We start from the raw sequence: 57,272 nt of genomic DNA, 5'->3' as shown, positions 1-57,272 counted from the left end.
GATCAGATCGGTTTTATTGCCCTTTCAGAAGTGGCGACCCTCGATCTTGTACTTGGCCCGAATCAGATCAGTCGTGAGAACGGTAAGCGTCTGGTCATTGTCAGCGCCAATGTACGTGGACGGGATATCGGCTCATTCGTTAAGGAGGCTAGCATCGCCATTGATCAGCAGGTAGAGATTCCGGCCGGTTATTGGGCTACCTGGGGTGGGCAGTTTGAACAACTTCAATCAGCTGCCAAACGCTTGCAGATAGTTGTCCCTGTGGCTCTGCTCTTGGTATTCACCCTGCTGTTCATGATGTTTAACAATCTCAAAGACGGCATGCTGGTATTCACCGGGATTCCATTCGCATTGACGGGTGGTGTTATGGCGTTGTGGCTACGTGATATCCCACTGTCGATCTCGGCGGGTGTTGGTTTCATTGCATTGTCGGGTGTGGCAGTGCTGAACGGTCTGGTGATGATTGCTTTTATCCGCAACCTTCGAGAAGAGGGACATTCGTTGAATTCTGCGATCAATGAAGGAGCGCTAACGCGGTTGCGCCCAGTATTAATGACAGCTTTGGTGGCATCCCTTGGCTTTATCCCCATGGCTCTAGCTACTGGAACAGGCGCGGAAGTCCAGCGGCCCCTAGCTACCGTTGTAATCGGGGGAATACTGTCCTCAACTGCGTTGACCCTACTTATACTTCCTGCGTTATATCACTGGGCACACCGTAAAGATGAAGAGGCAGGCAGCGAAAAACAAGAAATAGTATAGCAGTTTGTTTTTAAAGCCCGCTGCTGATCCTCATTAGCGGGCTACTTATATCAATGATGACGGATATGTAATCTTAGTGCCACCGTATTGATAGCTTCGTATTGATACTCTAATGCCAGTATTTAATATGAGGTGTCGAAATGAAAATCGCACAAATTTACGCTCTTGTAGGAGCATTGATTCTTTCTTCCACTGCATTGGCTGAGGGTGGTGGAGACCGGACTTTTTCTAGAGCTACTCAAGCTACCGAGCAGGCTATGGAGAAGTTTTTAGCCAAAGAGCTGAAAAAAACTCCTCCGAAAATGTCAGGCGGTGATAAGGGCCAGATTAGTAAGTAAATGTAGTGGTGCTACACATAAGCCCCGCCCCGATTCCGGTTGCGGGGTTTTTATTGACATGTGAGGTGCAAAAAGTGAAGACTATTAATTCTGTGATTTTTATTGTGGTCGCTGCGATCTCTTCAAGCGTATTTGCTAAAGATAGTGACAAGGTTTTTGAAAAAAGAATGAGTGCCAACTCCGTAGCTATGGAGCAGTATGCGATTAGGCATGGAAAAAATATTCCCGTAGCTAAGCAATATAAATACGGAATGAAATTAGATGTTGTGAATGTAGTTAGCATGGTGCGACCAGCGAAAGGGTGCGGGGTGATGCCCGCAGCTATGACATACGAAGACTCTGAAGGAGTACTGAATACAGTCAGATACACAGTGGCCGGAACATGCCGTAAAGGTGGTTAGCCTCTACGCTCTTGGCATAGGGGCTCATATTTTTGACGTGCGTCATAAGACATAAAATGTGGGGGGTGTTTACGGCAGATCGAGTAGGAGGCGGGGTTACCCCCGCCGTCCTCTCACACCACCGTACGTACGGTTCCGTATACGGCGGTTCCTGCCTACTGAAAAACAACGTCAGCGAGCTTGGTTCCGTTGATGTGTCGCCTGTGGTATCTAAGCGCCCAGACCGGCCCTCGGAGCTTCCGGCTCCTACCTCCTGATGGTCTCGACCCCCGCTACGCGGAGTTTCTGCTTTACGCTCCAACAGAGATCACACCCGACTGTCCACTCATGGCAGGTTCAGCCCTTCATTGCTCCGGTTTCGAGCAACTACTACGGCCTCGGCTGACTTCTGTCGCCCATCCCGTCATCTCGCGATGCCGGTAGCACGTGGCAGGCTAAACAGATCTCCCAGGGTAATTCGCGCGACCTTCCTGCTTATGCCTGTCGGATCTACGTCGTAGCGTTCCGTGCAAGTATTGGGCTTTGACGATTTGCGCCGTCTTACCCCGCTACGCCGCCTAATCCGCTTCCTGTTCGTCAGGCCAGCATTTTGCCTAAGGCTTCCTTCAGATTCGCAGTCGCCCGCGACACCCTTGCCTTCGGCTAACACTTCCCCTTGCTGGGTGTGTAGAGGACTTGCACCTCCAAGTCACCAGCGTGGCCACCACAGCCAAGCTGATTGCGCTCACGCGCAACGCGCCATGCCTGGCGCACGCATAAAAAAGACGCCCCGAAGGGCGTCTTAAAATACATCGTATTTAGATGAGTGATCTAAAAGTGGATGCGGAGCTTCAACTTGACAGCAGTGAGTTTCAGGTTTTTGCAGGGTATTACTTACCTGTAGCAATCTGGCCAGATGCGCTAGCAGATTGCTATAAACTCCAGTTTACTATAAGTGACTTAAGCTAACAGGAAGATGATTGAAAAATTACATTTTTGAAATTTTTCAGCAAAAAAGTAATGTTCGTCTAGGATGATTCATCCTGCGCAGATCTTAAAGAATAGCTAATGGATACTCAATAATCACACGAACCTCATCCAGATCCGACTCAAATGTGGTTGCACGAGTATTAGCTTGCCGTAGGCGCAAAGACATATCTTTCAAGGTGCCTGTCTGAACGACATATTTTACTTCGATGTCACGCTCCCAACGTTTCTGGTCGGTAAGTGGGTTTCCATCCGCATCGCGTCTCATGTACGTCGTATTGGCGTTAGAGTAATCAGCATCAGTGCCACGACCGTAACGCGTCATAAACGACAAGCCAGGCACGCCATACGATGTCATGTCGAGGTCGTAGCGAACCATCCAAGAGCGTTCTTTAGGTGAGTTGAAATCACTGTACTGAATTGAGTTATCAAGAAAGATCGAGTCCGACTGACGCAGGTAATCGAAATCGTTATTGCCATTATTTCTCTGATGGGATAGCGCAAGTGTGTGTGCACCATACTTCACGCCTACTTTACCGCTCCATATGTTATTGTCGAAATCGCCAAGTAATTTTTTTCCTTCGTCGACGGCCTTATAATAGTTAAGGCCTCCGAATACGGAAAGCTCATTTGATAATGAGTAGTTTAGCCCGGTGCCAGCATAGTATTGATTCCATGCGTCCTTGAGGCGACTGGAGTAAAGACTAAGGGTGACGTTTTTGTTTAAGTTATAATCACCACCAAAGTAGCCTACCCAAGGCGAGTTAACAGGCCCAGCATAGAAGGTCGCAAAGTTGTCGCGCATGTTGCTCGAAACTGGCTGGCTCATGGCATGTAGGCGACCGCCCTGAACGGTCAAGCCTTCAATGCTAGTATTGGTTGCTGTGACGCCAGTGAAACTTTCCGGTAGTAGTCTTGAGTCGCCAGCAGCCACAACTGGGGTGGATGGGAATACGTCACCGACTTTTACTACGGTGTCAAAGGCGCGAATTTTTGCCGCACCTCCCACTTTTGTGTATTCGTCCCTTGCCTCTCCGTTGCTATTGACTGGAAGGACATCAAATGAACTACGGCCGCCATTACGGCCGCCACCCGTGTCGAGTTTTATTCCAATCATAGCAAACGCATCCACTCCGACACCGATTGTGCCCAGGGTAAATCCAGACTCGAATTTAGTAATAATCGCGTTTGCCCATGCTTCGGAATATCCATTGCCTGTAGGGCTTGACTCTCCGTTACGATGTTCGCGATTGAAGTAGTAGTTGCGGTTAAGGACGGTAAGGCTACTATCCTCTATAAAACCGCCATTTTTTTCTTCCGCAATCACCATTGGCGGCACAGAGCTGACAATCATTGCCATAGCGGCTATCGAAAACTTTGTATTGTTAATCATTAATCACTCCTTCGGTTCGGCAGAACTAGAAAGCACTTCGGCTGGAATTGTTGTTTTAAGGAAGCTGGTCGCGCTTCCTGTATCATCGCCGAGTTGTATCGTTGCAATCTGTAGATAACAGGGGCATGATTGAGAAATTACAATTTTGTAATATTCGGCGGCTTTCTTGAAATGTTGACGCGCGTACCGTGCGATCAGCCGTTTACGGATCTGAGTTTTTACAATGCTAGTTGCTACACAGTGCTCACTTAGCGACCAGAAATCTCTAATTCGCACGTGAGAGGTGCGGATGCGCGGTGCTCGACCAGCTATAAGTGCAGTGGTCAACTAATTCCGGACACGACGTTAAGTTTTTACTCGGCCTGAGCCGGTGGCAGCCCACCATTAAATTGGTGCGGTCGAATCCAGTTGTACCGGTGCATCAAAAAATGGCTGATATCCCGCTGAGCTTGTTGGGCCGTCGTGTAGCCCGTGGTCGGTATCCACTCGGTTTTCAGGCTCCTGAACACCCGCTCCATCGGCGCGTTATCCCAACAATTTCCTCGCCGGCTCATACTCTGACGCATGCGATATCGCCAAAGGCGCTGACGAAAACTCCGGCTTCCATATTGCGAGCCCTGGTCGGAGTGGAACAGCAGACCTTGAGGCTTCCCTCGCTGCTCGTAAGCCATGTCCAAGGCCTTGATGACCAAGTCGGCATCCGGCTTTCCCGACAACGCCCAGCCCACAACACGGCGGGCAAAAAAATCCAGCACAACCGCCAGATACTGCCATTTCCCTTGAGCCCAGATGTAAGTGATATCGCCACACCAGACGTGGTCAGGAGTGGGCACATCAAACTCCCGGTTCAAAATATTAGGAATGTCGGGCCGCTCGACCGTCGCCTTTTTGTAAGCATGCGATCCCGGTTGTTTGCTGACCAACTCTAGCTCGCGCATCAGGCTGCGCACTTTGAATCGCCCGATCTGCTCGCCGTCGTCCTGCATCATGGCCATGATGCTACGGCTACCGGGAGCACTGCGGCCTTGGGTGAACAACTCGTTCACCCGACTGCGCAATCGAAGGCGTTCTACATCCGGTGTGCGGCGCCTGAGACGCCGAGCGTAGTAGCACGAGCGGGTCACTTCAAACACCTTGCACAGCCAATCAATCGGCTCGTGGATGCTCAACTGGTCAATCAGCGCGAACGCTCGAGATCTTCCGACATCAAGAGCGCGGTAGCCTAATGAGATGGTCACCCCCACACCTTGCGAGGGCTAGGCTTTAGCAGGGTGATTTATTTTCGGAGGGCATCATCATGAGCGAGTCAGCGCTGATAGGTATTGATCTCGGTAAACATACGTTCCATCTGCACGGCCAGGATAAGTCAGGCCGGGAGGTGTTTCACAAAAAATGTTCACGGGCGCAAATGATGCAGTTTTTCGCCCGCTTGCCGAGCTGTGTCGTGGCAATGGAGGCCTGTGCGGGGTCACACTATGTTGCTCGTCAGTTGGCGGCAATGGGACACGCGGCCAAGCTGATTTCCCCGCAGTTCGTTAAGCCCTTCGTCAAGGGGAACAAAAACGACTTTGTCGACGCTGAGGCGATTTGCGAAGCCGCTTCTCGTCCTTCGATGCGTTTCGTTACGCCCAAGACTGAATCCCAGCAAACCCTGTCTGTACTCCATTGGATGCGCGAATCGTTGGTGCGTGATCGCACCAGAACCGCTAATCAAATGCACGGTTTTCTATTGGAGTTTGGCGTCAGCTTACCCAGAGGTTTGGCCATCATGAAGCGTCTGGCGGTTGTTTTGGCTGAGCATGAACTTCCCGTTCGTCTGACGGTGCTGCTGCAGCGTTTGCACAATCACTTCGTCTATCTGGATGAGCAAATCAAGGCAATGGATAAAGAGTTGGCATGCCAACTGGCCGACGATGATCTGGGAAGTCGTTTGCTGAGCATTCCATGTGTCGGCCCGATCACCGCCAGCCTGCTGGCTGTGGAGATGGGCGATGGCAAGCAGTACCGATGCAGCCGGGACTTTGCCGCATCAGTGGGCTTGGTACCCAAGCAATACAGCACCGGCGGCAAGGCCAACTTACTGGGGATCAGTAAACGCGGCGACAAGCACCTTCGACAGTTGTTGGTGCAATGTTCCAGGCTCTACATGCAGAGACTCGATCACCAGAAAGGAGCCTTGGCCGACTGGGTTCGCTCATTGCTGAGCCGACGCCACTCTAATGTCGTAGCCTGTGCCTTGGCTAACAAGCTGGCGCGTATCGCTTGGGCGATGGCCGCGCACCATACGCAATACGAAGCAGGGCCAGACGCCTTGAACGCCTGATTCTGCAGTTGTTGCTGTACCACGATTCACCTTTCAGGTTTTGCGATAGCTGAATAATGGATGACGTAAACGGCCTACCGGCCTGACGAAGAACCTGTTTTAAAAATTGGCTCAGCAAGAAGCCGTTAGCCTTTTCAGGATCGTCAGGCGCGACTCTCATCATGGCGCGGGTGAATCATCCGGTAATCCCCCCTGAAAAAAGTACGCATCAGAAGTAGAATTTTCTCCTGACCGGATCAAGGAAATTTTGCGTGAAGACATCGCGTTTTTCAGACAGTCAAATCATGGCCATTCTCAAGCAAGCAGAGGCTGGAACCCCAGCCCCAGAGCTATGCCGTGAGCACGGCATCAGTTCGGCCACGTTCTATAAGTGGCGTACCAAATTCGGTGGCATGGACGCCTCGCTAATGGCTCGTTTACGTGAGCTGGAGGAAGAAAACCGGCGGCTTAAAAAAATGTATGCCGAAGAGCGCCTCAAAGCCGAAATCATCCAGGAAGCCATGGCAAAAAAGTGGTGATGCCATCTCGGCGACGAGAGATGGCGCAGGAGGTGGTTCGCTCAGGTCGGTGCAGTATCAAGCTGGCGTGCTTGGCCTTCAGGGTCAGCACCACGTGCTATCGCTATCAGCCGCGTTTGGCGTATGAAAACGCCGAGATTGCCGATCATTTAATCCGCCTGACACACAACCAGCGAAACTGGGGCTTCGGCTTATGCTTTCTGTACCTGCGCAACGTCAAAGGCTATCGCTGGAACCACAAGCGGGTGTACCGGATTTACCGCGAGCTGGAACTGAATCTGCGTATCAAGCCGCGCAAACGTATTGTGCGCGAGAAGCCCGAGCCGCTGGCTGTTCCTGAAGTCAGCAACCACTGCTGGTCGATGGATTTCATGCACGACCAATTGGCGGACGGACGCAGCTTTCGAGTTTTCAATCTGATCGACGACTTCAACCGCGAAGCCCTGAGTATGGAAATTGATTTTTCGCTTCCGGCTGAACGTGTGGTGCGAGCGCTGGATCAGGTCATTGAGTGGCGCGGGAAGCCACAAGTCATCCGCAGTGACAACGGCCCGGAATTCATCAGTGCCAAACTCACGGGTTGGGCTGAAAAACGGGGCATTCGTTTGGACTATATTCAGCCGGGCAACCCGCAGCAAAACGCTTACGTCGAGCGCTATAACAGCACAGTACGTTACGACTGGCTGGGGCATTACTTGTTTGGATCGATAGCGGAAGTTCAGAATTACGGCACAAGCTGGATCTGGACATACAATCACGAGCGCCCGAATATGGCCCTCGGCGGCATAACCCCTAAACAGAAATTGGCCCTGGTGGCCTGACCTCTATTTTTGACGAGTATTAAAAATGGGGGGATTACCATTCACCCTTGGGTCTTCTTTGTTGGCTGCCACTAACCCCTATTCCGCGCTCATTTCCATTACCGGACTTAAGGTGCCTAGCCACGCGACGAGGCAAATTATGACGATCGCCATTGTAAATTCCAGCGTCATGCTGCGGCGCAATGCATTAACTGCAACAGAATATTCTCCGTTGCGAACTGACTTTTCTAGTACCGGGCTTAAGTGGAAGCGGTTGAGCGCGGCTAACACGATCATTCCGGCAAAGAGCAAGGTTTTCAAAAATAGAAGTTGGCCATAAGTACTGAGCATCACTTCATCGAGGTTTGGTCCAACGATAAATAGGTAATTGACTATTCCAGTGATGCTTATGATTGCCACAATCACTCCGCCGGCCGACTCAAAGCCAGTCAATACCCGAGCAAGAATTTGTGCTTCCTGCTCGCTTTTGAGCGATTTTAAACGCAGTAGTAGGGCAAATGCCGCTAGAGCACCTAACCATCCACCGGCGGCCAAAAGATGGAAAATATCACTGATAAAATGCCAGTAGCGTCGACTGCCCTCATCCATGGCACCGTGCCCTGTCCATGCTAACGTCGCCAACGCAATCGCTCCGCATACAGTCACCATCCAGAGACTGAGTGTCGGAAATCTTTTATTCAGCGCTACGCCAATAATTGCCATAACCAAGGCAGCTATGCGGACCATCCAGGTCAGTCCGACGTCAGTCCCCATGAGGACCATTTGGAAAATATGGTGATGTAGTTCCATGAACCCCGATACACCGCTCATTGCTTTCGCAAGCAACAACATTGCTGCAAGGGATAGAGCTACACCTACAACAGAAGTACCGTAAAGAAGCGACTCAAAATTCAAGACCGTGCCCGATACTCTTTCTATTCCCCTAAGGCTGTACAAGCCGAAAATTGCCAATCCGAATAACAGCATCAGGTCTAAATAAAGAGCAAAGCGAACCACAATATTTATTGAGTCGCTCATGAATCATTTCACTTTGAATGAGAAGTTACCGGTGATCGGATGAGTGTCCGAGGAGACAGCACGCCATTCGACTTTGTAGGTGCCTGTGCTCAAAGGTGCTGCCGGTGTAATCACCATCGTTTTCGGATCACTGCCACCAGCGACGCTGGCCTTAACACCCATCGGGGAGTTCGGCATCCCAGGCATATCGGTCATGATCAGTTTTGCACCTGAAAACTGAGTAGTTAGATTTTCAGAAAAGTGCAGCTCAATTTTCGAAGGGGCCGCCGCATCCGAGCCTTCTACCGGAGTAGAAGAAAGGAGCTTTGGATGTGCTTGAGCTACTGCACTCAGAAGCAAGCCCGCAGTAAGTGCAACAGCTACGGTCGTAGTTTTAAGGAATGACATGCAAGACTCCTCACAGCAAGAGCTGTTGATTCGAGGTTTGTTTGGGAATATCTAGTTTTTTACTTTTCGACGCTTGTTAAAACCACTGGCGAATACCTAGCAGGTTCAGTGTCCTATGGCGGAACGAACAGGAGGAGCTCACAAGAATCTCCACGTCACAGCGCAAGTACACGATGCCACATGAATGTAAACTGTTCGATTACATTTCAGTCAGCTTGGGGCGGTTTTTTGGCTATTGGATGGCGCGGATAAGGGGCCTAAATACGGCCCCTCTTCGCGGCGTATCACGAGCTCTAACTCATTCAAAAAGGGGCCTTTAAGCTAATCCCATACTGCGTGGTTTAATATGTGCAGCTTGTCTCAGGCCTTTTTTTCGTCTGCACTAGGAAGCTCTATATTGAATGCCGTTTTCCCACCAGATGACGTACACCATATCTTGCCGTCATGCGCCTCGATTATCGATCGGGTGATCGATAAACCTAGCCCGGCGTTGCTTGGGCTCCCTTCTCTACGCGCAGGGTCCACTCGATAAAATCGATCGAAAAGCTTTTCAAGATGCTCAGGCGCAATGGACTCTCCAGGATTTTCCACTACGACCAATACCGACGTTCCTTTTTGTTGGATATCGACATTGATGCACTTCCCTTCAGAGGTATACCTGAGCGCATTTGATAGCAGATTAGAGATGGCTCGGTGCAGCATTAGAACATCGCCTCGGACGCTACCCCGCCCTGAAACCGTGAGGCCAATCCCTCGCTCATCAGCTAGTAGAGAGTAGTACTCCTGTAATTTCTCCACTATCTCTACTAGGTCTATCGGTTTCTTCTCGTGTGAAATCAGACCGTTGTCTGATTTTGCCAGAAAAAGCATGTCATCAATCATCCGACTCATACGCTTCAAGTCATCAAGATTTGAATACAAATTGTCTTCGTAGTCCTCAATATTTCTTTTTCTAGAAAGCACTACTTCTGTGTGGGTCATCAAATTGCTGACCGGCGTCCGTAACTCGTGAGCGATGTCCGCGGAAAAATTCGATAAACGGACAAATGCATCATCCAGCCTGGATAACATTGCGTTGAACGACAGCACCATCTGCTGAAGTTCTTTAGGAACAGATGCTAAGGGAATGCGCTCCTTAAGGGATTTAGCTGACATTGAAGCAGTGACCCGAGTGACTTGACGTATAGGCCGCAGACCGCTGCTCGCGACCATCCAACCCAAGGCAGCACTGATCAGCGCGCTGATCACCAGCCCTATCCAAAACCACCGCTCAAGTGTCTCGAAGAAAGACATATGCTGAGTCACATCAAAGATCAACATAACGGTTAATGGCCTGTCTTGCCCCGTCACGATCACTTGTGCAGTCACTCCACGGAACATTTTCTCCTGCTCCCGCCACTCCCAGACGTTGCTGTTCGGGATCGTACGAAATTCCTCTGGAACATCGATCGAGCCGGGATCAGCAAACAGTAACTTCCCGTCACCATCGATTATTATGGCAGTCAAATCACGGTGAGCACCAAGCAGCGCCTCCAGCTCAGGCTTAACATCACTGAATTGATCGATGCTATTCAATCCAGTCAAAATTCTCTGAGTAGAATGGAGCTTTTCGCTTAGTGCCTGTTGATCCAGCATCTTGAAGTGATGCTGGCTAAGGTTATTGAAGCTGAGGCCGGCAATAGTGAGCACCGCCGTTACAGCCAGCATGAACATCAGACTCATACGGCTCGTCAGAGACATTCGCTTCATTTCGACTCCGAATCAGGAGAGTCGAGCATGTAACCCATACCTCGCGAGGTATGAATCAGCTTGACCTCAAAATCATCATCGATTTTGGCTCTCAGTCGCCTGATCGCCACCTCGATAACGTTGGTATCGCTATCAAAATTCATGTCCCAAACTTGGGAAGCGATAAGCGATTTTGGCAACACCTCTCCTCGACGACGCAGCAACAGCTCAAGCAAAGCAAACTCTTTAGCTGTCAGATCTATACGTTTACCTCCACGGATGGCCCGACGCTTAAGCAGGTCCACTTCCAGATCGGCCAATTTCATATAGGTTTGCGAGGGAGCGCTGCTACCCCTACGCAGCAGCGTTCTAACGCGAGCCAAAAGCTCAGAAAAGGCGAACGGTTTGATCAGGTAATCATCTGCCCCGAGTTCAAGGCCCTTCACTCGATCTTCGACGCGGTCTCGCGCCGTGAGGAAGAGCACGGGAACATCCTTCCCGGATGCACGTACCTTCTGGAGGACTTCCCAGCCATCCAGCCCAGGCATCATGACGTCGAGAATCAGCAGGTCATAGGCTTCGCTCAAGGCGTGCTGAAGTGCCTCTTTGCCATCGGTAAACCGATCAACATTGAACCCCGCCTCGGTGAGTCCTTGCTGCAAATAGATGCCTATTTTTGGTTCGTCTTCAGCAACAAGAAGTCTCATAGGAGTGGCTCTCAAGTAATTATGAAACGGAGTCTGCAACGAAAAACACAAGCCAAGCAGCAACTGACAGAAAAGTAATATTGGCTTCAGGTATATGTCAGCGACCGCTGTCTATGGTCAAAAATGAGCATTTCCCTAATGCTCAGCCGACTCTTCAGCATGAACCGTATTTGGAGCCGGAAAACAATTCCAAAAGGAGCGGCACCATGAATCGCTTAAAAGTTCTTATTCTTGTGAGCTCGCTACTCGTCTCGTCTTCTCTATGGGCTGAAAGTGGCGGAGACCGGGTTGTAGAGCGTATGGAAAACCTGCGCAACAAGGCTGAATCTGTGCTTATACAAGCTGAAAGAGCTCCTGAAGGGCAGCGTCATGTCCACATGGCCGAGCATATGAATATGCTTGGGGAGATCATGAGTCAGCTCCATCAAGATCACCCAGACGCATCGATGTCACCTCAGCAGCACCTCGCTTGGATGGAAAAGCACGACAAAATAGTTGATGACGTTTTGAGCCAAATGCAGCGTGAGCACAAATTGATGCTTTCTGAAAACCATCAGTGACCAACCTAGTCTCATTGGGGTTTGTTAACCGCTCCGCTGAACACGGCGTTACCTGGGCGCCGTGTTTTCTTTTGAAAACTGACAGAAATGTAGTGTTCAGGTCAGTTAACTAGCAGCTCATTCCCTTTAGCATAGCCAGTGATTCCCTCTTACTCTCGAGGTCACCATGAAAGCTAAGCTCATTACCCCTGTTATTGCGGCAATCACCCTAATCTTCGGTGCTACGGCGATCGCCAGTGTTGGTCATGGTAAAGAGGACATCGGCCAGCCCGGTGTCTCTTCTAAGGTTACCCGTACGGTGGAAGTGGAGATGGGTGATGTTTTCTTCAAACCTAAAAGCATCGACGTCAAACCGGGTGAAACGGTCCGATTCGTCCTTCGCAATGAGGGTTCGCTGCTGCACGAGTTCAACATCGGCAAAGCCGCTGCTCATGCGGCACACCAAAAAGAAATGGCGAACATGTTCCAGAACGGGGCGCTAAGCCCCACCGGGGCCGGGAAAATGATGAGCGACATGGGCCATAGCATGGGAGGGATGAAGATGGTCGAAATGGAACACAACGACCCGAACAGCGTGCTGATCGAGCCAGGCGCAACCAAGGAGCTGATCTGGACCTTCAACACCACCACTGGGCTTCAATTTGCTTGCAACGTGCCGGGGCATTATCAATCAGGGATGGTCGGTCAGATTGTCCTGAAGTAGGTCGTAGTAGGCTGCAAACCACGCGTCGACGAAAGCGTTGGCGCGTGATAATCAACCGGCGTTCGATCCGCGCAGATCACGTTACCCTGGAAGAGTTGCGGGCACCATTGGAGGCCATAGTGAGGAGGCGCTGAATTAGACTGGTCGAAACTCGATCGTCAGATGGCTGACCTCGTGAACCGACTTGAGACGTTCACGAATGCTGTCGGCATTCGCAGTGGCCTCACCAAGGACGCTGACGATTGCCGCATGGGCTTGTGGCCCAATCTGCCAGACGTGCAAGTCCGTAATGGTGGCATCCCCCGGCGTCTCAACCAGTTCACGGATTTCCTCGGCAACATGCGCATCGGTCTGATCCAGCAGTACACCTGCAGTGACCCCCATCAAGGTCCATGCCCACCGCGCAATAACGATGGCACCGACGATGCCCATGACCGGGTCCAGCCACACCCAGCCGAGATAACGGCCGGCGAGCAGTGCCACAATGGCCAGAACCGAAGTCAGCGCGTCCGCGATGACGTGGACGTAGGCCGATTTCAGGTTGTTGTCGCTCCCGTGATGGGCATGGTCATGATCATCATGATCGTGCCCATGGCCCAGCAGCAGGGCGCTGGCAATGTTGACGATCAAACCGGCAATTGCGATGAGCGTAGCGGTGCCGAACTGCACGTCCGTTGGCTGGAAGAGGCGCATGACAGACTCAACGCCAATTCCCAGGGAGACCATGCCGAGAATCAACGCCGAGGCAAACCCGCCTAGGTCTCCAACCTTTCCGGTACCGAAACTGTAGCGCTGGCTGGAAGCGTGGCGTTTTGCATATCCGTAAGCGACGGCCGCGATGCCCAATGCTACGGCATGGGTTGCCATATGAAAGCCATCGGCCAGTAACGCCATTGAGCCAGTTATATAACCGGCGGTGATCTCGCCAACCATCATCACAACGGTAAGTGCCACAACCCAAAGCGTACGCTTGGCATTATCGTCGTGCGCTGAGCCAAGGAACACGTGGTCGTGGGTGTGTTTGATGTCGATACTGCTCATGAGTGATTCCTGACAGCGTTTACTTGGAGTAGCGGCGAATGGCTTCAAGAAGCTCTTCGACGCCCTTACTTCGCTCTTCTTCACTGAGAGCAGGGTTCGCGACATGCTCACGCGCATGCTCCTCGATGATTTCCTCCATCAAGCCGTTCATGGCACCGCGAGTGGCGGCAACAAGGTGCAGTGTTTTGGCGCAATCGAGATCCGATTCCAACGCTCGCTCAACCGCTTGAAGTTGTCCGGCGATACGTTTTACACGCTTGAGAAGATCATCTTTGTTTGCTGCGATATGGCCCATGGGATACCTCTCCTACCTATACGTCGCACATGATAGGCATACCCCCTATACCTATACAAGGTTCGCAGGCGTATGGGGCATTAAAAAACAGTGAGCAGGAAAGAGAGGTTCAAATCTGAGGATGAAGCAGAGGGCCTGGAGTGTTTTCTTCTGGCCGTGCTCTGCCGGCCATGGCCTAGATGCGTACTGGTCGAACTCGATGCAAATCGGGTGGTTAGATCAAATGAAAACGGTTGGTCAAGTCTGTGCTGTCATACATCAATGACACTCACAATTTGAAACAGACAATTATTGACATTGCCATAGTGTCAACCTTGATGCTGTCGGTGCGGTGTAAAGAGACCGCTCAGCACGAGAGGAATAATCATGTTCATCTTAGATGTATCAGGCATTGGTTGCGGCGGTTGCGTCAGCAAAATCACTAAAGCAATTCAGTCCTTGGACAACAAAGCTACGATTTCCGTGGATCGGTCCGCCGGAAAGGTGAGTGTTGAAAGTAGCGAAAGCTCAGAGCAAATTCGTAAAGCTGTCGAGGCGTTAGGTTTTCCTTCCCAAATCAGCACTTGAATGCTGACACCTACCCTTGGCCCATAGTCAGCGCCCCTTATGCGGATGGCTCACAAGACCCTGCGCTACTAATCTCCTCGCAGAGCTTTGAGCAAACCTTTGAATGCACCATTCAAACGAGTAAAAGCGGCATCGAAACGTATCCCATTTTCTGTGTATTTTGCGACCTCAACCTGCTGATCGACAGTATTTTGATCGATGGCAGGTTGAACCGGAGTGCTGTAAAGCAAACCGCTTCCGTAAATATCACTTGCTGAATCTTTTCCGGCAATATGTTTTACATTTGGCGTTTTCAAAGAAAACGTATTAGCAAGGTTTTCTCTATTCTGACTTGCAAGCACAGTAGAGAAGTCCATATCTCGAGCTTTGAAGTTCGGCGTATCGGCGTTTGCGATATTATTACTCAGGATTTCAGCTCTTTGACTACGATAAAATAACGCTCTTTCTGATGTGCCAAGTGCTTTCTCAAAGTTAATGCTCACACTCAATCACCCTTGATGGCTCAATTTTTTCCAAGAACAACTAATACTTTGATTTTGCCGCAGTGCATCTAGGTTCATACACGAAGCTCCGGCATAGAAATCTAAAAACGACTTCACCTTGAAAGCACCTAAACCAAATCAATTACCCACCTAAAGCTGAGGCTAAATAAACAGCCGTGCGACTCGAAAAGATCGATACTTTACGTATTGAATAGCGTATTCCTCAAGAGAAATATGCCAACCTGACACAACTGTAATATTCAGCTAAGGCTTCTGACAGGGCATGAGTTTTATAGTCCTATTGAGCCTTAAGCTCTCCCCTAAGAATCATCGTTTGATGTGGATTTAGGGATTACCAATACTCCCAGAGGACACTAAAATGAAATCCATCAAAGCTTTGTTCATCATTGCAGCCCTAACCGTCTCTTCTTTTGCTATGGCTGAAGGCGGTGGTGACCGGACGTTCGCCCGCATGGAAGTAGCTAGGAATAATTCAATGGAATCGTATCAAATAGCCCAACAACAGAGCACCCAGCCCCCGATCGCAGAAAGCAAAGTCAAAGCGATGGGCCACAAGAATTGCTGAATAGCTTACTGCGCATCAAAACTGACAGAAATGTAATCACTGTGATGGTTCAAATGTGGCAATTTCTGAGCTCGCTTGCCGTAAACACTCGTTTTTAGTGACGGCGAGCTAAGCTCATTCGGGCGCATCCCCCCGAGAGAGTTCCTTCAACCTGTTGAGCAACTCATTGGTTGTTTCGCACGGCTTCCCTTTTTCACTGATCGGACGTAAACGGCATGAATTCCAAAACCTCTAGGCGGACATTCGTTAAAGGCCTGGCCGCTGGTGGCGTTCTCGGCGGCCTTGGTCTGTGGCGCACTCCTGTATGGGCAGTGACCAGTCCTGGTCTGCCGAGCATTCTCACCGGTAACGAATTTGATCTGTTTATTGGTGAAACCCCTGTAAATATTACTGGCTCGCCGCGCACAGCCATGACCATCAATGGTTCGTTGCCCGGACCTTTGCTTCGTTGGCGCGAAGGCGAAACGGTCACACTGCGTGTGAAAAACCGCCTAGACCAAGACACGTCGATTCATTGGCACGGGATCATTCTGCCCGCCAATATGGACGGTGTACCGGGGTTGAGTTTCCATGGCATCGCGCCCGACGGGATGTACGAGTACAAATTCAATGTGCATCAAAACGGCACATACTGGTACCACAGCCATTCAGGCTTGCAGGAACAGGCAGGCGTATACGGTCCAATTGTCATCGACTCTAAAGAGCCTGAACCTTTTCAATACGATCGCGACTATGTGGTGATGTTGACTGACTGGACCGATGAAGATCCTAGTCGTGTCATGGCCAAGCTCAAGAAGCAATCGGACTACTACAACCACCACAAACGTACCGTGGGCGACTTTATCGGCGACGTCAGCAAGCAAGGTTGGTCTGCTGCTGTGGCCGACCGCAAGATGTGGGCTGAAATGAAAATGAACCCCACTGATCTCGCAGACGTCAGTGGGGATACTTACACCTATCTCATGAATGGCCAAGCGCCTAACGGTAACTGGACCGGTATTTTCAAGCCGGGCGAGAAGCTGCGCCTGCGCTTTATCAACGGTTCAGCTATGAGCTATTTCGACGTTCGCATCCCTGGTTTGAAAATGACCGTTGTGGCGGCTGACGGTCAACATGTCAAACCAGTCAGCGTCGATGAATTCCGCATCGCCGTGGCAGAAACGTATGACGTGATCGTAGAACCTACCAGCGAAGAGGCTTACACCATCTTTGCCCAGTCCATGGATAGAACCGGTTATGCACGTGGAACCTTGGCAGTTCGAGAAGGTTTGAAAGCACAGGTACCTGCGATCGATCCTCGGCCGCTTTTGACCATGGATGACATGGGTATGGGCGGTATGGAGGGCATGGACCATGGCGGCATGGCTGGTATGGGCGGCGATATGAAGCAAGGTGAAATGTCAGGCATGGCTGGCATGGATCACAGCAAGATGACGGGGATGAACCAAAGCGACATGACCGGCATGGACAGCGGTGACATGTCTAACATGGCCGGCATGGATCACAGCAAGATGGCGGGAATGGACAAAGGCGACACGTCCAATATGGCCGGCATGGACCACAGCCAGATGGCTGGGATGAGCGATATGAGTGGCGAAATGCAGGCCCATCCAGCATCCGAAACCAACAACCCCTTGGTTGATATGCAAGCCATGAGCCCTACGCCAAAGCTAAACGACCCTGGCATAGGTTTGCGGAATAATGGTCGTCGAGTCCTCACCTACTCTGATTTGAGAAGCACTTTCCAAGACCCTGACGGCCGCGAGCCCAATCGCACTATTGAACTTCATCTGACCGGTCACATGGAGAAGTTTTCGTGGTCCTTCAACGGAATCAAATTTTCAGACGCAGAGCCGCTTCGTCTGAAGTATGGGGAGCGTCTTCGGATCACCCTGGTGAATGACACCATGATGACCCATCCCATCCACCTTCACGGCATGTGGAGCGACCTTGAAGACGAAAATGGCAAGTTCATGGTGCGCAAGCACACAATTGACATGCCACCAGGTACTAAGCGCAGTTATCGAGTCACCGCTGATGCCTTAGGTCGCTGGGCCTATCACTGCCACCTACTTTTCCATATGGAAATGGGCATGTTCCGTGAAGTACGGGTTGATGAGTAAAGGAGACGATCTGTGAGCACATACGTAAATCGTAATAAATCGCTGGTGGGTTGCCTCTTTGCCGTTGGTCTGATGGGCGGACTCTCTTCTGTGGTGATGGCAGGAGAAGATAGTAGTGATCATTCATCTACTGCGAAAGCAACTAACAAACCTGCAACTACGGCAAACGAAACTAAGCCCGATCACGGTTCAATGGACCACAGCAAGATGGGGTCTATGGATCACAGTAAGATGAGCATGGACGACGGGGAAATGGAAGGTATGGAAAGCATGAATGGAGGGGCGACCGCCACGAGTCGAACCCCGATCCCTGTACTTACCGACGCTGACCGTGCAGCCGCCTTTCCAGATGTGGCAGGTCATGGTGTCCACGACAAACAACTCAACTCCTTCATGCTGCTGGATAAGTTTGAGTACCAGGATGCTGATAACGGTAGTGCACTGGCCTGGGATGCGAAAGGATGGATCGGCGGTGACGTTGACCGATTGTGGTTGCGCTCGGAAGGCGAACGTACCAATGGTGTAACGGAAAGCGCTGAACTCTCCGCACTTTGGGGACACGCCATCGGTCCGTGGTGGGATGTCGTCACCGGCGTACGGCAAGACTTCAAGCCCGGGTCGCCACAAACTTGGGGAGCGCTCGGTATACAGGGCATGGCCCTGTATAACTTTGAAGCCGAAGCCACTGCCTACATCGGTGAGAACGGTCAGACCGCTGCTCGATTTGAGGGCGACTACGACATTCTGCTGACCAATCGCCTGATCTTGCAGCCTACAGCCGAAGTAAATTTATACGGGAAAAATGATCCTCAGCGTGGCATTGGGTCTGGATTGGCTAACACCGAAGTAGGGTTGCGATTGCGTTACGAGATTGTTCGCCAATTTGCCCCCTACATTGGAGTTAGCTGGAACCGCTCCTACGGCAAGACGGCCGACCTGGCGAGCGATGAAGGAGAAAGGACCAGCGAGGCTCGATTTGTTGCCGGTATTCGGATGTGGTTCTGAGTGCATAGCATGAAAAAACATTGACCTCTGCTGGTGTGGTCGCCGCAATAGTAGCTGCCGGTAAGGTGCTCCCTCTGGATATCTTCATGCAGATGCAGCCGAAGAGGTAACTGAAGCAGAGGACCATCATGGCGAGAGACCGCGACTACGGTGAGGTAGCAGCACCTTCTCAGGATGAAAGTACCCAACATACCCATCCTTAGGGCGGTGAGGCTTCACATGACGCGTCTTCAACTCCGACCGCTTAGCCAAAAAATCATACCCATGCTGATGGGAAGGAACATACCCATGCGAAATAACATTTTTCGTCCTGGTCGGGCACTGCGCCTCGCTGCACTCTCGGTTCTGTTTATCAGTTCCGCAGGTCATGCCACAGAATTGCTGACGATCAACGTCCATCGTGACGCTAACTGTGGATGCTGCAAGAAGTGGATGGAGCACCTTGAAGCCACCGGTTTCACCGTCGTTGATCATGTAGAAACCAACATGAGCAGAGTCAAGAAAGACTTGGGTGTTATTCCGCGTCTCTCGTCATGCCACACCGCTATGGTCAACGGAAAATTTGTTGAAGGCCATGTACCTGCCGAGCAAATAGTTGCTTTGATCAAACGCGACGACCTTATCGGGATTGCTGTACCTGGCATGCCGACAGGGTCGCCTGGTATGGAGGTCGGTGGAAAGCAGGATGCTTATCAGGTCATTGGCCTGAGCAAAACAGGTATTAACCAAGTGATTGCCGAATACCCGGCAAACTAGTTTTCAAACTTTCCTTAATTCTTGCGTGGTCACTGCCCTTGATCATGCAAGTGACGGAGTGCTTACTCTAATGAGCTATCAAAATTGAGATGGACTCCGCACTGGCTATAACCATCTACCTGTAGGTTGGCAAAAAGCTATGGAGCATTTGTAGTCGTATGGGTGACACACCATAAAAAAGGCGCCACTAGGGCGCCTAAACCATCTCCACAACCAAAGGAGAAACACAGAGATGGGGTGTATCTGGTAAGCGAACATTTGTTGCTAGCTAGCATTTGTTAATAGAGTGGCAGTAGTTACTCAGCAATAAATCGAACCTAATCCAAATAAGAATCGAAAATGTCAGCACTCGTCGTTACTTGGCAACCATTAAACACATGCGCTCCAGAGAACCTACCATGGCTACCTTAGTCTATCCTCCGCGTGGGCAGTTAGTACCCATAACCCTGTACTCTACAGTGTTGAGCTTGCCAGCCGAATCTTCAAAGGTCATACGCGAAGGCGCTACAGCACAGTCTATATTGGCTTGCGTCATACTGACGATCTTATGAATATCTAGGTCCATACCATATTTATAATGAACAATTTCAGGGTTAGACTTCCCGTTTTTCAAGGCGTACTGCTCCATCGCCTGTTGGTTTTCTTGCATCATCCGACCGTAAACGCGATCACCACCTCCTTCAGCTATTGCCAAAGACGACAAGGCCAATATTGAAATGGTAAAAAATGCTTTAAATACTTTCATGACTGTCTCCTAGTGCTCACTTACTTCTGACTAGAGGATAACGAATCATACCTTTCAGAAAGCTGCCGCGAATATTACTTATGTGTCAGGCATTGTGAGTCCAGCTTCTAGCTTGCAAGGAGCTTGAAAATCCGGGGCGATTCAGTTCATTTAAGGAAAATGCCGCTTACCCCAAATAGGAAAGCGGCATTTTTTCGGTTTCACAGAAAAACCGAAACTGTCTACCGATCAAGCAGCCCCCCTATCCATTTTTCTGAGGAATCAACATGTCTAAAATCGTACGTTTTCAACGTATTGGCGGGCCATAAGTGCTTCAAATCGATGACATCGATGACATCGATGTTCGAGAGCCTAGAGCAGGCGAAGTCCGCATCCAGGTAAAAGCGCTGGGGTTAAATCGCGCCGAAGCCATGTATCGCTTGGGGCAATACACCTTCATTCCTGAGCTGCCCACTACCTTAGGCTATGAAGCGGCCGGCACAATTGAGAGCATCGGTGAGGGGATCACCGATTACGCACCTGGCGATGAGGTCAATGTGATTCCGGCTTTCTCGTTTGCCGACTTCGGTTTGTATGGTGAGTTGGTTGTCGCGCCTGTTCATGCACTGGTTCGTCAACCTGAGGGGATGACATCCGTGGAAGCCGCAGGCACATGGATGCAATTCGTCACTGCTTATGGAGCGCTGATTGATATCGGCAATCTGCAGAAAGGCGAGACGGTTTTGATTCGCGCGGCATCGAGCAGTGTCGGCCTGGCAGCTATCCAGATTGCGAACCTGGTAGGAGCACTACCTGTAGCACTCACTCGTACCAGCGATAAGCGTCAAGCATTGCTCGATGCAGGCGCAGCTCACGTGATAGCGACCCAAGAACAGGATCTTGTGGAAGAGGTCAATCGCATTACTGGCGGTAAAGGTGCCCGCGTGGCCTTCGATCCAGTCGGCGGACCTGAGGTAGCCAATATTCTCCGAGCTCTATGCTACCTCGGCACCTTCTTCCAGTACGGCACCCTTGATACCGCAGACATGAGCATTCCGGTCATGGAAGTGCTAGGAAAGAATCTGACGATTCGGGGTTATCAGTTGTTCGAGATTACTCAGGATCCTGAGCGCTTAGAATGTGCCAAAACCTTCATTTCAAGAGGGCTTGAAAACGGAGCATTGCGGCCCTTGATAGCCAAAACTTTTCCACTCGATCAAATCGTGGAGGCCCACAGATACATGGAGTCCAATACTCAGATAGGCAAAATCGTCGTTGATATTTGATCGCGCGTTAGCTTAACTGGACGCAAAAAAAGCCCGCTATGCGGGCTTTTCAGCAGCTATAAACTGACAACCACACCCTTATGCGAAGCAACCTACAACTGAGATAAAAGGCAAGATATACGTTATCACCACTTTTAGACCGGGAAGGGCAGATGACCGATTTCGAGCCAATGCGGGACTTTTTTCATCCGCGCCAAGCCAAAATCCTGACTGATCGTTCAGCAGGTGTCCGTCTGGTGACGGTGCGAGAGGAAGCCATTCGCGACTGTTTCGCTTTTCCCGGGACCGAGTATGACGCCGGCATCGAGATCGATGGCCAACACGTGGGAAGGATCAGCTACGGGATTAATCCGCTCAACGATCGGGTTTACATCTACGAACTTAAAATTGAACGTCAACACCAGTTAACCGGCACTGGAATTTCCGTGCTGTGGTTGCTGTGGTGCAAGTACCAAATCCCTTTGGTACCTATGAGCGAATTCGGAACATCCAAAAGATTCTGGAGCAAGGCTCGCGAGCGTTTAGCGGCGGCGGGATCTGAGCTTAAATATGAAATTCGTTCTTGTGAACAGTCTGAAGAGCAACAGCGCTGGAAACATCTAATCCCCGAGACGCCTCATGAGCGGCGTATCCGCGACATGAAGGCATCGCCGGAATGGCCCGAGATCGAGGCTGGTTTTAAAGCCAGGCAGCGGTTATGAGCCAGCTCGTCAATTCGGGCGGCGCCGGTGAGCGTCGACTGACGTCCGCAGAGTTCCAGCAATTAGCCGCGGTGCCGGCAGCCGTGGAGTGGTTCGCCAATATCGACAACCCACGCACCCGACGCGCTTATCAGAACGACCTGGAAGACTTCTGCAGTTTTGTAGGACTGACGGCTGCAGATGAGTTCCGTGCCGTGACCCGAGCACACGTGCTGGCTTGGCGCGCCCAGCTCGAAACCCGGGGCCTGGCCGGAGCGACGATCCGTCGTAAACTGGCGGCGCTGGCCAGCCTGTTTGATCACTTACTCGAAAACAACGCTGTCGCCGGGGGCAACCCGGTGCACGGGGTCAAGCGGCCCAAGATCGAGACCAACGAAGGGAAAACACCGGCACTCGGGGACGACCAGGCTAAATTGCTGCTGGACGCTCCTGATACTGAAACGGTCAAGGGGCTGCGAGATCGGGCGATCCTAGCCGTGTTGCTGTACCACGGGCTGCGACGGGAAGAGGCCGCGAGGCTGACCATGAGCGACCTGCTTGAGCGCCGAGGAATAAAGCATCTTCGGGTGCATGGGAAAGGGGGCAAGATCCGCTTTTTACCATTGCACCCAGTCGCCGCAGAACGGATCTATGCGTACCTGGAGCGCGATAGCGGACGTGCCCCATCACCGGGTCCACTGTTTCGCTCGATTCGGGGAAAAACCACCGGCGCCGGTGTCACCGCGAACGGGCTATACACCGTGGTCGCCCACTGGGCTCAGGCAGCAGGGATCGAGGTAGACGGCTTAGGTGTGCATGGGCTGCGGGCAACCGCTGCGACCAATGCGTTGGAGCATGACGCAGACATCGCCAAAGTCCAGATGTGGCTGGGACACGCCAATATCAGCACAACACGCTTGTATGATCGGCGCGGACAGCGGCCAGAAGACTCCCCAACGTACAAGGTTAAGTATTGAATAAATATAAACACCGGCTATCCTGCCCAGCGTTTGACGGCTGGGCTACTTCTCTCCTTACTGTTCTCGTGATCGAGCTTTTGTTTTCTTCTCGAAATACACACTTATTAACGCTACATACAAGAAGGTAAGAACAACCCACACGCCCCCGTGCCATTGGCGAGGATCTGGAGCTGTATAAAGCGCAAAAAAGCCGTAAAGCAGTGCAGTGATAGCAGCCAGGTTGCGGAACAAGCTCGCCGTGCTCATGGTTGTGGGCTCTTTTCCGTCAGACTTCTGTAGGCCAGCTACTGTCCCGATCCTCGATCAGCATGAAACCAATCCCGCTGACCAGTTGACTGACCACACGCCCGGCGATCACCTTCCCGTCCGGCAACTGTAGGCGGGCCGAGGTAGGTCCCTTGGCGAGATCCAAGCTAAGGCCAGAACCAACGCCGACCTTAACCTCCCAACTCAATCCAGGGTGGTTAACCTCTAGCTCAACTTCAACTCCAACCCGTTCTGCAATGCGGGTCAGTCCAGGCACTTCGCCGTAGCGCAGCATCAGATCAACGGGCCCGTTATACGAGAACACATTCATGCAGTCAGTCCTTCAATGGATTGGACGCCAAAGGGGAATCCTTCTACTGCTTAGCCCAACGTTTGACGGCTGGGCTTAGGTGTTCCTGGGGGGATTTTCCTACTTTGTTCCGTAAACGTCCTTGGTGAGAGATGCATTGGTAGAGCGTCCACCGACTGTATCCCTGACACTTATTGTAGAATGGGCAATGGACGCTCTACCAATACAGCTACTTTTCCTACCTATTCGGGATCACGATCCTGGAGTCCCTTAACCTGCGGTCACACCCATCACATCTGGCACGAACTTCATAATTTGACGGGTATAGCTCTCAGCGTCTGCAATGCTCGACGCGAGGGATGCAGCTGCGCTGTCAAACACATTTTTTGAAGGCGTCAGTCCAAAGAATTTACTCAGCTCAACCACATGTTCGTGGATTTGACGCAAGATGAGATTTGCGTTCTGCACCCTAGGAATATCCTCAATGGTCAGCACTTCTACCAGATGCGCGAAGCGCCATAAGAGGGCGCGCTGCTCCTGGGCAGTGCTCATCCAGTCACGCAGAGCACCATGCGTCTCTTCCTGTGATTTCCCGTCCATGCGGTTGAAATCATCCCGGTTCTTTTCAAAATTGGTCAGCATCATCCTACCTCGACTTCGCGGGCACGAGAATCGCGCCCCTACACTGATGCGGCCCTGCTAATGCTGGGCTTGGGCGTACCTTGCGCTATTGCGGGCTGATCGGTTTGATCGGTTTGATGCGGTCATAACCCGGTGGAGGCGGCTCCATATCATTATTGAGCATTGTCATGAGGTGGTCGTACTCCTCCAGCGTGATGTCACCGTCACCCAAGGCATTCTTAATCAAAAGGCGGAGTAAATCCTTCGAGATATTTTTATTTGGGCCCGGGGAGAGCCTCCTGAACTTTAAGATTTCTTTAACCAGTTCAATGAATCTGAGTGTGCCCATCGTGACTCCCTATCGTTTGTATTCTTCTTGAACTGGTGAACTCGTCCGGCGAACCAGTTCGAGTTGGTTAGTTTCGTTTTATTACGAAGACGCTGGGTATTTATCGCAAGCTAACCAATCAGCTGCAGCAGTGCCAGCGTCACCACCAGCCTCAAACCGTTCGTAAAACCATCCAACATGCTCTTCCGTATCTATCTCAGGCGAACTGACGCCGTACCTCAACAGCGATACATGAATAGATTCGAGCCAGAGCTTAAAAAGCTGATCGTCACGTCGACCGCCAATTTCCATGAAATCGCGCATGGCATCAACAAATTCATCATTACGATGATCAACGCTACGAAGGGTTTGAAGTGCAGTTAGCAGCTCACCCCGGGTCGCTGTGGGAGTCACACTGAGTCCGACTGCCTTCAACTCTTCTTGAACCCACACGTACTCAGGTTGAGGAGCCATCTACGACTCCTTTTTAACCGCTAAGGACAAAGCCGTGAACAGAGCTCTGCAGGCCATGTTGTAGGCCTCCAGTAGCTCCGAGCTTTGGCGCTTGTAATCTTCAAGCTCAAGGCCTGTAAGCGGTTCGGTGCTGAGGGACTTAGGCTGGTCCAAATATTCAGACTCAGCTACCTTCGCAGCTTCAATAAAGACATTTAACGAAGTTATATCAATCGTGCTCATACAAATTCTCTCCTTGGTTAATCAGCTATCTCTACGGCTCTCCATGGTCCGCTGACTAACTGCGGACCATGGAAACGGTGCTGTTCAATGGAAGCATAAGCTCGTCCTGGTGCATCTACGATTTGGCCCTGGCCTACGCCGCCATACCCACAATTGCTCAATAATAACAACTGCTCCCCTCTTCACTCGGACGCGAAAAACAACGACCCTACTACTGACCCAACCCCGCGTCTTACGGCGAGGTTGGAGTGTTTCCATAGAGACTACCGGGATAATGCCTTAAGTATCATTTGGCGTAGTACTGGACTGCTGGCTTCGATGTAGCGCACCAGTTCCCAGGCGCCCAACTGATGTATATCGGAAAGCGGAATTTTGCGAATACGGGTATAGTCTGCATCTGACATAACGGATACCTTTTGCGGGGTTTCGGTGTGTTATGAGCGCCAAGGTGGTCGAAGACCTTGGCGCTCGATCCTTTTCTACTTGCTGGTTCGCTGCCCTTCCCTCCCCTGCTATCGCTCGCATACCGACTATCGCTACGATTCAGGACTCCACTACCACGGAGAGTTTTGTTGGGTCGACAGTCTTTAAAAATTCTTCAAACTGCTCCATGACCAGATTGGGATTTATCCCATCCTGACACTTCAGTTCAAGCTTCTGGCCGGACAGTTTCATGGTGCCGATTCCAACTACAGCCCTAGGCGCAAATGCAGGGGCAACCGGGTTAGAGCATGCTGAGATTTTTTGTGCAATCTGGCGCAGCGCCTGTTCCTGCTTTGTCCCCTTATCGACCATGCTTAGAACTTGTCGCTCGACAATGTGCTGATGCTTGCCTGCTAGTTCTACAAACTTCTTGGCATAGTTAGCTGTGATAAGGCCAGGATGCTGATCCAGCACTTCCCGAATTGCAGGGGTAAGCTTCATCAAATCCAGGCAACGGCTGACTACGGAGCGATTGATACCCAAGCGGCGAGCAATGGCACTCTGGCTCTTGTCATTGCCGTTCTTTAGGTAACGATCGTAGCTACGAGCGAGTTCATAATCAGTTAATTGCTCGTGCTCGTTATCAGCTAGGGCGAGCAACATGGCCATGTCGTCATTCATCGGCTTAATCACTGCCGATATGGTGTCCCATCCTAGGATGGTGATAGCTCTCCAGCGCCGTTCACCACCGACCAGTTCATACCGGCCGTTTGGTAGCGGCCTTACAAGAATTGGTTTCCCAAGGCCAATTTCACCGATGGATTCTGCGAGTTGCGAGATAGCTACGGCGTCAAAAACCATCCGGGGCTGATAAGGAGATACATCGATGAGGGATAACTGGATCTCCTGCAAAGCTTGGTCATTAGTGATCAACTCACCAATCAACGGCTCAACATTCTTTGCGTCCAGCTTCTCAAGCATCGCTGCCCTCCCCTTCGCGCTTGAAGGGGCACCCGCTGGGATTTCTGCTGGTTTGCGAAGGCCAATTACAGCTGGCTTCGGTTTACCTGGGTAATCTTCCGACTTCATATTTGAACCTCCAGGAGGCAGTGTTGCTAGTAGCAACAAAAAATCTTAGGGGTTGTTGCTAGTAGCAACAACTCAAGCAGATGCAAGTTCACGGATTTTGTCGATTATCTCTCGGTGAACGCTGCGTACAGGCCCAAGACTTTTGGAGGTTGCTCCTTTCCATAGAAGCAACGGAATGCCTTCGTCCAGCGATTTGGCATATTCCTCCGAGACGTAGATTTTTTCCTCAGTGACCCGATTCGGAAAAAGCTCATTCAGTCGGTAGAGGTTATTGATGAGGGATGGACGATTGCGAATGAACATGGTCGGGATTGCTAACATCTTCGGTGCATAGTCGTATTCCCTCGCAAAGCGGGCGCACCAATCATTAAGACGAAGGAGAGCCCGAAACGAGAACTTATCCATTCGAATCGGGCACAACAGCAAATCACTTGCAGCGACTGAATTTTTAGTCAATCGGGAACCTGCCGGTGCGTTGTCGATAATGATCAGGTCATAACCTGAAAGATCACATCCGGGAATTCCCCCGGAGTTTGCTTGCTCAATCCAGCGGGCATACCACATATCAGCATTGTTAGAGGCATCCAGTGCAACCCCTAAATCCTCAATGGAGGTATCTGCAGGGATTAAATGAATACCATCCTCGCCAAATGGTTTCTTTATAACCTCGTCTAGCGACTTAGGGTCAAAAGCACGCATCCGCAATAGTGGGCTAATCAGATTGCCAAGATGGCCATCGACCAAGCGGTCCTGTGGGATTCCCATATCAGTTAGATCGTCTGGCCCCAAGTCTGGGTCATAACCCAGCATGCTGGACGTATCACCTTGCGGATCGTTGTCGATAATGAGTGTTTTCAATCCAGCGAACTGGGCGGATAACGCCAGGTTAACCGCTGTAGTGGTTTTTGCTGTCCCCCCCTTTGGGACAAAAGTTGAAACGACAATCTGACGCCCTAAACCCTTCGAGTGGCCCAGCTTGCGACGAAGTGCGGCAATTGTAAAAAGATCAGCAACACCATAAACCCGAGCTGAAGAAGTACCACGGGGAATGCGTCGAATTTCAACACCGTTCTCCTCTTCAATATCTTTCAAACGCCGGGTAGTAAGCCCGAAGCACTCCGCAGCAAATTGCGGAGAGTAGGTCAGATTTCCGTAATCAACGAAACTCTGGAGATCCTGCTGAAATTCTTCATTCGAGTTCATGTAAGCGCCCTTCCGTGCATTGAGAACTTATTATAGTTCGTGAATCTTTAATGTAAATACGATAATTCAGGAATTTAAGCTATTTTAGCCAATTAACCTGAACCCTACTTGTTGCTAGTAGCAACAACCTCACTGTGGCCGTCATATCACGGCCACAGTCCGCACTGAATATCTGTCAGATGCTCATAGCAACCTGCCCGCCTACATCGACAAAGCTATCGAGATTACAGCCACGCAGCCGCACCGCGTTTCGCAACAGCGAGTGCGCTTGCTCGTCATCGAGATCCATAAAATAGGCGTCATCGATAAGTCCGCTAATTTCGCTCTGCTTCATACCCGCATCTATGGCCTGACTCAAGAGTCGTGGGGAGAGACGATCGTATTTACCGAACAGCACCAACCGGGGGTGATCGATAAGATTGTTTGCCATGAAAAAAGAGTAAGCAAACCCCTCTGGCGTCACACTTCTCGCATTTTTTGTAGCAAGACTGCGGCCACCGTACTTGCGGTGCATTTTTGAACCCTCAATCGGTGAGACTGGGGCTACAGGCAGATCTGCGTTGAAGCGACCCCAAATCAACGTCTTCTTGGTGTATGGGTCCCCAACATGACATGGATCAAATGAAAGCCTCCACGAAGGAAGTCCCACCAGTTTTTCGAGCCGGCCAACTGGGTTCTCGATAGCCCACAAAGCAGGTTTGTAATACTCGATAACGCGAAGGGTCTGGTGAACCAATTCAACAGATGCAATGGTCCGCCCGTCCAAATCCTTGGCACCAAAATGTCTGCATCCTGACCGGGCAAAGTCAGTACAAGGGCATGCAGCAAGAATCGCAAAAACATCCTGCCCATAGAAATCACCGAACCATTCCATGAAGAATTCAACACTGAAATTATTCACGTCGCCCAGTTCTGGGTTGTCCTGGATGTCAAAGCGATATACCTGGTAGCCAGCCTCTTCCCATGGCTTGGACCATTCACCTGAGGTGTCGAAAAGCGATAGGACAATTTTGTCACTGTTATCCATGCATGCTGCTTGGCTTTTAGCATGGGCCTTCCAGTGATCAATGCGATTACGTGCCTGCGTAGAAGTCAAGTATTGCTGACACTTATTTGCCAATCGAACTACATCCGATTTTGCAGGCTGGTCAAAAAGATGGTGAGCCCCTGCCGATTTCTCATGCGCTTGCGCCTGTGAGAATTCCGATACCATAGCTTTCAATGCTAATGCCGAACCCATGCCATACACTCCTAGACTTATTTCATAGCTGCCCAGTGGTAGCCGCCACTGCTGGTTTGAGGTCTTCAGTATAAACCCTATACGTACGTACATACGTAAATACCCTGTTGTTGCTACTAGCAACACTGAACACCCATCGGTTTATTTCTTCGCCTAGGGTTCTGGAAGTCGATACAAAAAAGCCCAGTGTTGCTAGTAGCAACACTGGGCTCCCTTGGTTTCCCTCGCTAAATTTTTCGGACGTCGACACAAAAATGCCGCTTGTTGCTACTAGCAACACTGAGCATCCTTAGGATTACTACTTCGAAATTGGACTCTAGCCGTCGATACATATATCGACATGACTCATATCCTTGACCTGACACGCCTATGCCTGACGACTTCCATCGAGCAACCGATAATGTCCGCTCGATCTTGATTAGGCTGTTTCCCCTGCTAATGATCATAAACAGGAAAATCATGTCCAGTCTTTTGGAAAGGCGACACACCGAGAAACTGAATGCAGTTTGAAACCTGATGAAAGGGAGTATTTGCAGCATGTGAGAGGATGGCGGCGTGATACGCACCGAGAAATAGCTCGATGAGAAAAAGCACATCCTGGGGGAGGGGAGTAAGCTGGTTTACCTGGTTACATGCGCCGCGCACGAACGTCTTCAGCTGTCGTATTAGCGACCAGTAACTGATCACATCTGTCGCACACTGTACTGCTGACATGTGCAAGAAAAAGAGCAGAAAACGGTGGACACATTATGAGCCCTAACTGACCTAACTCCAGTATCTACTGGCTAATACCCCACATTTCGGCAAGAGCTTTTTCGATCAGCGCTGAAGCCGTCGTCTTGTTTTTGAAAGCCTCTTCTCGCAAGCGTTCGTTATAATCAATGCGAAGGCTTATCGTTTTATTTGCGCGGATCGGGGCTTCACTCTTTGGTTTCGGGGCACTAGGTTTATCCTTCATACAAACACCTCTGAATATAACTTTGGTCAATGGGCATTATTATACATGTACGCACGTACGCAAATACATACGTACGTACAAGTGAACCAACAGGTTACTCAGCGTGGTCGTCCTTATCGGACCTAAGTAGACCAGACGTTCGACGGTATTCCTGCAGTTGCTGGATGGTGTGAGAAAGGTTGCGTATCACATAGTCAGGAAAACCTTTCTTTCCGGCCTGATGTCGCTCCTCAAGCTCACTGATGCGAGCCGGATCAAGGCCTAAGCGTATCAAAGTGAGCTCATCACCAAGCTCCAACGCCCTATTTGCTTCGAGCATGACACTTTGAGCCGCTTCAAGCTTATCAATTTCATCCTGCAAGTGCTGGGTGTCATCGCGGTCAACAGATCTCAGAGGTATACGCTTCATTTAATAGCTCCTAGACTTCGTTTTTCCCCGGTAGCCGCCAGGGGTAGCTCGATCGAGCCACAAATCCATTATACGTACGTACGTACGTATATAGAAGGCGTAAAAAAAGGCTGCACAAGCAGCCTCAATTTGTCGGCGATATACGATTACACAGGGACGAAACGCTCTAAGTTTTCAAACCAAACTGCTTTGTCTGTTGCTACCAGCTCTTCAGACAAAAGCTTAGTGTTCCTGGTGTAAAAAACGATTTTGTGCGGCTTACAGCTCTTATCCAGAGCCATCCTGTAATCAGGTAACGAATCTCGCTTGATGATCTTGCGCACGTCAGCCCTAAAATGACGCAAGTCTTGAGTAGAACCGCATTTTTGCTGCATTAGAACGATGTCTGCTTTCCAAATAGCCTTGTTACCGACGTGCTTACGAGCAAGCTCATAAAGACGACGCTCAAGTGGCATCCTCAACGCAAAATAACGTCGATCAATGGTCAAAACTTCGTAGTGGAGGAGGGCGTTGTACATCCAATCCGAGATCTGCACGATACATTCAAGAACGCCTTTCCCATTACCGGTTTTCTTCGTGATTGTGTAGTCATGAATCCAGCCAAAACCTTTGGTCTGCTCCTCTCCCCCAGTAACGATATTCGTCTCGATCTGTGTGCCTTTGAGCCTCCGCAGCATGTCTAGAATGTTCGCGTAAGCATTCCCGCCAGGCTCTCTATCTGTACCAAGAAGAAAATCATAGGAATCAAATTTGACGGTGTTTGAGATGGGTAAACCAGCCTTACGACCTTCGATAATTTGGGACCCAATGAACAGTAATAAATCCTTATCGAAAACCGTAGCAGCACCAATTACAGGAGGGATGATCCGTACGTGCTTGTTGGTGCCATGCTGGTGGTACTCGCGGATTGCGGTATCCGGAATTGTTGAGAGAGAAAAAAGCGGAAATTCCATGCTGGCCAGATCATCCTTAACTGGCCACTCAACCATATTGGCCTGGAACATATCAGCCTGAACATAAGGGGCAAGGCTCGACTTACGACCTCGTTTAGGTTTTTGCTCGCCTACTTCGCTCATATCTGACTTCTTCTTCTCTGAATCGCTGCAGTTTACATGGGATCTTAATCGTGGCTCATGCTGCCGAGCCAAGTTGAGGAGTCGCTAAGGAATCGTTATCATGGATAAATCCAGACGCTCCTAGACGAGTTCAACCTGGTAGAAGCCCAGATCGGTAGCCGCCATCTGGGCTTCGTCTTTTCTGCGGTTACAAAAGACTGTGATCAGCCAAAATCACCATCTCAGAAAGAACACAAAGCTCGCCGCGGATCTTAGCCAACGTACCACGTTGATCACCGCGTACTTTACGGCCAGCTTCCATCTCTTTAATGCTCTGATCATAGGTGAACGTAGGTCCCGCCCAATCGCTAAGCCGGACGAAAGCCCATGCTTCGCCCTCACGATATTCTCGGCTGTACACCGCGCTAGTCACTACATACTCACGACCCTTGCTCTTCACAGTTGACACCGATGGCACCTTGTCGCCGGCAGAAGAAAACTGCATGCAGGAAACCGAATTTTCCCACCTGCAGTAAGCCTCAGGAATGACAGAAACGTTATCCCGAAAGCTAGGCCGGAAAAAACAAGAGCGCCAAGGAAGAAACTCAGCCCAGTACCTTGAATCTCCAGTGCTTAGCCACCCGTGTACGATGATAGAGCCAACATTTTCAACGTAGATACCAATCACTTTAGATCGCGGTGCGGAACGGACCTTACATTCTGCGTCAGCACCCACACCACTAGTCGCAACACGATTCAATTCGAGCCATGTGTGATCATTGAAATGAGCGACTGCACGCCACAAAGAAGGCCGCGCATCATCGCTACTCGCCTGAGAAAGAGATTGCTCGCTCGCTTCAACACCTTGTAAGAAAAAAGGCAGAAGGTCGGCTGAAATATTAGCCAGGTTAGCACGTGCCTTTGCGACCATCCGAGTGTAATCGGCAAGGTTGAAGCAGGGAGAATTCCAGCACCCAGATTCACTAATAGTGACATCTACACTGGACTCATCGAAAAACAAACCAATTTGCAACTGATTCATGTGAACCATGCTCCTAGAACGTTGAGCTGGTAGCCGCCAGGTAGGCTTCTCAACGAAACTATTAGAACAGATAGTAGCACGATATACGTACGTACGTATATACGTAAAGAGGTGGTCTTGAAGTGAACCCTGTAATACGCATGGGTTGATGTACGGCAACACTCCCTATCTGCGCCTATGGGCTATCACCTGGATCAATCAACACAGCATCAAAAGCAGGTCTCGTGGAGAAGTCTTGGCCCTGAGGCGTAGAACCCTCAACGGCAGGTATCTGATTGGTACCATATTTAACACCCAATACCGTGATGGCCTGGCTCGGGCTGGTGGCCGAAACAGATGTCGCATTGGTTAACGGCTTTGGTTTTGTCTGCAGAGCAACCACTACACTTTCACGAGTCTCGTTAATGACGTGTCGGTAGGTGGCCACTGTCTGCCTGGTCAATCCAGACATGGTTGCAAGCGCAGCAATAGCTAAGGGCTTAGCTTGCTGAAGAAGCACGCGGCAGGCTGCACGGATTTTGGATTCAGTGGCTTTCTGCCGTACTTCATGGGTACGCCTTGCAGCGAGTCTTTGCCGTTCTTCCAGAGGAGTAGACTTGTCCAGTTCCATTACGCCCCTATGGCACCGACTGTTGCCTGTGTAACGGTGCCATGTCCATCGTGCGATAGATCGAACGGTTGAACGGATTGAGGACAGAGGTAAGTCGTCACGAAATCCGCCTCGACCACCAAATTGATTACAGTTATGAGCATGTGCGGTAAGGCGCTGCATGAATTGGTCGTAGCTACCAAGTTCACGCTCATTTTTGACGATGCTGTACGCAAAAAACCGTAGGTTCTCAAAAAGCATGCAGTGTCGAGAATGAGATACTGCGTCTAGGTTCGGACCTTTACCCCATGGGGGTATTGGCTCAAGGTCAACACACTCAGCTAGGTCCGCAAGCTCGTAGACGTTGCTATGCAGTTCCCTTGTGTGCCACCAAGGATGTCCTGGAGTCTTAGCAACTGGTCCACCGTGATACTCGGGATCTGCCTTAAGCCGGTCAACGAAAGCTTTATAGATCGCTTTCATGTAGCGGATTGGTTTGTCCCGGGCGCTATCCGATGTGCATACAGGAATAATTGCGTAGTAGAGATGGCAAGATCCGGAATGACGGTTGCGTACAATCAGATTGGGAGGGGGAAGGCCCGTATCGTCCCAGATGAGGGTATTGGCGTGGTCAAGGTCGAAAATTAGCCACGACACTCGATCTAACCGGTTGACCTGCATGTAGGGATAGCGGATTGCGTGCTTGCGTGGACGGACTCGCGTAGCCGTTTTGTTGTCACTGCACCTTGGTAGATACGAAGCTTCCTCAAAAACTCGATTGAGGGCTGTATTAGGCACAAAAAAACGAGGGTCTACAGCCGTCTGAAGTGCACCAGGTTTAGCCTGATTCACAGTAGAAAATCCGTACACAAATACAAGGTAAATTCAGCGCGATAAAAGTCGCGGTGTACCTTGCACGCAAAGGCGCAGGTGTCCATAATCGAGCTACCTAATCGGTGAGCCTCACGTCAACTATCTGCCAGGATGAGACGTGAAGGCTCTTTTTTTTGCCCAGCGTTTGCCAGGGGTTTTTTTGTACTCTTGTTCTTCAGCCTTGGTTGGCCGATCTCCTTAGAGTTGCTTGTATGGTTTCTAGAAGCCAAAGGCATCCACGGAGAAGAGGGGAGTGGAGGGGGTAATTTTCACACCTCGACACCTTTTTAAAAACTTCTGTGGATCTAGATTCCAGCGAAGGCTAGAGCTTGCAAAAGCTCACGTCAACCCTCTGCAAGCCCCGTGCGACGTGGCTTTCAGCAATTCTAATTAGTTATAAAATCTTTTTTTTTGTTAGATCTGTAAAGCAACGTGCGCGTGTTATACGAAGCTCATGATCGCTACAGGCCACGTGGGTCTTGCGTCTAAGGATGACCGTGTGTCGGCGATATACGAAACAGGTGTCGGCGATATACGACAAAAGTGTCGGCGATATACGATCAGATGTGTCGGCGATATACGAGGCTATCCACAGGCAAAAAAAAGTTGTCGGCGATATACGATTCCTCTCCAAAACCTCCCCTCTAGAGCAGTTCAAGCTCGCGATCATCCCCAGAAACCATCTACCCCCTCCCAAAACCCACAAAACCCCTCCTAAACCCCACATTTCTGGGGCTTTAGGCACCTTTGATAGCCGCAAAACGTCGGTGATATACGACACCGACCCAAAAACGTCGGTGATATACGAACACCCCAGCAGACTTCGTACAGGCAATGTGCCACTAATTGAAATTCCGTATCGTGGCTGCCTTAGGAAGGTAATTCCGTGTGCAAGCCTTGATTTAACCAGCCCGACATTGAACATTATCTATTGACCGATTCCGCATCATGGTTAGAATACGGAAAACGGAGAAGATGAAATGACCAAATTGCGAGAGCCAACATCAGATGTTCAACGCGAAGCACCGGTTGGCGGCGGCAACGATTTGGGCCGTAAGGAATATGAGCAAGATCTGCTTGAGATAGCGAAGCGTCTGCACCAGAACGTGGATGCCGTTGATCCAATCATCCGTGACCAAAAGGATCGAAAACATCTCAGCAACCTTTCAGGCGCTCTTGCCAAATCAAACATGGTTTTGACCTGGGGACTTGTGGCGTCAGTAGCCCTCAACGGGATGCTCGGTTGGTTTGCTGTTCACCCTGACCGCCAATATTTTGCTGCTGATGGGACGCGAGTGATTCGTCTGGTACCACTTTCAGAACCTTATCTGAAGCCAGCCGACGTTATCCAGTTCGCCCGGGATGCCATCAATCGTTCGCTGACAATCAATTTTCAGCAATACCGAGGTCAACTGGAGGACTCACGGCAAGACTGGACGCGTGAGGGATTCAAACAGTTTTTGCAACAGCTTGAATCTGGTGGATATCTGGACTCGATCAAGACTAAGCGCATGAATATGACCGTTACCGCAGGTACCGGCGTGATTGTTAGTGATCGGCTTGTAAACGGGATTTATATACGCAAGGTCGAGCTTCCGATAGAGATCAAGCTGACAGGTCAGGTGACCGAACAGCCGGCCCAAAACTTTATCGCTCTCGTGACAGTTACCCGCATCCCCACGCTGGATTCTCTGGTGGGCGTTGCCCTCGACAACATCGTCATCAAGCCCCGCTAAGGGAGGAACCATATGAAACCATTTCAGCTTGTAATGCCGATGCTTGTCTTGGCAATTAACACAGCGTACGCGCAGGATACTCAAGTACCACAAAGCGGTGGCATGCTCCCTGGTGCTGAGCAACAGCCGCAATTCCAGCAACAGCAACAGCCACCGGCTGGACAATGGGTTCAAGTGAAAGGCCCCGGAGCACCTGGGAATTTTCCTGTGGCTCCTGGTCAAGCCACTACCAATGTTAACCCTCAGATGCAAAATGCCTTTCCGCAAACGAACTACGGCGCTGGAAACTACGCAGTAGGCGGCGGCCAACCTCAGGAAAACGTTGCAAACCAAACGCAACAGAATGGCGTCGCTCCTCTCCCTCCATTGCAGGCACCAGAGGGATCAAACGACTTTAGTGAGGCCATGAAGGTTGTGGCCCCATTTGCTCCTGGGCAAATTCGAGAGATGCGGGGAAGCCTTGAGGAAACGAGGAAAGCAAAAGCATATCAACCTGTAAGAGCTATTCCGCGAATTACCAGTGTGTCTGTCGACTTAAGTCCTGGGGCCTCACTACCCGTTTTGAGGTTGATGCCAGGTGAGATCTCCAACTTGGTAGTTCTCGACTCGACTGGCGCACCTTGGCCCCTGGCAATCACTCCAAAGATTTCCAAAGACGGGGTATTTACTGCTGAATGGATGAAAGGGTCGCACGTAGTGGTGGTGTCGACCACATCCTCCTACGAATCAGGAAACTTAGCGCTTTTTCTGCAAGGGGCAACAACACCCGTTGTTGTGAAGCTCGTTACAGGGGAACCTGACGGCAAGAAAGACAATAAGTCACGAATTGTGGATGCCCGCCTCGACATGCGGATTCCAGGTCGTGGACCCTACGCAAAAGCACCATTAATGGGGCCGGGGAAAATTGCTCTTTATGACGACACACTTCAAGGGTTTCTTGACGGGATTCCACCGAAAGACGCAATAGCAATTGTCATGCATGGCGATGTACCTGCGCAAACGAAAGTATGGCAATACAACGGCAACATCTTCGTCCGCACACAGCAAGAAATTCAAACGGCTTTCGATCAAAGTTTAGCCTCAGGGGATGGGACGAAGGTTTACCAGCTTCCGGCAACTCCGTTCGTAACTCTGTCCCAAATGGGCCAGGCAGTTACTCTCCAACTTGACATCAACTGAGGTTCTAATGGGTACTCAAGCTGATATTGGTCGCCAAACAAAAGTCATTTTGGCAATCGTAGTAAGTGTGGTTATAGCTGGTGGCTATCTCGGCTACACATGGCTCCAGAACCAGAATAAAAATAACTCTTCTGTTCGGGGTATTACGACGAATGGTAAGGGCACAAAAACAGAAGAAAGTGAGCAGTATCGACAAGTACTTGACAAATACAACTACGCTAACGCGAAAGAGGCTGAATCTAGCGGAGGATCATATATGTCCGTTATGTCAGCGCAATCTGTGAAACCTGTAACTGGCGCAACAACTCCACAGCAACAGCCTCAACAGGTCAACTACTACTACCAGCAGCAACAACAGCAGCAGCAGCAAGTAGTTACTCGTAACAAAGAATACGATAAGCAAATAGCCGCGCAAGTTAAAGGCTTGATGGGTGCCTGGGTAGAAAAACCGCACACGTCCGGAACAGTTAGTGATGATACCGCTTATGCCCAGTCGATCATGCCTGCATCCTTCGCCTCTGCGGGAGGTACAGGTACCTCAAATCAAAATGCAGGTAATGTACCTACGAAAGCGCCGGACGTAGTAATTGTACCGGGCTTCACACTCGTGCCTGCCATTCTCAAAACTGAGATTGATACTGACGAAAACTCAATGGTTCGTGCAGAGATCGCGACAGGGCCATTTACTGGGGCCGTCTGCTTTGCTATGGGTTACAAACGCATCAATGAAACTGTAGATATGACCTTCTCGTATATGGAGTGGAAAGGTCATTCATACAAAATCAATGCGAAAGCTGTAGATCCAGACAGCATGCGAACGGCACTATCAGGTGAAGTGAATAACCGTTACTTCGAGCGCATCATTCTTCCTGCACTTGCTATTGCGATAGGAAAAACTGGCCAGCTCTATGAGCAGGGAAGTTCTCAGAACATTATCACCAGCCAAGGCGCAGTCATTTCAACCTATCCAGAAACACCTAATGGTGCTGCCGTTGCAGGAACATTTGCGGGTGGCATGGGCCAACAGGCCGGCAAAGTACTCGCAAATGACGCAGCTAACATGCCGCAAAAGCAGGTAATCAGACCAATGGGCTCAACAATCGGTATTCAATTCATTGGTCCCGTTATGGCCAGTGATGCATTGGATAAAAATGCTATTCAAGCCAATCAAAAAGATGAATTGAATATCCTGAGCCAGCCTGCTGGACAGCCGAAGTCACAATATCGCTTATCGCCTAATGCGACAGGCAGCGGCGACCAAGAAGGTATGAACAGCGGTTATCCAGGGTTTACACCTGGACTCGGCCAACCTAACACAATGAATTCGACTCGCTACTGAGTCAGCGCTGAAAGGATTTCAAAATGACGACACAGACAGCGGGCGATATTGATGTATTTGCTTCCCCAGCCCCGAAAGCAAGTGTGGCTCAACCGGACGCAGATCCGAAAATGACGAAAGAAACCTCGGCCAAACAAAACATGAACTCTTTTGTAGAAAAGGTGAGGCCTTGGCATTTTTTTGCCGTTATCGCTGTAGTTGCTGCGACCTGGATCTTCGCACCGAAGTTTTTTCATTCAAATGATTCGGTCTCTCAAGACCGGCAGTTAACATCGCAAAATGCCCAACCCACGTACCAAGCGTATGAACGCCCAAAAACTGCGAAAGCGGTAGAAGAAAAATTGCTTCCGCCAACAGATACGCAACAAACAAAAGATTTAATTCAGGTCCAAGACCAAGTTGCAACATTTGCCAAAATCACTTCCGAACTGCAGAGCCAGGTTCGAGAACTACAGGCCAAAATCGCTGTGCTGGAATCTCGTCCACAAGATGCCGCCCCCTTGGCTAAAGAAAGGATCAGAGGCACACGGAATCAGCCTATTGTACGGACCAGCTCCACTCCCAAGTCGTTAGCTGGATACAGCATTAATACCGTATATGCAGATCAAGCTTGGCTGCAGCACGACCAGAAGACATTCGTTGTGCAAGTGGGTGATGTTTTTGATGGCATCCGCATTCTTCGCATTGATCCAGTATCTCGCCAGGTTAATACAAACCTCGGCATGATCCGCTAAGGAGTACGTAATGGATCTCGCGAGCATGATCATTGCGGCAGCAAATTCGCTGACCGGAGTGATATGGGCACTTTTGTGGAGCCTTGGTGCCTTGCTAGGCATCGTGTACGCAGGAACAGTGCTTCGCAGGATGCAGCTTGCCAGTATTCAACCAGGGCGACGCCCAATTTCTGGTGGCGGCACCATGATGGTTCTTATCATTGGTGCACTCCTTTTCAACCTATCAGGAACGATTGGTACTGTCTGGACGACATTCTCAGAAGGGCAATCAAACTACGGAGCAATCTCCTGGAGTGGTGCAGAGCAGTTCGGTAAGTTCAAAGAGGCAGTGAATGCAGTACTAACCCTGGCAAGTCTTGCTGGTGGGTTCTTTTGTTTTAAGGGTTTATTGCTTTTGAAAAAAGCAAGCATCGACGGAGAATCCTCCAACGGTGCAGACGATTTGATCTGGCGTGCTTTGACTCACTTAATTGCAGGTGCAGGCCTAGTTCATGTCGACAAAATGATCGATGCGTTTCAAGAAACATTCAAACTTTACTGGTAGATAATAACGGAGCGTTCTCATGAAAATTAATCCTTTTGAAGCTGTCGGTGATGCAGTACGCAAAGCCCACGTACATTTGATCACCAAAACCGAAGAGTACAGTCGTCACCCGGTCCAGCGTCGCATCATGTTGGCCAGCGCAGGCCTGACCATGACAACCATGTTCGTTGCGCAAGCACACGCTGATGGCTTCGCGGATATGGGTACAAAGGCTGCTGATCAGGGTGACTCATTAAAAGACAGCTTCGGCAAACTTTTCGCTGTGATGGGATTTGGTGGTGCCGGTTGGGGTGGCATGAACATGTGGAAGAAAACACAGCAAGGCGAGAATAGTCGCATCACTGGCACCCAAATTTGGGGCCCGCTATTAGGGGGCGCAGCCCTCGGCGCAACCGGTTTCATGATGACTACTGCGGGCGAAACAGTGGGTATCGATGCCGGTCAGCAAGGCGTCATTCCTTAACCCACAGCAGAACAGGCAGCCCCAAAAGGCTGCCTTGGAGGTTTGATGAGCAGCGTAGACAATCAGTCAGACATAGTGGTCCCGGATGCTTTGCTCGGTCGAAACTTCGAACGCCCAGCACTTCCTAGCATGAACTTGTCAACCAAAGCTCAAGTGTGGGGCGACAAAGAAGTAGCTTCGACGGAGCCTGGCAAGAAGTCCTTGAGCCAAGAGTTGCGTACTGAAGTAATTCGCGAGAGTAAACAACGCTGCTATTTTTGCGGGTTTCCGTCTCAAAGTTTGGAAATACACAACATTAATCACAACCACCAAGACGTACGTAAGGAAAATCTACGTGCCGTCGATGCTCTTTGTCATGGTTGGCAGCATCTTGGGGAGTTAGGTGAGGGGAACGCTTTCATCGGCTACCTTCCAGGACTCGTAGCTCAGGACGTAAACAATCTACAGCGATGCATATTTGTTGCCTTGGAAACTGGCGATGAAGAAACCAAGTCTGATGCTAAAAAATTGTTGAATTGGCTCGCTTCACACAGACAGTACACTGAAGCGGCGTGGGGGACTTTCGAACCTGGTGTTTTTGCAAATGCATTGATAAAAATGGAAGGCGTAGGTGCAGATGTTCACGGGGTTGTATTTAGAGATCTTGCGGTAATTTTTAACCCTGGGACCTACAGTGTAAGCGCTCAAAAATGGGCTCATGATGCTTATAAATCTACACCTACAGCATCTTGGCCAAACTTGTATCACGAAATAATTAATGCGCCGAGCTGAAGGGGACGGGTATGGGAGTTCTGGAGAAATGCGTAGATGCTGTTGAAGGTGCAATTGAGTACCTGGCACGCCATCTCATAAATAAAGACATGACAAGCTACTGCGAACTGATGACCGCAGTAGGTGTGACTGATGAAGATATTCGACGTTCTCCAGATCTGAAGGCCCCGTACACTTTGGTCAACAATGGATACTCTCTGCTGACTGTTTTTGACCTACAGGGCACTTTTCAGATGCTCTCTGAGGCCGAGTTTACGGATATGATCGAGTCGCTACGTATCCGTATGACCGGTTACATGAAGCGTTACGGGCATTCACTAACCTTTTCCTTTGAGCGCGATCCAGAACGCGCTAAAGATGAGTTGATGCGACTCGCAGAACCGTTGCTGAATACAGCACGTCGGATTGGGCTCGATACTGAAGACATTATTTTAGATCGAGTCATGCGAAACTATCCCCTGTGCTCCTGGGAACAAAATATTCTTGTTGTGTATACCCACTTAAGCGCTATGAGTTCTGAGGAACAAAAGCGAGAACTGAATGTGCTGACTAAAAACATAGCTAAGCATAATGTTCCTCGTACGCAATTTGGCCAAAATCCAGCGTTTGCTCTATCAGCGTTGAAATATCGTCATGACACTATGGTCAAGCGCATACAAGATGATTTTGCAAACTGCGGAGTCGATGGGCAAAAAGGGATCATGATGAAACCCTTGACTGCGCATGAGGCAGTTAAGCGCGTTAGAATTATGATTAACCGAGAAGGTACTTCTCAGAAATTCCGTCCTTCTCTACCTGGTGACCGTCATATTCCGAGTGGCCCAGAACGTGCTGACGACTATTCAGATCTGGTGCCTCCGCGTTTGAATTATCAAATTTGCAGCAACAATGCTGAGCCAGATGGCAACTTCATTCGTACTGCAAGACTCTGGCATGGCTCTTTCGGCATGGAACTTGGCCCACAAGATCCTCTGCCATTTAAGGAGCTCTTTGGTGCAGTAGATCGGGTCGTTCCATGGCGCATTCGATTTGACCTGAATCCTAATGGGCTAAATGAGGTACGGTTTCGCCGAATGATTGCTGGTTTCGTAGGGCTACTGCCGAGCAACCGCTCGATACGTGAATCATTTTCGGAGTTGGAGAGAATTCAAAAGGATGATGCCGTTCTTTCAATGAAAGTGTCAGCTTCCACATGGGCGGAAGATAAAGATATTGTTAAGCAGCGTATGTCCTCCATGGAAAAATCTCTACAGTCGTGGGGTTCATGTCAGGTTAGCCAGAACCATGGCGATCCTATGGCTGGACTTGCGTCAACAATTCCGGCATTCACCACCAAGAACGATGCGAATCGTTTGCTGGTCCCCTTAAAAGATGCATTGGCTTTGCTCCCCCTACAACGGCCAGCAACTCCTTGGGCAGAAACAGGGTCTTGGATCCTCAGGACGCCTGAAGGAAAAATTTATCCTGTAGGTTTAGGTAGCAGCATCCAAGATACATGGATTGAACTGGTATCAGGGATACCTGGCTCCGGTAAGTCGGTGACAGTTAATACCATGAACAACGCGGCAGTCCATCGTCCAGGGGCGATCCAACTTCCTCTGATGACGATCGTTGACGTTGGTCCTTCATCTTCCGGTCTTATCCAAGTAATTAGAGATTCGCTTCCTGATCACCGCAAGAACGAGGCGGTATATCTTAAACTCCAAAACAGTGTTGATTACGCGGTAAATCCCTTCGATACCCAGCTCGGTGCCCGTGAACCAACAACACGCGAACGGGAATTTCTCGTCGATTTTCTTAACTTGCTATGCACTGATACCGATATCGGCCGTGCACCTGCCGAGGTTTCGCGTGTTAATGAGCGTCTTCTTACTCTGGTTTACGACGACAGAGCTGAGAACGGGGCAAATCAATATGAACCAGAGGTCGTCCCACTCGTTGACAAGATCCTTTTGGAGGCCGGAATTCTAGCGGAACACGACGAAAAATGGTGGTCCACTGCAACGTGGTATGAAGTGACTGATATGTTGTTCGCGGCCGGCTATGTTAAGGAAGCAACTATTGCTCAGCGGCAAGCATCGCCAGTATTGGCTGACTTCAACGCGATGCTGAACAACGAAAGCATTCGACAAATGTTTGGGACCATACAAACGAAAAGTAATGAACCATTGCTCAACTACATGTCACGTTGTTTTGTAGTCGCTACCACAAGCTTTGCCCTTTTTTCTGGACGAACCAGGTTCGACTTGGATGCAACAACCCGTGTTATCTCAATCGATCTTAACGACGTAATAGGCTCGAAAACTGCAGAAGGCGCTATTAAAACGTCCTGTATGTATCTCTTTGCAAGGCAACTGGCCGCAAAAAACTACTTTCTCCGTGAAGAGGAATTGGTGAAGGTCGTTCCTGAGTTGTATGCGGAATATCACATCAAACGTGCAGAGGATGTGGCGTCACAACAAAAGATCATTGCTTATGATGAATGGCATAACACTGATGGGCTTGAAGCTCCAGTTCAAACCGTCATTAAAGATGGTCGGGAAGGCCGGAAATGGGGTATCCGCATCATTGCAATATCCCAGTTTATGAGTGACTTCCCAAAACCCCTTTTGGACGCATCGACGTCGGTATACGTTTTGCGCGGGGGAAATAGGAGTGATGAAAAAGTGCTTCGTGAGTCCTACCAGGTCTCCGACCAGACCATTAGCGAGCTTCATCGAAAATGTGTCGGTCCTACAGAAGAGGGCGCGAATATGCTCGCCATATTCAAAACCAACAAGGGCACCATCACCCAGATCCTAACCAACACCACCGGTGCTTTGGAGTTATGGGCGTTTTCTACAACTCAGCAGGACGTTTCGTTACGAACTGCGTTGTACAACCGGCTTGGATCGATGGCTGCACGTAAGGTTCTTGCCGCAAGGTTCCCCCTCGGTACCGCGAAAACTTACATTGAGCATCTGGAGCTGCAAGCCGGCGCAGAACAAGCGAAATCGGTAATTATGAACATTGCGGATGAGCTGACTGCCGAGTACCTAGCCAGCCGCCAGGCAGGAGCATCTATCTAATGAACGCACTCAAGTTTTCCCCTCTTGCAATTGCAATGCTGACGGTAGGAATGTTCGCTTCTAAGCCTGCCTATGCAATTTGCGACGGGTGTGTGGTTGGCGCGGTGGAAACTGCAAACCTCAGTATCACATTGGCCGTTGCCGCCACTACGTCAGCTGTAGGAGCCATGGCAACCTCCGTAAACACAATGCTGTACCAAGTCGGAACGGCTGTAACTCAGGGCAGCAGCAAGGTTGCTAATACCGTCGAAACTGCAGCCCGGGTTGATAGGGAGTTCGCAGCGACTCAAGAAAAGAACCGTCGCTATGAGGATGCACGTCAGCGTTACTACGTCTCCAATGCAATTTGCAGCGAATCCGGTTCCGGGGGGGCTATAGATGTCAAAGCTGGAGTAGCAGCTATCAAAACTACTATGCGTTCTGGTGGTGGCGGCAAAACTGAAAATCGAAAAATTGCACAAGCGCTGACGTCGCCGGCTGCGCCTAGCGAGATCGATTCCATGCGTTCAGCAAGTATCCATGCTGACTACTGCGACACGGACGATTACGCAGCATATGGTGGGGCAACTGCGTGCCCGTCTGTGTCAGGCACCATGCCTGGCGCCGACAAACGCCTTGACTCCGTAATGATCGGCGCCGGTCCTAACGGAAAAGGTGCCGATCTCACCTTCTCACAAGAGCAAACTGACGCTGCACAGATGTACACCCAGAACTCTGCTCGGCGATCGATCGGCAGCCAGCTTCGCAAAGGTGAAGCAGAGAGCGAAGCGGGCTCGCAGTACATTGGCCTCATGAATCAGTACAACTCCATACTCTCGGCTGCTACTGATCCGCAAGACCAGCTGGTCGCTGATAGCCAGCCAAATCCTGCAACCAAGGATCTGCTTGTTGACACACTCAAGTCCTCCTCGGCTCAAGCTTACTATTCCAAAACAGCGTCAACTCAAGCTAAAGCCACCGGCACAATGTCGGCTCGGGAGTTTGAATCTTTTGAGGTCGGACGTCGGTATGCCAATACCGACTACCAGGCAGATCTGCAGAATATGGAAGGCGACAACCTGCTTCGTGAACAAATCCGGGTGCAGTCGCAGACAAACTGGTTGCTGCTTGAGCTGCGCAACGATGTCCAGCGTGGAAACGTGATTAACGGCTTGAACCTCGCAAGCAGTGCACGCTCGGAATTTGAGCCGATCCTGAGCCAAAAATACCGGGCTGTATCTGGCCATATGGGAGGTAGCAACTGATGACGGAACAACAGCCTTCAAAGTCAAAACAAGCTGCTTCTGTAGCGTTGCGCATCCTTCTCCCATTCTGGTCCATGAAGCAAACCGTACGGCTTGCAAAGCAGGAAGCTGCCAAAACAAAAGAGAATTGGGCAACCATCAAAGAAATGTCAGCGGAAGCTAAGCAGGCGTTATTGCGCGGCGAGGGTGAAGAGTCCGCAGAAAGTGAACCGCTGACGTTCGAGGAAGCGATGGCCAACCGCAAGCCTGGCGCAATGTCTGTAGATCAACTGCACCTTTATTTCTTGCGCAGGAAGCGTGCTGCGCTGCTTGCTGGTTCAATATTTTGGGTGTTGGGATTGATCGGAATCATTACCGGGAGCATCGATGGTTCCACGAAAACAATCATTCAAAGTTGCTTGTCAATTGTGGCTGCTACTCCTCTTTTGTTTGCCCTAGCTTTGAGTGCTCAGCTGCGCTTGTGGCAATTGGAAACCCGTCGTCTTTCAGTAAGTGAAAACGGGGGTTTCAATGACTTTCTGAAAGCAAATCCAAACTGGTTGCTTAAAACGCTGAGCCCTCAATACGGCAAGTCCAAAGGAGCACAGCTATGAAAGCCATTGCTAATAAGTGCATTTGGTTCCTGGTTGCATGGTTGGTGTCCCTTCCTACTTGGGCAGCGGACGGAACAACGATCAGTGAAATATCAGCCGCGGCTAAAAGAACTGGGGACAAGTCCCGTGAAGCCCTGGTGGCAATTTACGGCAATGTCGTCAACAACCCATTGGCTGGGGGTGACACCAGTGGCGATACAATCCTTGCAAGCATTTTCCAAGTTTTCAACGGCGCGCTGTTGGTAGTTGGGGCTATCTGGGCGTGCTATATCGTGTTCCGCAAGCTAACCCGTACGGCTCATGACGGCTCAGTATTCGACAAGCAGCAATCGACCATCTGGGGGCCTGTACGACTGGTTTGGGGTTTGGTCTCATTGGTGCCTACAGCTAGCGGCTGGTCGTTATCCCAGTTGTTGATGCTCTGGGGGGCCTCTGTCATGGGTATCGGTATTGCCAACCTCGGTGTAGATAGCGCGATGAGTGCATTTACCGATGGAAAATCAATGGTCGTTCAACCCGTCATGCCTTCGACAATTGGTCTTGCGCACAGCGTTTTCGAGGCAAATCTTTGCCTTCACGGTATCAATGCGGGCATTGCTCAAGCTCAAGCAAGCGGAGCCTTAGTGACTCAAGGTGGATACGTCCAGCAATCAGCAACTCAAAGCGGGTTTATTCTCAAAAACTCGAGCTTTGTCTGTGGTGGGGCAGATATCCAAGGTGATCTTGAACCCCAGTCGGTTTCCACTGACTGGTTCGGTGGCACCATTGATGTATCGGATATTCGCAAAGCCCATCTTTCTGCACTTCAAGCCATGCAGGCAAGCCTAAGCACCACGGCTCAAAATTTCGTCAATGCTGTGATCCAACGTCAATCAGGGAACACTACATCCCTTCCCGATGTTGAAATGGCGCTTCAATCTGCATCGCAGGCATACGAGAACTCTGTTAACAGCGTGGCGGCAACCAAACAGGGCAATATTGGTGAGTTGGCCAGCAAGATGAACTCAAGCATCAAAGAGGCGGGATGGTGGACGTTGGGGGCTTGGTACCAAACGTTCGCACAAGCAAACACTAAGCTTTCGGATGCTATGGCTGCTAAAGCATCAGTGTTCGGCATGTCCTCTAGTGGGGATCCAGCCATTGTTAACGTCTACGCATCTGCTATGACGGCGTACAAGGCCCAGCAGGAGACCTCAACCTTCACCAGTACCTTGGGCACTCAATCCAGCGGTGACTATTCCAAAGGAGCTGGTGGTGCCGATGCAGGGAGCATCATTGGCAGTATCTTTTCTGCGCCTGGTCAACGGATTGTCAATTATCTTGTCGACGTCAATGCCGGTGGTGAAGGCATGGGCCAAGTGAATCCGCTAATCAAAATGAAAAACCTTGGCGATTACACGATGGTAGCGGCCGAAACGGCCTTGGGTGGATACGTAGCTGCTAAAACGCTTGAAAAGGTAAAGGATGGCTGGAGTATCGCCGGGGCATTCTCGAAGGTTGCGAACGCAGTAAGCTCTGTTGGTGATGCGCTTTCAGGGGTGCTTGGTGCTGTAGGCCCATTCATTATTATGCTCATCATCGCCTTGTTCATTCTGGGCGGAACTCTCTCGACCTACCTTCCAATGGTGCCATTCATTATCTGGTTTGGCGCTGCAGTCAATTGGCTGGTTGTGGTTGGCGAGGCAGTTATCGCGGCACCTCTTTGGGCTATTACTCACCTGAACGGTGAAGGCGATGGGATGGGGCAGAAGACTACCCACGGCTACATTTTTCTGCTCAATGTGATGGTGCGACCCATTCTTATGGTTCTGGGCTTTTTCCTCGGTGGAGCAGCTCTGATTGCAGGCGGCACGCTGCTTAATCAGTTGTTCGGTGTAGCGCTGGCGAATGCTCAATTCGATTCGACAACCGGGCTGTTCTCAATCATTTTCTTCCTGACTATCTATTGCTCAATGTGCTTGAACCTTGTGCATAGCTGCTTCAACCTAATCATGATTGTCCCGGACCAGGTCATTAACTGGGTAGGTGGCCACGCTTCCGCAACCATGGGTCGCGATGATAACGAGAAGATGAAAAATGCCATGAACGTGTTCGGCAGTAAGCTAGAACATCTCGCGCCGCGCCCCGGGCCTTCTGGAGGTACCAATAAAGGGACAAAAACTGGTGACGGTATAAGATCCTAAGAATGAATAATGGGGCCTCGGCCCCATTATCTATAGTGCTGTTACCTGTCAAGTGGTCGTGGTAGAATAAAATTATAGATTCCGTATCGTGTACTTGATACGAAAACATGGAGATCATTATGAATATTGCATGGTGGGTTCTTCGACCGTTTTACCTGATGGGGCTGGTACCAGTCGTTCCAATTGCCTTGATCGCCTGCTTCGATTACCGCCGTGACCCCGACGTTGCAGGCATGTTGATTGTTGCTGGACTTCTCTACGTTGCGCTCGGTTACTTTTTGTTCGCTGCAGCCCCAAGCATGTTGCGGCGGCGCTTGGAGCGACGTGTAGATAGTTACAAACGAGAAGGGTTCAAACCTCGTTACGAAGCTTTCTCCGTGACCTACAACCGTTATGTAGGTTTCGATCCGGTGTTAAAGAAGGCTTTGTACTTCGATATCACCACGGGTGGGGTGATGGTGGATTTCGATCAGATCGATAGCTGGGAGTTAAGCCCCGATAAAAGCCCTCATCCGCTGCTCAGACTTGTTACCCGCCTTCCAGATCTGAGGGAGATTGGTGTGAGAATCAATCGTCCAGGGGCTTGGAAGTCCGACATGCACACGTTGTTCGGGTAAACCCGTACGACCGTTCAACTCAAAGGAATGGAGCTTTCCATGAAGTTTAAACTGACTGCGCTTTCTCTCGCAGCTTGCTGTCTCATGGTCGGGTGCGACAAACCAAAAACAGACCACACAGAGCCTGCTGATTCTTCTGCCCCGTCTTCATTGCTGAACAGCCCGAAAGTCAGCACTACGCATCAGCCTAACCGCCCCCATGCAGCACAGGCTCCTAGCTCCGCTGATACCTCAGTACCTCTGAACGAGTACGTCGACCTCAATACTCTTCCAGGTGGTCAGGCGCTCACGTACCTGGTGCTGGCCAAGTCTGCCAGCAACACGACAACCGAGCAGAAATTAGGTTGGTTATCCCCGGAATACCAAGCTACCTCAGACGGTTTCAAAAGACAGGATATCGAAAAGGCTAAATGGCCTGCGATACAGACACATCTGAACGGATACGCCAAAAACGACTATTACTCTCTCCCGATTAAAGGCTCTTCGGTAACTGAAGATATGGGGATACAAAACGTCATGGTGGGTCCCTACGACTTCGCCAGTTCTGCATTCCCGATCAACAGCTACGGCCAGTACTGCTGGGCTAACCCGGTGCGGAATACCGTGGGAATGAACCTTCAGATCCAGCCATCCCAGTTCCCCTGCAGCATAAAAGTTGCAGACAAAGATCAAGCCCGGGAGATTGAGCAGGCGAGGGCCCAAGGCACGCTTGATCTGCGAGGTACGCTGTACCTGTACATTCCCAAGTCGTCCGGTATGACAGCCGCTGGGGAGGTTGTGCACGGTGTCATCGAGCTGCGTGATCGTCAGTCTTCCAAAGTACTAACGACCGTGGATTTGTGATTGCTTCCGTACTCGAAACATCAGCCCCCCAGAACGATTAAGAAGGAGCCGTAAAGCATGAGTGCATTGAGCGTCCAAGACTGGCAGGCGGTCCTGAAGGAGATCGCAGACCAAAAACGTCATAGGTTGACTGGTAGTGAATACAAGGAGCTGGTCGGCCTCATAGATGCCCAGCCAAAGGACGTAGAAAGCCTCGTTCAAACCAGAAAGCTAGTCGCTCAGCTGGCACAACATCAAGGAGCTGATGCTCCAGCTCCTTTCCGGGATATTGGACATAATCGTGCATTCCAGGTTGAGTCGTTGCCGGCAGCGCCCGCAGAAGGTGATGATCGTCTTCGCGAAAGAGTGATCAGCGGCTCACGGATCTTCGCTTCCCGTGAATACAACCATTCTTCTGAAGCCGCGCATCTCAATGAGCGCGGTGAGATGGGGCGATTGGTGCACGGCCACCGTCTCGATGTCATGCATAACACTGAGGGACCAGGTGACAGGTTCGACGTGTTTCAGGTCAAAACCTCAACACACATTCCATACAGCACTGGTATTCCCGGTAAGCCAGTAGACGGTGAGCGCAAGGCGCACGGGCAGTTCAATACATTCGCCGAGGCCGGTGCAAGCATCGATGAGACGGTAGGGGTTAAACGCCATTCACAGCTGATCCGTGAGCGCCAAGCTGAACACGGTATCCATTTCAAAGAAGCGCCACCTGCAGTTCCTAAGGCACCTCGACCTGCCTAGAATTCTTCGGTCCATTAACCGCCAATTCAGGCGGTTTTTTTATGCTCTATTTCTTTAAAGGGAACCTAAAGATGGCGTGCGAGGCACAAATCTTCGGCGGCTACGTAGAGGCGTTCAGTCGTCGGCGCGGCGGGTTGGGTCGCCCTTGTACTGCCAGCGCTCAACCAGCTGTGCGGTCCAGTCCTCACCCAGTCGGGCGATGGCCTCAACAATGGTGTCATTGCCGGCAGCCAGCAGGTCGGCGCGGTTGGCCGCGAGTACGACATACAGGTACTCCCCGCGACTCAAGACGCCAAGGCCCTTGGTATCGCCCTTGGCCACGCGCAGCGCCAAGGCGTCAAGGTGGTCGAGTAGTTCACTGCTCATCATCAAAACCCTTTCTGCTGGCTGACGCGAAACCCGCGCCTTGGTACGGCAAAAGGCCCAATGGGCCGTGGTGCAGCGATCATTTCCTAGTTACAGCGCGCAGTGTCAGTGTTTCCTTCGATAACTCGCACAGGCTTGCCAACCTCGCGTTCGATGGCGGCTAGATGGCCCCTTTGACGATCAACAATGTGAAGTTCAACCAACCGGATCAGCTTACGCAGCTCGTAAAGACGATCAAAAGGAAATGAGATAGCGTACTGCAGGTGTAGCATAAGTTCCCCTGGCGCTTCCTCTTCACGAACCGTCACCGTCTCGAACTCGTTTTCGTCATTATGGGCAACGTAGGTATGGCGCAAATCCATGATTTTTTTGTGTTGATCCAGGCACGCGGTGTCAGATTTAAAAATCGAAGAAGCTTCCAGCTTTTGCCGTCCCTTCCCAGCACTCACAAAGCATTTCGCATACGAGTTGACCGCACTTTTAAAGTGTCCAAAAAACTCAAGGATCGGGGTGTACGAGTTCCATAGATGAGGATGGCCAAGCTCTTCTGCTTTGCTGATGTAGTAGCTGGCTTCATGAATCTGCCGCATCAGATGGATCTGACTTTTATAGCTGCTCAACGCGCTCATAGAGATTTTCCTATCTGTATCTACGCGAAAGTGCTCATTGGGATTTGTCACCAAACGACCAGCTTTTTGGTTTGGGCCGAATTATGTTTGCCTCACTCCGAGGACATTCTAACGAGTTGCTTGCAGTGGCTAGATTCGAGCATGCTGGGCTTGCAACTTCCTTCTTGTCGTCCTTACAGCCTGCCAATGCGAAAAAGAGAATGAGTGAACAGTTGGCAATGAGTTTCTTTCTACGCATGTGACTTCCTTAGTATTTTGTATAAACAGCTCTAAAAATATGCATCTCGAATCGTTTTAGGAGGGCCTTCATGGTTCGTTTCCGTAAACTCAGCGGGAATATGTCCTATCGGAGCTTTTATAGCGCTGGAGCAATGTTTCCAAGAACACGGTCACGACCGAATCGTCTTGGAGAAACGCCGTCACCTGTTTCTTTTCGTCCTCATCCAGGTCCGTCGTATCCTCGGCAAGGGTACCCGCCCAGTCCGAAAGTACGTCCTGCCACTGAACATCCTCCTCCTCCGTTATCCCGAAGTGCTCTTGTAGCCACCCATAGGCTTCAAGTTCGCCGCCGAATCCATCCGGACCCCAGACGCGATCCATTTCAGCAAGCACTGATTTGATTAACTCTGATCTGATTAGGCGTGTCATTGCTTGAGGTCCGTCCTTTGCGAAATTGCACTCTACTTGACCACCCGTTTGCGAGCGGTGTCTGGTAACTGGGGGTAATTACTGACAGTTTTAGCAGGCTAAACGAGTCCGAGCCAGGCAGTCGCCTTAAAACGGTTTTGCCTGGATAGCCGCAAGGGCCAATTGCTCCCCCATCATCCATGCCGCCGATACTTGGCACCGAGCCTCCACAAAGTCATGCACCTTTGAGAACTCGTCGGCTAGGTTGCGTCTAAAGATCGGCTCATGGTGGGCAATTCGGTTACGCAGCAGGCGGATCGTCTCCAGATCCGTTGCCATCCTCAACCTATGAGCCGAAACCGTCTTTGTCTGGTCCAGGTTCGGGAACAGAGTAAATAGGTGGGTGTTCCAGATCCGTTGATCATGGCGGCTCGTAAACATCTTTTCCCAGAACACGAATTTGAGTTCGACAACAACGCGATCCGTGGTACGGAAGCGGGTACGCGTGTTGATCAGGTCCTGCCGCTGCTGGTAAACAGGCCCCTTGGCAACAGGGAGACTGTTCTCAAAGTTTTTGTCCCAAGGCCAATGAGCTCCGTAAACCGCCGTCAGTGCATCCGAAACGGCATTGCGTACAGCCACCTCGCAAATGTGGAGCGGGGTCAGCAAGGTGCCAGAAACGTGTGCGTTCCAGGCGTACAGTGTCACTGCGTCCTCGGGGGAGAGCCCTGCTGCCGCAGCTGCAGCCTCGTAGGTTGCAAACCTTGCCGGCGACAAAGCGAGACGGATAGCAGGCGCGATAAGTTGAGCAAGCGTTGACGACAACCGCGAATATCCTTATATTAGGTCCACTAGCCGAGGGAAACGAGGGCGAAAGCCTCCACCCGCGGACATATGAAAGTGCTTTACGAAGAACCCACCTATCGGTGGGTTTTTTCGTTTCTGGCGCCGAATTTACCAGCAATCCTTTAAAGCCTCCAATCCCAAATGTTGTGATTGTCTGGCTTAGCCAAGGACATATCCTATCCTTGTTGGTGATATCTAGGGGTTTGGGGAGCAATGGAACCAAAAACCAACGTAAGCCCGACTAGCTCCGTTCAGAGCCCTCTTCCCAGGCATCCGACTCGATAAAACCATTGCGCAACTTGACCACCTATTGGCGCCGTTATTGACCAGCCGGCTGCATTCTTGACCAGTTATTTGCATTCGGAGTGACCAGGAGGGGGGCAATAGAGAAAACGGAAAAAATCGTACGCTAAGGCCAAGCGTGTTTTGCTAATGAACTGTGCTAGCAGACAAAACCAGCGGCTAGCACAACATCGATTACTTGCATTGCGACACCCAGTACGAATTGCACGGTACTCCAGTCGTTTTGGGCAGCTATAAAATCGAATTTCGTTATCGAAGTTCGATTATTATGGATTAATCTGTGGAAAATCAGGTAGGCCAACGCATGACTAATACCTCCACCGATGACCGCAGCCCATGGTCGGTTTTTCTTATTTTTCTACGCCTTGGATTGACCTCCTTCGGCGGCCCCATCGCACACTTGGGATATTTTCGCGACGAGTTCGTCACGCGACGGCGCTGGTTGTCTGAACGCAGCTATGCTGATTTAGTGGCGCTGTGCCAATTTCTTCCAGGCCCAGCAAGCAGCCAGGTCGGCATAGCGTTGGGGCTATCACGGGCTGGATATAGCGGGGCGCTGGCTGCTTGGACAGGCTTTACGCTGCCTTCGGCCGTAGCTTTAATCCTGTTCGCGCTGGGCATTTCCAACTATGGGGATTCCGTTTCGCCGGGCGCGTTGCATGGCCTAAAAGTGGTGGCCGTTGCCGTAGTCGCCCAAGCGGTATGGGGCATGGCGCGCAACCTGTGTACGGATGGGCTGAGAGTCACAATAATGGCGATTGCCGCCTGTGCTGTCCTGCTCGTACCGTCCGCGTGGGGGCAGGTTGGTGTGATTGCTGCCGCAGGCATCATAGGCCGACTATTGTTCAAGCCAGCACATACTGTTGAGCACGACCCACTACCTATCACGGTCAGTCACCGGGCCGGCGCACTTTGGCTATCGTTATTTTTTGCCCTGCTGATTGGCCTACCGATCTTGGCAAAATTGCTGCCAAGTCCAACGATGGTGGTAGTGGACGCCTTCTATCGTGTGGGGTCACTAGTGTTCGGTGGTGGCCACGTTGTGTTGCCGCTGCTGCAAGCCGAAGTGGTGTCCTCCGGCTGGGTCAGTAATGAATCCTTCCTCGCGGGGTACGGGGCGGCTCAAGCGGTGCCCGGCCCATTGTTCACATTCGCCGCGTTCCTTGGTGCTTCGATGAGCACCGCTCCCTCTGGCTGGGTCGGCGGTATTGTGTGCCTACTGGCTATCTTCGCACCCTCTTTTCTGCTGGTTGTGGGAGCCATGCCATTTTGGGAGCGCCTGCGTCGCAATACAGGCATGCAAGCCGCGCTGGCTGGGGTCAATGCGGCGGTGGTTGGCCTGCTGCTGGCCGCGTTCTATCACCCTGTATGGACTAGCGCCATATTTCAGCCGCAAGACTTTGTCTTGGCCCTGGTCGCCCTTGTCGCACTGATGTTCTGGAAGCTCCCGCCGTGGCTAGTTGTCGTCGGCAGCGGTGCAGCGGGTTGGCTGTTGAGTATCGCGCTGTGAGGCACGAAAAATGACAGATAAAGACCTGTACGGCGGGTTGATCCGCCTGCACATACTTCACCATGCAGCCGAGAAGCCCGTCTTCGGACTGGGAATCATCGAAGAACTGCAACGACACGGCTACGAGCTGAGCGCCGGGACGGTATACCCAATGCTGCACGGGCTGGAAAAGAAGGGCTATTTGACCTCACGCCACGAACGCACCGGGCGACGTGAACGGCGTGTCTATGAGATCACTGAGCAAGGCCAAGTTGCGCTGGTCGAGGCACGTGCAAAGGTTAAGGAACTGTTCGGCGAGTTGATCGAAGGTTGCTGAGTTTACGGCTTCAACTCGGCGTCAGGCGGTTCACTGGCACCGCGTCAGACTAGGGCCGCTTTCTGCATTTTCTGACGCCAAGGCGTCAATCTCTATGGCCTCAACCTGACAGGCCGAATGCTTAGCGTACGATTTTTTCCGATTTCTCTATCGACCCCAGGAGGATCTGAATTGATCTCTCCACCATGTGTACACTGCCTGACAGCGGAGTTCGTCGCGGTTTAATCTAGAAAGACTTGCCCTAGGGAGATCAGCACGGCTGGAAGAACTGACCCAAACGAGGCAGCAGGTCGCATTTGACGATATCTTCACTGTATACTTTATCGCTCAGCCATACCTCTTGAGCTACAGGAACACCAGCATGACTGTACTCCAAACGATCTACTGGCAGCCTACGCCGCCTTAGCGCTACGCCCCCTCGCAACATCTCGCTTCCGCTAGTTTCGCTCGCGGTCGCGTACTGCTGTATGCCCGGTTTTTACACCCAAGGCACACAGCCAAATAATCCTCACAACTTGAATTCGTATCGACGCGCTCGCCATCTGCCTGGTGTGCGTGTGGTGCATTGCCTTGGATATTCTGATGCTGCAATCGCTCAAACAAACGTGGTTTTCCAACGTCCGTGGAGACGTGCTCGCGGGGATCGTGGTCGCGCTCGCGCTGATCCCGGAGGCCATTGCTTTCTCTATCATTGCCGGCGTCGACCCCAAGGTCGGTCTCTACGCCTCCTTCTGTATCTGTGCTGTCATCGCCTTCGTCGGCGGTCGACCCGGCATGATCTCGGCAGCTACCGGTGCGATGGCACTGCTGATGGTCACCCTGGTAAAAGATCACGGGCTTCAGTATTTGCTGGCAGCCACCTTGCTCTGCGGGGTGCTTCAAATCCTCGCTGGATACCTGAAACTGGGCTCTCTGATGCGCTTTGTTTCGCGCTCGGTAGTCACAGGCTTTGTGAATGCATTGGCGATTCTGATTTTCATGGCGCAGTTACCTGAATTGACCAACGTGACCTGGCACGTTTACGCCATGACCGTAGTGGGCCTCGGAATAATCTATCTGTTTCCGTATGTACCGAAGATCGGCAAGCTGATTCCCTCGCCGCTGGTGTGCATCCTGGCCCTGACGGCCATTGCTATTTACCTCGGTCTGGATATCCGCACTGTGGGTGACATGGGCGAACTGCCGGACACGCTGCCGATTTTCCTGTGGCCTGAAGTCCCGCTGAACGTTGAAACTCTGCGCATCATCTTCCCGTACTCAGCCGCTTTGGCCGTAGTAGGTCTGCTTGAGTCCATGATGACCGCGACCATCGTCGACGATTTGACCGATACCACCAGCAACAAAAACCGTGAATGCAAGGGTCAAGGCATTGCCAACATCGCTGCCGGGATGCTCGGCGGTATGGCAGGCTGCGCCATGATCGGCCAGTCGATCATCAACGTGAAATCCGGTGGACGTACCCGTCTCTCCACATTGTGCGCGGGCATTTTCTTGCTGCTGATGGTCGTTTTCCTCGGCGAATGGCTCTCCAAGATCCCGATGGCTGCATTGGTTGCTGTGATGATCATGGTATCCATCGGCACCTTTAGCTGGGATTCCTTGCGCAATCTGAAAGAGCACCCACTGTCGACCAACCTCGTCATGGTCGCGACCGTTGTGGTGGTCGTGGCAACGCATAATCTGGCTTACGGCGTGTTGGTCGGCGTACTGCTGGCTTCGTTGTTCTTTGCGAACAAGGTCGGACATTACCTCGATATCAAGAGCAGTCTTGAAGAGACGGAGTCGCATCGGACTTACCGCGTGGTAGGCCAGGTGTTCTTCAGCTCGGCAGACAAGTTCACCGAAGTTTTTGACTTCAAGGAAGCGCTCAACAAGGTCACCATCGATCTGACACAGGCGCATTTCTGGGATATCACCGCCGTCGCCGCGCTGGATAAAGTGGTAATCAAGTTCCGTCGCGAGGGCGCCGAGGTTGAAGTGCTGGGTCTAAATGAGGCCAGCGCCACAATCGTTGACCGCTTTGGCGTGCATGACAAACCTGGCGCCATCGACAAGCTCATGAGCCACTAAGGAGATCGACAATGACCCACGTAATGGCATGTAGGGGTCGTCTTAGAAAACGGAAAATAAAGCACGTTAAGCTGGCTGCAGCGGCCGTAGCGGCCTGAACTTGCCCGCGCCGATCTTGGCGTTGCTGCGCCAGAGGTAATCGCCAGTCAGGTTGATGTGCTCCCAACCCAGCGGCGACAGATACTGCAATAGAGAGTCATCAACGGGCTTGCCGTGTCCACGCAGGGCATTCGCGGCCCGTTCCAGATAAACCGTGTTCCACAGCACGATGGCTGCCGTCACCAGGTTGAGGCCACTGGCCCGGTAGCGCTGCTGCTCGAAGCTG

The 57,272-nt window shown here is 50.9% G+C and carries 59 protein-coding genes and 1 pseudogene (1 of these 60 running past the window's edge); 32 read left to right on the top strand and 28 right to left on the bottom strand.

What is annotated here, in order from left to right; all coding sequences use genetic code 11:
* The 3 genes from RGV06_RS25465 to RGV06_RS25455 form a co-directional block, all read left to right on the top strand.
* On the top strand, positions 1-759 hold the 3' end of the coding sequence (locus RGV06_RS25465; protein WP_019824158.1) for a CusA/CzcA family heavy metal efflux RND transporter. Its footprint begins 2,406 nt before the window's first position; only the last 759 of its 3,165 coding nucleotides appear in the window; its start codon lies beyond the left edge, outside the window; its stop codon occupies positions 757-759.
* A 140-nt stretch (positions 760-899) separates the two neighbouring features.
* Positions 900-1,097, top strand: coding sequence for a co-regulatory protein PtrA N-terminal domain-containing protein (locus RGV06_RS25460; protein ID WP_010655502.1), 198 nt, complete (start codon positions 900-902; stop codon positions 1,095-1,097).
* Between the two features lie 74 nt (positions 1,098-1,171).
* On the top strand, positions 1,172-1,498 hold the full coding sequence (locus RGV06_RS25455) for a DUF2790 domain-containing protein (protein WP_010655503.1): 327 nt from the start codon (positions 1,172-1,174) through the stop codon (positions 1,496-1,498).
* Between the two features lie 1,033 nt (positions 1,499-2,531).
* Here the strand turns inward: RGV06_RS25455 and RGV06_RS25450 are convergent.
* Both RGV06_RS25450 and RGV06_RS25445 read right to left on the bottom strand, forming a co-directional pair.
* Positions 2,532-3,857 carry an OprD family porin gene (locus tag RGV06_RS25450; RefSeq protein ID WP_010655505.1) on the bottom strand — a complete coding sequence of 442 codons (1,326 nt, stop codon included), beginning with the start codon at positions 3,855-3,857 and terminating at the stop codon, positions 2,532-2,534.
* A 353-nt stretch (positions 3,858-4,210) separates the two neighbouring features.
* Positions 4,211-5,080: pseudogene (locus RGV06_RS25445) on the bottom strand (IS3 family transposase); the annotation flags it as partial.
* 74 nt (positions 5,081-5,154) lie between these two features.
* Here RGV06_RS25445 and RGV06_RS25440 point away from each other — a divergent pair.
* Both RGV06_RS25440 and RGV06_RS25435 read left to right on the top strand, forming a co-directional pair.
* A complete protein-coding gene (locus RGV06_RS25440; RefSeq protein WP_010655507.1) occupies positions 5,155-6,180 on the top strand; it encodes an IS110 family transposase in 1,026 nt (341 codons plus the stop codon).
* 251 nt (positions 6,181-6,431) lie between these two features.
* A protein-coding gene (locus RGV06_RS25435) for an IS3 family transposase (protein WP_085985548.1) occupies positions 6,432-7,519 on the top strand; the annotation gives its coding sequence in 2 pieces (ribosomal slippage) (positions 6,432-6,684 and positions 6,684-7,519; 1,089 coding nt in all).
* A gap of 78 nt (positions 7,520-7,597) precedes the next feature.
* Here the strand turns inward: RGV06_RS25435 and copD are convergent.
* From copD to RGV06_RS25415, 4 genes are all read right to left on the bottom strand, one after another.
* Positions 7,598-8,536, bottom strand: coding sequence for a copper homeostasis membrane protein CopD (gene copD / locus RGV06_RS25430; RefSeq protein WP_010655510.1), 939 nt, complete (start codon positions 8,534-8,536; stop codon positions 7,598-7,600).
* Positions 8,537-8,539: 3 nt separating this feature from the next.
* Positions 8,540-8,923, bottom strand: a complete 384-nt coding sequence (gene copC, locus RGV06_RS25425) for a copper homeostasis periplasmic binding protein CopC (RefSeq protein WP_010655511.1) — start codon at positions 8,921-8,923, stop codon at positions 8,540-8,542.
* Positions 8,924-9,283: 360 nt separating this feature from the next.
* A complete protein-coding gene (locus RGV06_RS25420) occupies positions 9,284-10,672 on the bottom strand; it encodes a heavy metal sensor histidine kinase (protein ID WP_010655512.1) in 1,389 nt (462 codons plus the stop codon).
* Entirely contained in the window at positions 10,669-11,358 is a 690-nt protein-coding gene (locus RGV06_RS25415) for a heavy metal response regulator transcription factor (protein WP_010655513.1), read from the bottom strand. Before RGV06_RS25415 ends, RGV06_RS25420 begins: the two co-directional genes overlap by 4 nt.
* A gap of 206 nt (positions 11,359-11,564) precedes the next feature.
* Between RGV06_RS25415 and RGV06_RS25410 the strand changes: the two genes are divergently transcribed.
* Together RGV06_RS25410 and RGV06_RS25405 are read left to right on the top strand one after the other, a co-directional pair.
* On the top strand, positions 11,565-11,918 hold the full coding sequence (locus RGV06_RS25410) for a co-regulatory protein PtrA N-terminal domain-containing protein (protein WP_010655514.1): 354 nt from the start codon (positions 11,565-11,567) through the stop codon (positions 11,916-11,918).
* A 166-nt stretch (positions 11,919-12,084) separates the two neighbouring features.
* Positions 12,085-12,621: a cupredoxin domain-containing protein gene (locus RGV06_RS25405; RefSeq protein WP_010655515.1), complete on the top strand. Its 537-nt coding sequence runs from the start codon at positions 12,085-12,087 to the stop codon at positions 12,619-12,621.
* A gap of 135 nt (positions 12,622-12,756) precedes the next feature.
* Here RGV06_RS25405 and dmeF read toward each other — a convergent pair whose 3' ends face one another.
* On the bottom strand, positions 12,757-13,662 hold the full coding sequence (gene dmeF, locus RGV06_RS25400; protein ID WP_010655516.1) for a CDF family Co(II)/Ni(II) efflux transporter DmeF: 906 nt from the start codon (positions 13,660-13,662) through the stop codon (positions 12,757-12,759).
* A gap of 19 nt (positions 13,663-13,681) precedes the next feature.
* Positions 13,682-13,957 (bottom strand): metal/formaldehyde-sensitive transcriptional repressor, encoded by a 276-nt coding sequence (locus RGV06_RS25395; protein WP_010655517.1) that lies wholly within the window; start codon positions 13,955-13,957, stop codon positions 13,682-13,684.
* Between the two features lie 366 nt (positions 13,958-14,323).
* Between RGV06_RS25395 and RGV06_RS25390 the strand changes: the two genes are divergently transcribed.
* Positions 14,324-14,524 carry a heavy-metal-associated domain-containing protein gene (locus RGV06_RS25390; protein ID WP_010655518.1) on the top strand — a complete coding sequence of 67 codons (201 nt, stop codon included), beginning with the start codon at positions 14,324-14,326 and terminating at the stop codon, positions 14,522-14,524.
* Between the two features lie 68 nt (positions 14,525-14,592).
* On the opposite strand, the gene flgB is transcribed toward RGV06_RS25390, so the two are convergent.
* Positions 14,593-15,006: a flagellar basal body rod protein FlgB gene (flgB, locus tag RGV06_RS25385; protein ID WP_019824148.1), complete on the bottom strand. Its 414-nt coding sequence runs from the start codon at positions 15,004-15,006 to the stop codon at positions 14,593-14,595.
* Positions 15,007-15,385: 379 nt separating this feature from the next.
* On the opposite strand from flgB, the gene RGV06_RS25380 reads away from it, so the two are divergent.
* From RGV06_RS25380 to RGV06_RS25365, 4 genes are all read left to right on the top strand, one after another.
* Positions 15,386-15,592, top strand: coding sequence for a co-regulatory protein PtrA N-terminal domain-containing protein (locus RGV06_RS25380; protein WP_010655520.1), 207 nt, complete (start codon positions 15,386-15,388; stop codon positions 15,590-15,592).
* Between the two features lie 215 nt (positions 15,593-15,807).
* Positions 15,808-17,715 carry a copper resistance system multicopper oxidase gene (locus tag RGV06_RS25375; RefSeq protein WP_010655521.1) on the top strand — a complete coding sequence of 636 codons (1,908 nt, stop codon included), beginning with the start codon at positions 15,808-15,810 and terminating at the stop codon, positions 17,713-17,715.
* Positions 17,716-17,787: 72 nt separating this feature from the next.
* Positions 17,788-18,720, top strand: coding sequence for a copper resistance protein B (locus RGV06_RS25370; RefSeq protein WP_073514879.1), 933 nt, complete (start codon positions 17,788-17,790; stop codon positions 18,718-18,720).
* A gap of 288 nt (positions 18,721-19,008) precedes the next feature.
* Entirely contained in the window at positions 19,009-19,476 is a 468-nt protein-coding gene (locus tag RGV06_RS25365; RefSeq protein WP_010655523.1) for a DUF411 domain-containing protein, read from the top strand.
* Positions 19,477-19,888: 412 nt separating this feature from the next.
* Here the strand turns inward: RGV06_RS25365 and RGV06_RS25360 are convergent, their stop codons facing one another.
* Positions 19,889-20,221 (bottom strand): DUF2790 domain-containing protein, encoded by a 333-nt coding sequence (locus RGV06_RS25360; protein ID WP_010655524.1) that lies wholly within the window; start codon positions 20,219-20,221, stop codon positions 19,889-19,891.
* 308 nt (positions 20,222-20,529) lie between these two features.
* On the opposite strand from RGV06_RS25360, the gene RGV06_RS25355 reads away from it, so the two are divergent.
* From RGV06_RS25355 to RGV06_RS25345, 3 genes are all read left to right on the top strand, one after another.
* Complete coding sequence (locus tag RGV06_RS25355) at positions 20,530-21,486, top strand: zinc-dependent alcohol dehydrogenase family protein (RefSeq protein WP_322152059.1); 957 nt, start codon at positions 20,530-20,532, stop codon at positions 21,484-21,486.
* A 152-nt stretch (positions 21,487-21,638) separates the two neighbouring features.
* Complete coding sequence (locus RGV06_RS25350; protein WP_322152057.1) at positions 21,639-22,187, top strand: N-acetyltransferase; 549 nt, start codon at positions 21,639-21,641, stop codon at positions 22,185-22,187.
* Positions 22,184-23,143: a tyrosine-type recombinase/integrase gene (locus tag RGV06_RS25345; RefSeq protein WP_322152055.1), complete on the top strand. Its 960-nt coding sequence runs from the start codon at positions 22,184-22,186 to the stop codon at positions 23,141-23,143. The genes RGV06_RS25350 and RGV06_RS25345 overlap by 4 nt, the downstream gene beginning before the upstream one ends.
* 268 nt (positions 23,144-23,411) lie before the next feature.
* On the opposite strand, the gene RGV06_RS25340 is transcribed toward RGV06_RS25345, so the two are convergent.
* From RGV06_RS25340 to RGV06_RS25280, 13 genes are all read right to left on the bottom strand, one after another.
* On the bottom strand, positions 23,412-23,723 hold the full coding sequence (locus tag RGV06_RS25340; RefSeq protein WP_322152053.1) for a hypothetical protein: 312 nt from the start codon (positions 23,721-23,723) through the stop codon (positions 23,412-23,414).
* Between the two features lie 249 nt (positions 23,724-23,972).
* Complete coding sequence (locus RGV06_RS25335) at positions 23,973-24,347, bottom strand: hypothetical protein (RefSeq protein ID WP_322152051.1); 375 nt, start codon at positions 24,345-24,347, stop codon at positions 23,973-23,975.
* 82 nt (positions 24,348-24,429) lie between these two features.
* On the bottom strand, positions 24,430-24,672 hold the full coding sequence (locus RGV06_RS25330) for a hypothetical protein (RefSeq protein WP_322152049.1): 243 nt from the start codon (positions 24,670-24,672) through the stop codon (positions 24,430-24,432).
* Positions 24,673-24,753: 81 nt separating this feature from the next.
* A complete protein-coding gene (locus tag RGV06_RS25325) occupies positions 24,754-25,125 on the bottom strand; it encodes a hypothetical protein (protein WP_322152047.1) in 372 nt (123 codons plus the stop codon).
* Positions 25,126-25,347, bottom strand: coding sequence for a hypothetical protein (locus tag RGV06_RS25320; protein ID WP_322152046.1), 222 nt, complete (start codon positions 25,345-25,347; stop codon positions 25,126-25,128).
* A gap of 543 nt (positions 25,348-25,890) precedes the next feature.
* Positions 25,891-26,859 (bottom strand): ParB/RepB/Spo0J family partition protein, encoded by a 969-nt coding sequence (locus tag RGV06_RS25315; RefSeq protein ID WP_322152045.1) that lies wholly within the window; start codon positions 26,857-26,859, stop codon positions 25,891-25,893.
* 72 nt (positions 26,860-26,931) lie between these two features.
* On the bottom strand, positions 26,932-28,062 hold the full coding sequence (locus RGV06_RS25310) for a ParA family protein (RefSeq protein ID WP_322152043.1): 1,131 nt from the start codon (positions 28,060-28,062) through the stop codon (positions 26,932-26,934).
* A 175-nt stretch (positions 28,063-28,237) separates the two neighbouring features.
* Positions 28,238-29,302, bottom strand: coding sequence for a DNA cytosine methyltransferase (locus RGV06_RS25305; RefSeq protein ID WP_322152042.1), 1,065 nt, complete (start codon positions 29,300-29,302; stop codon positions 28,238-28,240).
* A 778-nt stretch (positions 29,303-30,080) separates the two neighbouring features.
* Positions 30,081-30,260 carry a hypothetical protein gene (locus RGV06_RS25300; RefSeq protein ID WP_322152041.1) on the bottom strand — a complete coding sequence of 60 codons (180 nt, stop codon included), beginning with the start codon at positions 30,258-30,260 and terminating at the stop codon, positions 30,081-30,083.
* A 94-nt stretch (positions 30,261-30,354) separates the two neighbouring features.
* Positions 30,355-30,669: a hypothetical protein gene (locus tag RGV06_RS25295; RefSeq protein ID WP_322152039.1), complete on the bottom strand. Its 315-nt coding sequence runs from the start codon at positions 30,667-30,669 to the stop codon at positions 30,355-30,357.
* A 146-nt stretch (positions 30,670-30,815) separates the two neighbouring features.
* Positions 30,816-31,745 carry a replication initiator protein A gene (locus tag RGV06_RS25290; RefSeq protein WP_322152037.1) on the bottom strand — a complete coding sequence of 310 codons (930 nt, stop codon included), beginning with the start codon at positions 31,743-31,745 and terminating at the stop codon, positions 30,816-30,818.
* 187 nt (positions 31,746-31,932) lie between these two features.
* Positions 31,933-32,766, bottom strand: coding sequence for a hypothetical protein (locus RGV06_RS25285; RefSeq protein ID WP_322152035.1), 834 nt, complete (start codon positions 32,764-32,766; stop codon positions 31,933-31,935).
* Positions 32,767-32,941: 175 nt separating this feature from the next.
* Positions 32,942-34,207 (bottom strand): replication initiation protein, encoded by a 1,266-nt coding sequence (locus RGV06_RS25280; RefSeq protein WP_322152034.1) that lies wholly within the window; start codon positions 34,205-34,207, stop codon positions 32,942-32,944.
* Between the two features lie 1,001 nt (positions 34,208-35,208).
* On the opposite strand from RGV06_RS25280, the gene RGV06_RS25275 reads away from it, so the two are divergent.
* The 14 genes from RGV06_RS25275 (at position 35,209) to RGV06_RS25210 (ending at position 50,280) form a co-directional block, all read left to right on the top strand.
* Positions 35,209-35,964: a DotI/IcmL/TraM family protein gene (locus RGV06_RS25275; RefSeq protein ID WP_322152032.1), complete on the top strand. Its 756-nt coding sequence runs from the start codon at positions 35,209-35,211 to the stop codon at positions 35,962-35,964.
* 12 nt (positions 35,965-35,976) lie between these two features.
* Entirely contained in the window at positions 35,977-37,143 is a 1,167-nt protein-coding gene (locus RGV06_RS25270) for a DotH/IcmK family type IV secretion protein (RefSeq protein WP_322152030.1), read from the top strand.
* Between the two features lie 7 nt (positions 37,144-37,150).
* Complete coding sequence (gene traO / locus RGV06_RS25265; RefSeq protein ID WP_322152028.1) at positions 37,151-38,482, top strand: conjugal transfer protein TraO; 1,332 nt, start codon at positions 37,151-37,153, stop codon at positions 38,480-38,482.
* Between the two features lie 23 nt (positions 38,483-38,505).
* Positions 38,506-39,216 carry a hypothetical protein gene (locus RGV06_RS25260; RefSeq protein WP_322152026.1) on the top strand — a complete coding sequence of 237 codons (711 nt, stop codon included), beginning with the start codon at positions 38,506-38,508 and terminating at the stop codon, positions 39,214-39,216.
* Positions 39,217-39,226: 10 nt separating this feature from the next.
* Positions 39,227-39,760, top strand: coding sequence for a conjugal transfer protein TraQ (gene traQ, locus RGV06_RS25255; protein ID WP_322152025.1), 534 nt, complete (start codon positions 39,227-39,229; stop codon positions 39,758-39,760).
* Between the two features lie 19 nt (positions 39,761-39,779).
* Positions 39,780-40,223 (top strand): DUF6750 family protein, encoded by a 444-nt coding sequence (locus tag RGV06_RS25250; protein ID WP_322152023.1) that lies wholly within the window; start codon positions 39,780-39,782, stop codon positions 40,221-40,223.
* A 45-nt stretch (positions 40,224-40,268) separates the two neighbouring features.
* Positions 40,269-40,994: an HNH endonuclease gene (locus tag RGV06_RS25245; protein ID WP_322152022.1), complete on the top strand. Its 726-nt coding sequence runs from the start codon at positions 40,269-40,271 to the stop codon at positions 40,992-40,994.
* 11 nt (positions 40,995-41,005) lie between these two features.
* Positions 41,006-44,062, top strand: a complete 3,057-nt coding sequence (locus tag RGV06_RS25240) for a hypothetical protein (RefSeq protein WP_322152020.1) — start codon at positions 41,006-41,008, stop codon at positions 44,060-44,062.
* The gene (gene traW, locus RGV06_RS25235) at positions 44,062-45,306 is read left to right on the top strand and encodes a conjugal transfer protein TraW (RefSeq protein ID WP_322152018.1); all 1,245 of its coding nucleotides are present in this window, start codon (positions 44,062-44,064) and stop codon (positions 45,304-45,306) included. Before RGV06_RS25240 ends, traW begins: the two co-directional genes overlap by 1 nt.
* The gene (locus tag RGV06_RS25230) at positions 45,306-45,899 is read left to right on the top strand and encodes a hypothetical protein (protein WP_322152016.1); all 594 of its coding nucleotides are present in this window, start codon (positions 45,306-45,308) and stop codon (positions 45,897-45,899) included. Before traW ends, RGV06_RS25230 begins: the two co-directional genes overlap by 1 nt.
* On the top strand, positions 45,896-48,082 hold the full coding sequence (locus RGV06_RS25225; protein WP_322152015.1) for a DotA/TraY family protein: 2,187 nt from the start codon (positions 45,896-45,898) through the stop codon (positions 48,080-48,082). The genes RGV06_RS25230 and RGV06_RS25225 overlap by 4 nt, the downstream gene beginning before the upstream one ends.
* A 119-nt stretch (positions 48,083-48,201) precedes the next feature.
* Positions 48,202-48,699 carry a hypothetical protein gene (locus RGV06_RS25220; RefSeq protein ID WP_322152014.1) on the top strand — a complete coding sequence of 166 codons (498 nt, stop codon included), beginning with the start codon at positions 48,202-48,204 and terminating at the stop codon, positions 48,697-48,699.
* Positions 48,700-48,738: 39 nt separating this feature from the next.
* Complete coding sequence (locus RGV06_RS25215; protein ID WP_322152012.1) at positions 48,739-49,542, top strand: hypothetical protein; 804 nt, start codon at positions 48,739-48,741, stop codon at positions 49,540-49,542.
* 57 nt (positions 49,543-49,599) lie between these two features.
* The gene (locus RGV06_RS25210; RefSeq protein ID WP_322152010.1) at positions 49,600-50,280 is read left to right on the top strand and encodes a hypothetical protein; all 681 of its coding nucleotides are present in this window, start codon (positions 49,600-49,602) and stop codon (positions 50,278-50,280) included.
* A gap of 114 nt (positions 50,281-50,394) precedes the next feature.
* Here RGV06_RS25210 and RGV06_RS25205 read toward each other — a convergent pair whose 3' ends face one another.
* The 4 genes from RGV06_RS25205 to RGV06_RS25190 all read right to left on the bottom strand — a co-directional run bounded on the left by RGV06_RS25205 (position 50,395) and on the right by RGV06_RS25190 (position 52,727).
* Positions 50,395-50,646, bottom strand: coding sequence for a hypothetical protein (locus RGV06_RS25205; RefSeq protein ID WP_322152009.1), 252 nt, complete (start codon positions 50,644-50,646; stop codon positions 50,395-50,397).
* Positions 50,647-50,732: 86 nt separating this feature from the next.
* Positions 50,733-51,275 carry a hypothetical protein gene (locus tag RGV06_RS25200; RefSeq protein WP_322152007.1) on the bottom strand — a complete coding sequence of 181 codons (543 nt, stop codon included), beginning with the start codon at positions 51,273-51,275 and terminating at the stop codon, positions 50,733-50,735.
* Positions 51,276-51,602: 327 nt separating this feature from the next.
* Positions 51,603-51,923 carry a hypothetical protein gene (locus RGV06_RS25195; RefSeq protein ID WP_322152005.1) on the bottom strand — a complete coding sequence of 107 codons (321 nt, stop codon included), beginning with the start codon at positions 51,921-51,923 and terminating at the stop codon, positions 51,603-51,605.
* 126 nt (positions 51,924-52,049) lie between these two features.
* Positions 52,050-52,727 (bottom strand): Abi family protein, encoded by a 678-nt coding sequence (locus RGV06_RS25190; protein WP_322152003.1) that lies wholly within the window; start codon positions 52,725-52,727, stop codon positions 52,050-52,052.
* 628 nt (positions 52,728-53,355) lie between these two features.
* Between RGV06_RS25190 and chrA the strand changes: the two genes are divergently transcribed.
* The 3 genes from chrA to RGV06_RS25175 all read left to right on the top strand — a co-directional run bounded on the left by chrA (position 53,356) and on the right by RGV06_RS25175 (position 56,947).
* Positions 53,356-54,561: a chromate efflux transporter gene (gene chrA / locus RGV06_RS25185; protein ID WP_031318243.1), complete on the top strand. Its 1,206-nt coding sequence runs from the start codon at positions 53,356-53,358 to the stop codon at positions 54,559-54,561.
* Between the two features lie 10 nt (positions 54,562-54,571).
* Positions 54,572-54,877, top strand: a complete 306-nt coding sequence (locus RGV06_RS25180) for a PadR family transcriptional regulator (protein ID WP_017335982.1) — start codon at positions 54,572-54,574, stop codon at positions 54,875-54,877.
* A gap of 582 nt (positions 54,878-55,459) precedes the next feature.
* Entirely contained in the window at positions 55,460-56,947 is a 1,488-nt protein-coding gene (locus RGV06_RS25175; RefSeq protein ID WP_017335983.1) for a SulP family inorganic anion transporter, read from the top strand.
* A 66-nt stretch (positions 56,948-57,013) separates the two neighbouring features.
* On the opposite strand, the gene RGV06_RS25170 is transcribed toward RGV06_RS25175, so the two are convergent.
* Positions 57,014-57,272 (bottom strand): Tn3 family transposase (locus RGV06_RS25170; RefSeq protein WP_322152001.1); only part of this gene is annotated, 259 nt, incomplete at its 5' end.

The organism is Pseudomonas sp. CCI3.1, assembly GCF_034313985.1.
GTDB lineage: Bacteria > Pseudomonadota > Gammaproteobacteria > Pseudomonadales > Pseudomonadaceae > Aquipseudomonas > Aquipseudomonas psychrophila.
The sequence above is the reverse complement of the archived record's forward strand: the minus strand, read 5'-3'. Positions and strand labels throughout refer to the sequence as shown.

Coding starts and splice junctions, on each gene's coding strand:
- RGV06_RS25250 (WP_322152023.1), top strand. CDS start 39,780: ATGAAAATTAATCCTTTTGAAGCTGTCGGTGATGCAGTACGCAAAGCC.
- RGV06_RS25195 (WP_322152005.1), bottom strand. CDS start 51,923: ATGACACGCCTAATCAGATCAGAGTTAATCAAATCAGTGCTTGCTGAA.
- RGV06_RS25270 (WP_322152030.1), top strand. CDS start 35,977: ATGAAACCATTTCAGCTTGTAATGCCGATGCTTGTCTTGGCAATTAAC.
- RGV06_RS25225 (WP_322152015.1), top strand. CDS start 45,896: ATGAAAGCCATTGCTAATAAGTGCATTTGGTTCCTGGTTGCATGGTTG.
- copC (WP_010655511.1), bottom strand. CDS start 8,923: ATGTCATTCCTTAAAACTACGACCGTAGCTGTTGCACTTACTGCGGGC.
- RGV06_RS25365 (WP_010655523.1), top strand. CDS start 19,009: ATGCGAAATAACATTTTTCGTCCTGGTCGGGCACTGCGCCTCGCTGCA.
- RGV06_RS25305 (WP_322152042.1), bottom strand. CDS start 29,302: ATGGGTTCGGCATTAGCATTGAAAGCTATGGTATCGGAATTCTCACAG.
- RGV06_RS25215 (WP_322152012.1), top strand. CDS start 48,739: ATGAAGTTTAAACTGACTGCGCTTTCTCTCGCAGCTTGCTGTCTCATG.
- RGV06_RS25210 (WP_322152010.1), top strand. CDS start 49,600: ATGAGTGCATTGAGCGTCCAAGACTGGCAGGCGGTCCTGAAGGAGATC.
- traO (WP_322152028.1), top strand. CDS start 37,151: ATGGGTACTCAAGCTGATATTGGTCGCCAAACAAAAGTCATTTTGGCA.
- RGV06_RS25345 (WP_322152055.1), top strand. CDS start 22,184: ATGAGCCAGCTCGTCAATTCGGGCGGCGCCGGTGAGCGTCGACTGACG.
- RGV06_RS25340 (WP_322152053.1), bottom strand. CDS start 23,723: ATGAATGTGTTCTCGTATAACGGGCCCGTTGATCTGATGCTGCGCTAC.
- RGV06_RS25450 (WP_010655505.1), bottom strand. CDS start 3,857: ATGATTAACAATACAAAGTTTTCGATAGCCGCTATGGCAATGATTGTC.
- RGV06_RS25285 (WP_322152035.1), bottom strand. CDS start 32,766: ATGAATCAGTTGCAAATTGGTTTGTTTTTCGATGAGTCCAGTGTAGAT.
- RGV06_RS25245 (WP_322152022.1), top strand. CDS start 40,269: ATGAGCAGCGTAGACAATCAGTCAGACATAGTGGTCCCGGATGCTTTG.
- RGV06_RS25290 (WP_322152037.1), bottom strand. CDS start 31,745: ATGAGCGAAGTAGGCGAGCAAAAACCTAAACGAGGTCGTAAGTCGAGC.
- RGV06_RS25310 (WP_322152043.1), bottom strand. CDS start 28,062: ATGAACTCGAATGAAGAATTTCAGCAGGATCTCCAGAGTTTCGTTGAT.
- RGV06_RS25410 (WP_010655514.1), top strand. CDS start 11,565: ATGAATCGCTTAAAAGTTCTTATTCTTGTGAGCTCGCTACTCGTCTCG.
- RGV06_RS25200 (WP_322152007.1), bottom strand. CDS start 51,275: ATGAGCGCGTTGAGCAGCTATAAAAGTCAGATCCATCTGATGCGGCAG.
- RGV06_RS25240 (WP_322152020.1), top strand. CDS start 41,006: ATGGGAGTTCTGGAGAAATGCGTAGATGCTGTTGAAGGTGCAATTGAG.
- RGV06_RS25380 (WP_010655520.1), top strand. CDS start 15,386: ATGAAATCCATCAAAGCTTTGTTCATCATTGCAGCCCTAACCGTCTCT.
- RGV06_RS25230 (WP_322152016.1), top strand. CDS start 45,306: ATGACGGAACAACAGCCTTCAAAGTCAAAACAAGCTGCTTCTGTAGCG.
- chrA (WP_031318243.1), top strand. CDS start 53,356: ATGACTAATACCTCCACCGATGACCGCAGCCCATGGTCGGTTTTTCTT.
- RGV06_RS25300 (WP_322152041.1), bottom strand. CDS start 30,260: ATGAAGGATAAACCTAGTGCCCCGAAACCAAAGAGTGAAGCCCCGATC.
- RGV06_RS25350 (WP_322152057.1), top strand. CDS start 21,639: ATGACCGATTTCGAGCCAATGCGGGACTTTTTTCATCCGCGCCAAGCC.
- RGV06_RS25325 (WP_322152047.1), bottom strand. CDS start 25,125: ATGGCTCCTCAACCTGAGTACGTGTGGGTTCAAGAAGAGTTGAAGGCA.
- RGV06_RS25320 (WP_322152046.1), bottom strand. CDS start 25,347: ATGAGCACGATTGATATAACTTCGTTAAATGTCTTTATTGAAGCTGCG.
- copD (WP_010655510.1), bottom strand. CDS start 8,536: ATGAGCGACTCAATAAATATTGTGGTTCGCTTTGCTCTTTATTTAGAC.
- RGV06_RS25420 (WP_010655512.1), bottom strand. CDS start 10,672: ATGAAGCGAATGTCTCTGACGAGCCGTATGAGTCTGATGTTCATGCTG.
- RGV06_RS25395 (WP_010655517.1), bottom strand. CDS start 13,957: ATGGGCCATATCGCAGCAAACAAAGATGATCTTCTCAAGCGTGTAAAA.
- RGV06_RS25405 (WP_010655515.1), top strand. CDS start 12,085: ATGAAAGCTAAGCTCATTACCCCTGTTATTGCGGCAATCACCCTAATC.
- dmeF (WP_010655516.1), bottom strand. CDS start 13,662: ATGAGCAGTATCGACATCAAACACACCCACGACCACGTGTTCCTTGGC.
- RGV06_RS25460 (WP_010655502.1), top strand. CDS start 900: ATGAAAATCGCACAAATTTACGCTCTTGTAGGAGCATTGATTCTTTCT.
- RGV06_RS25220 (WP_322152014.1), top strand. CDS start 48,202: ATGAATATTGCATGGTGGGTTCTTCGACCGTTTTACCTGATGGGGCTG.
- RGV06_RS25330 (WP_322152049.1), bottom strand. CDS start 24,672: ATGGGCACACTCAGATTCATTGAACTGGTTAAAGAAATCTTAAAGTTC.
- RGV06_RS25375 (WP_010655521.1), top strand. CDS start 15,808: ATGAATTCCAAAACCTCTAGGCGGACATTCGTTAAAGGCCTGGCCGCT.
- traQ (WP_322152025.1), top strand. CDS start 39,227: ATGGATCTCGCGAGCATGATCATTGCGGCAGCAAATTCGCTGACCGGA.
- traW (WP_322152018.1), top strand. CDS start 44,062: ATGAACGCACTCAAGTTTTCCCCTCTTGCAATTGCAATGCTGACGGTA.
- RGV06_RS25335 (WP_322152051.1), bottom strand. CDS start 24,347: ATGATGCTGACCAATTTTGAAAAGAACCGGGATGATTTCAACCGCATG.
- RGV06_RS25390 (WP_010655518.1), top strand. CDS start 14,324: ATGTTCATCTTAGATGTATCAGGCATTGGTTGCGGCGGTTGCGTCAGC.
- RGV06_RS25370 (WP_073514879.1), top strand. CDS start 17,788: ATGGGCGGACTCTCTTCTGTGGTGATGGCAGGAGAAGATAGTAGTGAT.
- RGV06_RS25180 (WP_017335982.1), top strand. CDS start 54,572: ATGACAGATAAAGACCTGTACGGCGGGTTGATCCGCCTGCACATACTT.
- RGV06_RS25440 (WP_010655507.1), top strand. CDS start 5,155: ATGAGCGAGTCAGCGCTGATAGGTATTGATCTCGGTAAACATACGTTC.
- RGV06_RS25205 (WP_322152009.1), bottom strand. CDS start 50,646: ATGAGCAGTGAACTACTCGACCACCTTGACGCCTTGGCGCTGCGCGTG.
- RGV06_RS25260 (WP_322152026.1), top strand. CDS start 38,506: ATGACGACACAGACAGCGGGCGATATTGATGTATTTGCTTCCCCAGCC.
- RGV06_RS25315 (WP_322152045.1), bottom strand. CDS start 26,859: ATGAAGTCGGAAGATTACCCAGGTAAACCGAAGCCAGCTGTAATTGGC.
- RGV06_RS25360 (WP_010655524.1), bottom strand. CDS start 20,221: ATGAAAGTATTTAAAGCATTTTTTACCATTTCAATATTGGCCTTGTCG.
- RGV06_RS25415 (WP_010655513.1), bottom strand. CDS start 11,358: ATGAGACTTCTTGTTGCTGAAGACGAACCAAAAATAGGCATCTATTTG.
- RGV06_RS25295 (WP_322152039.1), bottom strand. CDS start 30,669: ATGAAGCGTATACCTCTGAGATCTGTTGACCGCGATGACACCCAGCAC.
- RGV06_RS25275 (WP_322152032.1), top strand. CDS start 35,209: ATGACCAAATTGCGAGAGCCAACATCAGATGTTCAACGCGAAGCACCG.
- RGV06_RS25175 (WP_017335983.1), top strand. CDS start 55,460: ATGCTGCAATCGCTCAAACAAACGTGGTTTTCCAACGTCCGTGGAGAC.